This window comes from Streptomyces sp. 8K308 (assembly GCF_004348315.1).
Lineage (GTDB): Bacteria > Actinomycetota > Actinomycetes > Streptomycetales > Streptomycetaceae > Streptomyces.
On the sequence record NZ_SMKC01000022.1, the window covers coordinates 1 to 41,000 of the forward strand.

43 protein-coding genes and 1 pseudogene are annotated in these 41,000 nt (G+C 71.4%); 18 read left to right on the forward strand and 26 right to left on the reverse strand.

Annotation, left to right across the window (positions count from 1 at the left end; all coding sequences use genetic code 11):
- A partial coding sequence (locus tag E1265_RS05705; protein WP_132929117.1) for a helix-turn-helix domain-containing protein occupies positions 1 to 197 on the reverse strand: 197 nt, incomplete at its 3' end.
- A 220-nt stretch (positions 198 to 417) separates the two neighbouring features.
- The gene (locus tag E1265_RS05710; protein ID WP_207930964.1) at positions 418 to 984 is read right to left on the reverse strand and encodes a TetR family transcriptional regulator; all 567 of its coding nucleotides are present in this window, start codon (positions 982 to 984) and stop codon (positions 418 to 420) included.
- A gap of 133 nt (positions 985 to 1,117) precedes the next feature.
- On the opposite strand from E1265_RS05710, the gene E1265_RS05715 reads away from it, so the two are divergent.
- On the forward strand, positions 1,118 to 2,659 hold the full coding sequence (locus E1265_RS05715; RefSeq protein ID WP_132929118.1) for an MFS transporter: 1,542 nt from the start codon (positions 1,118 to 1,120) through the stop codon (positions 2,657 to 2,659).
- Between the two features lie 39 nt (positions 2,660 to 2,698).
- Here E1265_RS05715 and E1265_RS05720 read toward each other — a convergent pair whose 3' ends face one another.
- A complete protein-coding gene (locus E1265_RS05720) occupies positions 2,699 to 2,929 on the reverse strand; it encodes a hypothetical protein (protein WP_132929119.1) in 231 nt (76 codons plus the stop codon).
- A 3-nt stretch (positions 2,930 to 2,932) separates the two neighbouring features.
- Entirely contained in the window at positions 2,933 to 3,094 is a 162-nt protein-coding gene (locus tag E1265_RS36840; protein WP_165953652.1) for a hypothetical protein, read from the reverse strand.
- On the opposite strand from E1265_RS36840, the gene E1265_RS05725 reads away from it, so the two are divergent.
- Both E1265_RS05725 and E1265_RS05730 read left to right on the forward strand, forming a co-directional pair.
- Positions 3,084 to 3,596 (forward strand): hypothetical protein, encoded by a 513-nt coding sequence (locus E1265_RS05725; RefSeq protein WP_132929120.1) that lies wholly within the window; start codon positions 3,084 to 3,086, stop codon positions 3,594 to 3,596. The genes E1265_RS36840 and E1265_RS05725 overlap by 11 nt on opposite strands.
- 33 nt (positions 3,597 to 3,629) lie before the next feature.
- On the forward strand, positions 3,630 to 4,502 hold the full coding sequence (locus E1265_RS05730; RefSeq protein ID WP_132929121.1) for an alpha/beta fold hydrolase: 873 nt from the start codon (positions 3,630 to 3,632) through the stop codon (positions 4,500 to 4,502).
- A gap of 278 nt (positions 4,503 to 4,780) precedes the next feature.
- Here the strand turns inward: E1265_RS05730 and E1265_RS05735 are convergent, their stop codons facing one another.
- A complete protein-coding gene (locus E1265_RS05735; RefSeq protein WP_132929122.1) occupies positions 4,781 to 5,365 on the reverse strand; it encodes a DinB family protein in 585 nt (194 codons plus the stop codon).
- 93 nt (positions 5,366 to 5,458) lie between these two features.
- On the opposite strand from E1265_RS05735, the gene E1265_RS38625 reads away from it, so the two are divergent.
- On the forward strand, positions 5,459 to 5,665 hold the full coding sequence (locus tag E1265_RS38625) for a hypothetical protein (RefSeq protein ID WP_243740555.1): 207 nt from the start codon (positions 5,459 to 5,461) through the stop codon (positions 5,663 to 5,665).
- 543 nt (positions 5,666 to 6,208) lie between these two features.
- Here E1265_RS38625 and E1265_RS05745 read toward each other — a convergent pair.
- Both E1265_RS05745 and E1265_RS05750 read right to left on the reverse strand, forming a co-directional pair.
- A complete protein-coding gene (locus E1265_RS05745) occupies positions 6,209 to 6,415 on the reverse strand; it encodes a DUF397 domain-containing protein (protein WP_243740556.1) in 207 nt (68 codons plus the stop codon).
- A complete protein-coding gene (locus E1265_RS05750; RefSeq protein ID WP_165953653.1) occupies positions 6,405 to 7,232 on the reverse strand; it encodes a helix-turn-helix transcriptional regulator in 828 nt (275 codons plus the stop codon). Before E1265_RS05750 ends, E1265_RS05745 begins: the two co-directional genes overlap by 11 nt.
- Before the next feature lie 91 nt (positions 7,233 to 7,323).
- Between E1265_RS05750 and E1265_RS05755 the strand changes: the two genes are divergently transcribed.
- The 5 genes from E1265_RS05755 (at position 7,324) to E1265_RS05775 (ending at position 13,595) form a co-directional block, all read left to right on the forward strand.
- Positions 7,324 to 7,557, forward strand: a complete 234-nt coding sequence (locus E1265_RS05755) for a hypothetical protein (RefSeq protein WP_132929124.1) — start codon at positions 7,324 to 7,326, stop codon at positions 7,555 to 7,557.
- 186 nt (positions 7,558 to 7,743) lie between these two features.
- Positions 7,744 to 7,974, forward strand: coding sequence for a hypothetical protein (locus E1265_RS05760; protein WP_132929125.1), 231 nt, complete (start codon positions 7,744 to 7,746; stop codon positions 7,972 to 7,974).
- A gap of 163 nt (positions 7,975 to 8,137) precedes the next feature.
- Complete coding sequence (locus tag E1265_RS05765) at positions 8,138 to 9,736, forward strand: alpha/beta hydrolase (protein WP_132929126.1); 1,599 nt, start codon at positions 8,138 to 8,140, stop codon at positions 9,734 to 9,736.
- Between the two features lie 125 nt (positions 9,737 to 9,861).
- On the forward strand, positions 9,862 to 11,064 hold the full coding sequence (locus E1265_RS05770) for a PLP-dependent aminotransferase family protein (protein ID WP_132929127.1): 1,203 nt from the start codon (positions 9,862 to 9,864) through the stop codon (positions 11,062 to 11,064).
- A 149-nt stretch (positions 11,065 to 11,213) separates the two neighbouring features.
- Positions 11,214 to 13,595 carry a helicase-associated domain-containing protein gene (locus E1265_RS05775; RefSeq protein ID WP_347877159.1) on the forward strand — a complete coding sequence of 794 codons (2,382 nt, stop codon included), beginning with the start codon at positions 11,214 to 11,216 and terminating at the stop codon, positions 13,593 to 13,595.
- 80 nt (positions 13,596 to 13,675) lie between these two features.
- On the opposite strand, the gene rpmB is transcribed toward E1265_RS05775, so the two are convergent.
- Together rpmB and E1265_RS05785 are read right to left on the reverse strand one after the other, a co-directional pair.
- The gene (rpmB, locus tag E1265_RS05780; RefSeq protein WP_132929129.1) at positions 13,676 to 13,903 is read right to left on the reverse strand and encodes a 50S ribosomal protein L28; all 228 of its coding nucleotides are present in this window, start codon (positions 13,901 to 13,903) and stop codon (positions 13,676 to 13,678) included.
- A 119-nt stretch (positions 13,904 to 14,022) separates the two neighbouring features.
- Positions 14,023 to 14,682, reverse strand: a complete 660-nt coding sequence (locus tag E1265_RS05785; protein ID WP_132929130.1) for a DUF4232 domain-containing protein — start codon at positions 14,680 to 14,682, stop codon at positions 14,023 to 14,025.
- A 203-nt stretch (positions 14,683 to 14,885) separates the two neighbouring features.
- Here E1265_RS05785 and E1265_RS05790 point away from each other — a divergent pair, with 203 nt between their 5' ends.
- Positions 14,886 to 15,998, forward strand: coding sequence for a helix-turn-helix transcriptional regulator (locus E1265_RS05790; RefSeq protein WP_132929131.1), 1,113 nt, complete (start codon positions 14,886 to 14,888; stop codon positions 15,996 to 15,998).
- Between the two features lie 82 nt (positions 15,999 to 16,080).
- On the opposite strand, the gene E1265_RS05795 is transcribed toward E1265_RS05790, so the two are convergent.
- The 5 genes from E1265_RS05795 to E1265_RS05815 all read right to left on the reverse strand — a co-directional run bounded on the left by E1265_RS05795 (position 16,081) and on the right by E1265_RS05815 (position 24,945).
- Positions 16,081 to 20,250 carry a trypsin-like peptidase domain-containing protein gene (locus tag E1265_RS05795; protein WP_132929132.1) on the reverse strand — a complete coding sequence of 1,390 codons (4,170 nt, stop codon included), beginning with the start codon at positions 20,248 to 20,250 and terminating at the stop codon, positions 16,081 to 16,083.
- Positions 20,251 to 20,255: 5 nt separating this feature from the next.
- Positions 20,256 to 20,585, reverse strand: coding sequence for a CU044_2847 family protein (locus E1265_RS05800; protein ID WP_243740558.1), 330 nt, complete (start codon positions 20,583 to 20,585; stop codon positions 20,256 to 20,258).
- Between the two features lie 177 nt (positions 20,586 to 20,762).
- On the reverse strand, positions 20,763 to 23,594 hold the full coding sequence (locus E1265_RS05805) for a family 43 glycosylhydrolase (protein WP_132929134.1): 2,832 nt from the start codon (positions 23,592 to 23,594) through the stop codon (positions 20,763 to 20,765).
- A gap of 96 nt (positions 23,595 to 23,690) precedes the next feature.
- Entirely contained in the window at positions 23,691 to 24,680 is a 990-nt protein-coding gene (locus tag E1265_RS05810; RefSeq protein WP_132929135.1) for a sugar-binding transcriptional regulator, read from the reverse strand.
- Positions 24,681 to 24,690: 10 nt separating this feature from the next.
- The gene (locus tag E1265_RS05815; RefSeq protein ID WP_132929136.1) at positions 24,691 to 24,945 is read right to left on the reverse strand and encodes a hypothetical protein; all 255 of its coding nucleotides are present in this window, start codon (positions 24,943 to 24,945) and stop codon (positions 24,691 to 24,693) included.
- Positions 24,946 to 25,117: 172 nt separating this feature from the next.
- Here E1265_RS05815 and E1265_RS05820 point away from each other — a divergent pair, with 172 nt between their 5' ends.
- Positions 25,118 to 25,834 (forward strand): restriction endonuclease, encoded by a 717-nt coding sequence (locus E1265_RS05820; RefSeq protein WP_165953654.1) that lies wholly within the window; start codon positions 25,118 to 25,120, stop codon positions 25,832 to 25,834.
- Between the two features lie 646 nt (positions 25,835 to 26,480).
- Positions 26,481 to 26,696, forward strand: coding sequence for a hypothetical protein (locus E1265_RS38630; RefSeq protein ID WP_165953651.1), 216 nt, complete (start codon positions 26,481 to 26,483; stop codon positions 26,694 to 26,696).
- 88 nt (positions 26,697 to 26,784) lie between these two features.
- Here E1265_RS38630 and E1265_RS38635 read toward each other — a convergent pair.
- The 12 genes and pseudogenes from E1265_RS38635 to E1265_RS05875 form a co-directional block, all read right to left on the reverse strand.
- Positions 26,785 to 26,856 (reverse strand): annotated as a pseudogene (locus E1265_RS38635) (hypothetical protein); the annotation flags it as partial.
- Entirely contained in the window at positions 26,853 to 26,960 is a 108-nt protein-coding gene (locus tag E1265_RS38640; protein ID WP_243740559.1) for a hypothetical protein, read from the reverse strand. The pseudogene E1265_RS38635 and the gene E1265_RS38640, both read right to left, overlap by 4 nt.
- 217 nt (positions 26,961 to 27,177) lie before the next feature.
- The gene (locus E1265_RS05830) at positions 27,178 to 27,801 is read right to left on the reverse strand and encodes an XRE family transcriptional regulator (RefSeq protein WP_132929138.1); all 624 of its coding nucleotides are present in this window, start codon (positions 27,799 to 27,801) and stop codon (positions 27,178 to 27,180) included.
- 9 nt (positions 27,802 to 27,810) lie between these two features.
- Complete coding sequence (locus tag E1265_RS05835; protein WP_132929139.1) at positions 27,811 to 28,902, reverse strand: FAD-dependent oxidoreductase; 1,092 nt, start codon at positions 28,900 to 28,902, stop codon at positions 27,811 to 27,813.
- The gene (locus E1265_RS05840; protein ID WP_132929140.1) at positions 28,899 to 30,218 is read right to left on the reverse strand and encodes an FMN-binding glutamate synthase family protein; all 1,320 of its coding nucleotides are present in this window, start codon (positions 30,216 to 30,218) and stop codon (positions 28,899 to 28,901) included. Before E1265_RS05840 ends, E1265_RS05835 begins: the two co-directional genes overlap by 4 nt.
- A 15-nt stretch (positions 30,219 to 30,233) precedes the next feature.
- Positions 30,234 to 30,908 carry a glutamate synthase gene (locus E1265_RS05845; RefSeq protein WP_132929141.1) on the reverse strand — a complete coding sequence of 225 codons (675 nt, stop codon included), beginning with the start codon at positions 30,906 to 30,908 and terminating at the stop codon, positions 30,234 to 30,236.
- Positions 30,896 to 31,771: a glutamine amidotransferase gene (locus E1265_RS05850; protein ID WP_132929142.1), complete on the reverse strand. Its 876-nt coding sequence runs from the start codon at positions 31,769 to 31,771 to the stop codon at positions 30,896 to 30,898. Before E1265_RS05850 ends, E1265_RS05845 begins: the two co-directional genes overlap by 13 nt.
- Positions 31,772 to 31,804: 33 nt before the next feature.
- A complete protein-coding gene (gene glnT / locus E1265_RS05855; protein ID WP_132929143.1) occupies positions 31,805 to 33,133 on the reverse strand; it encodes a type III glutamate--ammonia ligase in 1,329 nt (442 codons plus the stop codon).
- 170 nt (positions 33,134 to 33,303) lie between these two features.
- Positions 33,304 to 33,957 (reverse strand): GntR family transcriptional regulator, encoded by a 654-nt coding sequence (locus E1265_RS05860; RefSeq protein WP_132929154.1) that lies wholly within the window; start codon positions 33,955 to 33,957, stop codon positions 33,304 to 33,306.
- Between the two features lie 70 nt (positions 33,958 to 34,027).
- Positions 34,028 to 34,549 carry a flavin reductase family protein gene (locus tag E1265_RS05865; protein ID WP_207930965.1) on the reverse strand — a complete coding sequence of 174 codons (522 nt, stop codon included), beginning with the start codon at positions 34,547 to 34,549 and terminating at the stop codon, positions 34,028 to 34,030.
- A gap of 64 nt (positions 34,550 to 34,613) precedes the next feature.
- On the reverse strand, positions 34,614 to 35,045 hold the full coding sequence (locus E1265_RS05870) for an ester cyclase (RefSeq protein WP_132929144.1): 432 nt from the start codon (positions 35,043 to 35,045) through the stop codon (positions 34,614 to 34,616).
- Positions 35,032 to 36,609: a BCCT family transporter gene (locus tag E1265_RS05875; RefSeq protein WP_132929145.1), complete on the reverse strand. Its 1,578-nt coding sequence runs from the start codon at positions 36,607 to 36,609 to the stop codon at positions 35,032 to 35,034. Before E1265_RS05875 ends, E1265_RS05870 begins: the two co-directional genes overlap by 14 nt.
- A 262-nt stretch (positions 36,610 to 36,871) precedes the next feature.
- Between E1265_RS05875 and E1265_RS05880 the strand changes: the two genes are divergently transcribed.
- The 6 genes from E1265_RS05880 to E1265_RS05905 form a co-directional block, all read left to right on the forward strand.
- Entirely contained in the window at positions 36,872 to 37,486 is a 615-nt protein-coding gene (locus E1265_RS05880; RefSeq protein WP_243740560.1) for an amino acid synthesis family protein, read from the forward strand.
- The gene (locus tag E1265_RS05885; protein ID WP_132929147.1) at positions 37,483 to 38,034 is read left to right on the forward strand and encodes an amino acid synthesis family protein; all 552 of its coding nucleotides are present in this window, start codon (positions 37,483 to 37,485) and stop codon (positions 38,032 to 38,034) included. The genes E1265_RS05880 and E1265_RS05885 overlap by 4 nt, the downstream gene beginning before the upstream one ends.
- 15 nt (positions 38,035 to 38,049) lie before the next feature.
- A complete protein-coding gene (locus E1265_RS05890) occupies positions 38,050 to 38,781 on the forward strand; it encodes an alpha/beta hydrolase (RefSeq protein WP_132929148.1) in 732 nt (243 codons plus the stop codon).
- Positions 38,774 to 40,261 (forward strand): aldehyde dehydrogenase, encoded by a 1,488-nt coding sequence (locus tag E1265_RS05895; protein ID WP_132929149.1) that lies wholly within the window; start codon positions 38,774 to 38,776, stop codon positions 40,259 to 40,261. Before E1265_RS05890 ends, E1265_RS05895 begins: the two co-directional genes overlap by 8 nt.
- Position 40,262: 1 nt before the next feature.
- Positions 40,263 to 40,478 (forward strand): tautomerase family protein, encoded by a 216-nt coding sequence (locus tag E1265_RS05900; RefSeq protein ID WP_132929150.1) that lies wholly within the window; start codon positions 40,263 to 40,265, stop codon positions 40,476 to 40,478.
- The coding region (locus E1265_RS05905) for an LLM class flavin-dependent oxidoreductase (protein ID WP_132929151.1) at positions 40,475 to 41,000 on the forward strand (526 nt) is incomplete at its 3' end. The genes E1265_RS05900 and E1265_RS05905, both read left to right, overlap by 4 nt.

Genomic DNA, 41,000 nt, shown 5'->3' on the forward strand with positions numbered 1-41,000 from the left:
GCCCCGTCCTCCTCCACGACGAACCCGTGCCGCGCCAGCTCCCGCAGGTGGTAACTGGTCGCCCCGGAGTTGAGCCCGAGACCCCGCGCGACCCGCGCCGAGGTGGCGGGCCCGTGCACGCCGAGCCACTCGAGGATCCGCAACCGCCTGGGGTGCGCGAGTGCCTTGAGCCCGTCGAGGGATGGGGTGAAGGCCATGTGCACAGACTCCTGTGCACAGGTGCGTGCGCACGATCCGACGACCCCCCGGACCGGGGGTGGGGTTAACCCCCGCCCCGCGGCGACCGGCGGCGACGCACGGAGTGCCGCTTCGGGGGTGCGGGGCATGGGCCCACCACGCCTCAGGCACGCCTCAGCGGGCAGCCAGACCGCTGGGGCGTCCCGCTCCACACGACACCTGTCGGTCGCCGCGCACGAGTCATCCTGTGCCGGGCGAGGGGTTCCACTTCTGTTCGTGGGTGTGCAGTGCCGCGTGCAGTGCGGGGGCCATGCGGCGTACCACCTCGTCGGGTGGCATCGAGGCGAACGGCTCGACCGCGAGCAGGTAGCGGCTGTAGATGATCCCGGTCAGCTGTGCGCTGAGGACGGCGGCCCTTGCCTCGGCTTCCGCTGGGTCGGCGTCGTCCAGCCGCTCGGCGATCCGGCTGACCATCTCCTGCTCGACCATCTCCCTGAGGAGGCGGGTGAGGTCCGGGCTACCGGTGGCGCCGCCGACGACGGCGCGCAGTGAGGCGCCGACGGTCGGGTCGTCCCAGGTCGACAGCAGGGCGCGCAGCAGCCGTTCAGGCAGTGTCGCGACAGGGCCGGGCAGCTGATCGGCGAGCACCTGTGCGGGGTTGGCGGCCAGGGCCAGGATCTCACCGAACAGGCCGCGCTTGGAGCCGAAGAAGTAGCTGATCAGAGCGGCGTCGACGTCCGCCTCGGCGGCGATGGACCGCATGGTCACCGCGTCGTAGCCGGCGCTGAGGAACTGCGTTCTGGCCACCTGGAGGATGCGCTCGCGGGTGGCGGAAGGGCCGGTCCTGCGCCCTCTCCTGGTCGATTTATTCATCACAGTTGAAATCTACCGAACGGCCGTGCCACACTCAATTCAACGCCGATGAATTGAGGTCGATCGCATGTCATCCCCCCAGGAAGTGGCAGTCACCCGCACGAGGCAGCGCGCCGTCCTCGGTGTGATCTGCCTGTCTCTCGCGACCGTGGTCGCGGCCGTCGCCTCGTTGAACGTGGCGGTGCCGTCGATCGCCCGCGACACCCACGCCTCCCTGACGCAGCTCTCATGGATCATCGACGCCTACGCCCTGGTGTTCGCGGCGCTGCTCCTGCTGGGCGGTGCGATCGGCGACCGGTTCGGGCGGCGCCGGGCGCTGCTCGCGGGCCTCACCGTCTTCGGCGGGGCCTCCGCCGCGGCGATGGCGACCGACAGCGCCGGGATGCTGATCGCGATGCGCGGCCTGCTCGGCGTGGGCGCGGCCCTGGTCATGCCGGCAACGCTCTCGACGATCACGAGCACGTTCCCGCGCGAGGAGCGCTCCCGTGCGGTCGGCACCTGGGCCGGGGTCGCGGGGGCGAGCGCGATCCTCGGCCTGCTCGCCTCCGGCCTGCTGCTTGAGGCCTGGTCCTGGCGTTCCGTGTTCGCGCTGAACATCGCCCTGGCCGCCGCCGCCATCATCGGCACGCTGCTCGTCATCCCGGAATCGGCCGATCCGCGGGCACCGAAACTCGACCTCGTCGGCGCACTCTTCACGGTGGCCGGTCTTGGCATCCTGGTCTATTCGATCATCGAGGCGCCTGTCGTCGGCTGGGCGCACTGGCACACGATCGGCGGCCTGGGCGCCGGTATCGCGATCCTGGTCGGCTTCGTCTACTGGGAGCTGTCCCGGCCGAATCCGCTGCTCGACCCGCGCCTGTTCCGCAACCGGGTGTTCGCCGCCGGGACGCTCTCGCTCACGCTGCAGTTCTTCGCGTTCTTCGGGTTCGTCTTCCTGGTGCTGCAGTACCTGCAGCTGGTGCTCGGCAACAGCCCGCTCGTCGCGGCACTCAGCCTCATCCCGATGGCGCTTGGCATGATGCCGTCGGCGCGCGTCATCGCGCCCCGGCTGGCGGCCCGCGCCGGCACCCGCGCCACCTGCGTGGCGGGCCTGCTCCTGATCTCGACCGGACTGGCCGTCCTGGCCCAGCTCGACAGCTCCAGCTCCTACTGGCTGCTGCTGTGCGGACTGCTGCCGCTGGGCGCCGGCATGGGACTCGCCATGACCCCGGCCACCACCGCCATCACCGACGCGCTGCCACCGTCGCAGCAGGGCATCGGGTCCGCGGTGAACGACCTCACCCGGGAACTCGGCGGGGCGCTCGGCATCGCGGTGCTCGGCAGCATCATGCAGTCCGCCTACCGCGACCAGCTCGACCTCTCCGGACTGCCAGGACCGGTCGCGGCACAGGCGCGCGACTCCGTGGCGGTCGCCCTGCGCCTCGGCTCACCCGCCGCCGACCGGGCACGGGAGGCGTTCGCCGACGGCATGAGCACGGCACTGATCTGCGCGGCCGTCGTGGTCGTCTGCGCTGCCGCCGCCGTCGCCGCACTGCTCAGGCACGGCCGCCCCGCAGCCGTCGCCCTCACGCGGCAGGAGGCAACGGCCACGCCAATCGAGTCCGCGTGACCCGGAAGACACCAGGCCCCGGGCCCCATGACCCTTCGGTCATGGGGCCTGAAGCCGAGGTAGCGGGGGAACGGTGCCGATCCGGACGGTCATCCGCAGCAGACCGTCCGCACCAAGGTCGTCCAGCAGCACCCGGGCGAACTCCAGGTCGTCGGCGTTGAGTTCCACCCGCTGGCGAAGCTCCGCCGCCAACGTCCCGCTCGGCCGGCGCCCGTATGGGTCGCGACCGGTCAGGCCGTCCGGCAGATCGTCGGGTCCGGCTCCCAACACCCGTCAGCCACCCGCGACCTCGCGGTGCGCCGCGCGCACGGGCAGCACGCTGTCCTCTTCGCCGGCCTGGACGAACGCTCGCCGCATGTACTCGAAGAACTCGGTCAGCCGGGAGGGAGCCACCGCCGCCACCGCCTGCCGCGGCTCCGGCAGGGTGGCGCTCACCCAGGCATCGTGGGACAGCGTCTACCGGGGGCGCGGACCGCTAGGCTTTTCGAACAAGGCGGCGCTCCGGGGGGCTGGAATGACGCATTCGAGGGACGCGCGGGAGACGGCGGCGGAGATCATCGCGCTGCGGATGCGGGAATACGACTCCCTGCGCAACGAGATCCAGCAGCGCGTGGCGGCCCGCACGCAGATCGCCGGATTCGCCGGACTGATCGCGGCCCTGTTGTCGGCCGAGAACCTGAGCCCGGACCGGCCCAACATCTACCTCACGGCGCTGATCGTCGGCTTCTCGCTCATCTGGTGGCGCCGAAGCAATCTCGGCATCCTACGTCTTGGCCACCACCTGCGCGAAATCGAACGAGACGTCAACGAACTGGCCACCACCGCCTATGGCCGCCCCGTTCTCGGCTGGGAAACGCACCGACATCAGCAACGACGTGCGGAGACACGAATGTGGCGGGCGCTGGGCCGGGCCGGAGGATGGATTCAACGGGACTAATGCGCAGGTCATTCCACCCTAGGATGCCGAGACATGAGTCGGCTCAGTGACATCGTGCTGCCCACCGAGGCCAAGGCCCGTCAACTGGTCACGGATCGGGGCACGTTCGCCGCGCTCGACGCCGCGCCGGGGCCCGGCACCCTCCCGTTGGGCTCGGCGCTGCTGCTGCCGGGGTTCACCGGCAGCAAGGAGGACTTCATCCCCCTGCTGGCCCCCCTGGCACGGGCCGGCTTCCGCGTCCTCGCCGTGGACGGGCGAGGCCAGCACGAGACGGACGGCCCGCGCGCCGTCTCCGCCTACGCCCAGGCCGAGTTGGCCGGGGACGTGCGGGCGCAGGCAGCCGCCATCGCCGCCGAAGTACCCGGCCCGGCGCACCTGCTCGGCCACTCCTTCGGTGGCCTGGTCGCCCGAGCGGCGGTGCTGTCCTCGGCCCAGCCGCCCCCCTGGGCGTCCCTGACCCTGATGAACGTCGGCCCGGCCGTCGTCGACGCGCCGCAGCAGGGCCGCACCAGGATGTTGGTCGACGCCCTCTCCACGACCGACATGGCGAGCATCTGGGAGGCGATGCGGGCCCTCGACCCCCGCACCACCCCCGACGAGGATCCCGAGGTCGCCGCCTTCATGCGGCGCCGCTGGCTCAACCACGTGCCCGAGCAACTGATCGCCACCGGCGAGCAGTTGCTCAACGAACCGGACCGGGTGGCGGAGCTGGCCCGGGTCGGACTCCCCACCCTGGTGATCTCCGGCGCCGAGGACCCCACCTGGCCGGTGCCCTGGCAGGACGACATGGCCCGCCGCCTTGGCGCCCGCCGCGTGGTGATCGCCAACGCGGGCCACTCCCCCAACATCAGCCACCCGGTCGAGACGGCTCGGGCGCTGGTCGACTTCTGGGCCTCGGCCGGGTGAACTCGGCCGTTCAGCCCCGTTCGCCACGGCCCGGTCGGACAGGCCCGCCTGGGTGGGTTGGGACCAGGTCACGCACGGTTCGATTTCCTGGAGGACCAGCTCGGCTCGCTCGGCCCCGCGCCCGCTGCGCGACCCGGACGCGCCCGAGCTGGACGAGGACGACGAAGGCGTGGACTGAACACCCACATTGGGTGACGCGGGCATACCAGGTGGCCGGGGTGCTCGGAAATCGCAAGCGTCGGCAGGGGAGCCGATGCCGGGCTGCCTGCTATGCCCAACTAAGCCTTGACTGGTGCGGCCGACCTGGCGGTCTGCTCGATCTTCGCGCAGTAGGCTGCACGGGCTTCCTCGTCGATCTGCTGCTCGTGTTCGGCGCGCAACCCGGTCCGGCCGTCGAGGCCCTCGCGCAGGATATCGGCGTGCCCGGCATGCCGGATGGACTCGCCGAGGACATGGACCATGACGGCGAACAGGTTCGTGTCGGCATAAGGCTCCGGCCACCACGGCACGCGGCCGGGGGCGTCGAGGGGAAGCTCGTTGATCGTCGCGTCCGAGTGTTCCCACGTGCGCCGGTAGAACCCAATGATCTGATCGCGGGTCTCGTCCGCGGTCGCCCACAGATCGCTGCCGTCGGAGTCCTGCCACCGGGGCAGCGGTTCCGGGGAAGGACGGTCGAAGACCTCGCCGAAGTACCTGGCCTCGACGGTGGCCACGTGTTTGACCAGGCCGAGGAGGTTGGTCCCGGTCGCTGTCAAAGGTCGGCGGGCGTCGTATTCGGACAAGCCGTCGAGTTTCCAGAGCAGCACCTTGCGGTCCCGCCGCAGTCTCCCGTGCAGGTTGTCTTTCGCGAATTCATCGATCACGCGGCATGAGCCTGCCACGGGCTGCTCGTGGTCTCAAGATCCGCACATGGTCCGCAACGATGGGTGGAGCCGAGGCCGCCTGGCCAGCGGCCGTTGTTCACGCTCACGGACGGCACCGCCTCGGGGCGAAGGTCCACCAGCGGTGTCTCGACCGACGAGCAGTCGACCGCCCGGCCGAACCTCGTCCTGGACGAGGCCGGCATCGAGGACCCGGTCGCCCTGCGCATCCACGACGGCGCGTTCTCCTCGATGGACCTCACCGCCCGCCACCCGCGCACCGGAGAACTGCTATCCACGTGAAGTTCATGGGCAGCCCCTCGCCGCCACCGGCGAGCTCCAGCGCGAGCTGACCCACGACGGACTGCGACGCCGCCGAGGCCAAGGGCAGCAAGACCGGACGCCGCCCCGCCGTCCCGGCCGTGCACCACCGGCTCCTCGCCCGCTGCCAACCGCTCGACGGCACCTCCGATGCCCCGGCGATCCCGGGGCGCAGCGCAAGGCCCGCCACGAGTACGAGAACCGCGTCACCACGCTTGTACCGCCCGGGCCATGATCAATCTCACCGATTACCGCTGTACCGATGTTCCCCGAGGCCGACTTCCGCGGCGAAGATGTTGGCGCGCGTGGAGGTCTCGAGCCAGGAGAAGGGACGCTCTGCGGGGAGCATCGTCGACATGCTTCGCACGCCAGGACGAGCGTTCGGCACCGGACAACGAACTGGCCGCGTGGATGGGCACGTTCTGCGAACCTACGAGGCGTTCACGGCCGCCCGATCCGCCTGCCCGAGTATCTGGAACAGCGACACCCCGGGCTCACCCGGCCGTACCAGGCCGCTGCGGGCTCTCAGGCCCGAACGTCCGTCACGAACGCCTGCCAGGCGGCGGCCGGGACGACGAGGGCCGGGCCGGTCGGGTTCTTGCTGTCACGGACGGGGACGACGCGGGTGAAGCCGTCGGCGACCTCGACGCACGTCCCGCCTTCGTTGTTGCTGTAGCTCGACTTACGCCAGCCAGCGATGGTGGAGGCGTCTTGAATGGGCCTAGTAAGCACGCTCGTACTCCTTCAAATATCGCCGGATGACGCCAATTGATCGCTCTTCCGAAAGAGCCATCGAGCGGACCACGCCGAATTGTCGCGCCAGTTTGAGCAGCCTCGCCGAGGAGAGCATCGGCCCGCCCGTCATGACGCCCTCAACGTGACCGATCGTGGACCCGTCAGAAAACGTCGCGAGCATAGCACTGCCCCCTACCAGAGGAGTCCCCCCACAGTTGAAGGGAATCACCTGCACAATGGTGTAGACGCTCTCCATCACCTGCAGCAGGTAGTCGAGTTGCGCACTCATGACCCGAGAACCACCGATTGGCCGGGCTAGAACCGCTTCATCCAGTAGGGCCCAGTAATGCGGAGGTACTTCACGCTTGAACATGCGCTTTCGATGCATGCGGTCGGACACCCACTTATCGATCTGCGCTTCCGTGTCCCACGAGTACCCGACGAAAGTCAACTGGCGAGCGTACTCCTCGGTTTGCAGGAGGCCAGGAACCACAGAACTGGTCATCTCCTGGATCTGGACGGCCGTCTGCTCCTTGCGCAGCATGAGCCCGTAGTCCGGAAGCGCCGCGTTCTCGTCCGCCTTCAGCAGATCGACGAACAAGTCGCCGGTGCCGAAGAACCTGTCCAACGCCTCCGCTAGTTCGTTGGACGGCAACTGATGACAGTTCTCGACACGGCTGAGGTACGAGTACTTGTAGCCGATCTTCGCCTCGAACTCGCGGAGCGAGAGGCCCGCCTTCTTGCGGAGTCGCTTGAGATGCCTGGCCAGCACCATACGGTGGGTGAGGCGGTCGTCGTCGGGGTTCAGCTCCATTCGAACCTCCATTCAACTCCCCTGTTAACACAGGAGAATTGGGAACAGCCCAGAGGGTGTCCGGGCATGCGTATACGCCGATGGTAGTGGCGTGATTACCCCACAGAGTCAGAATCCACTCAGGGATCTCGTCCGGACGGCCCGCGACGAACTCGACGCCACGCCTCGGACCAACGGGGTCGTGCTGCCCTCGCTCGGGCTCGCCCCCGTGACCACGGCCGCCGGCTGCGCCTACCCGCTGATCAACCTCGGTCGCTGCGACCTGGAAACGGCGGCGCTGCTGGCGGAAGTCCTCAACCGGGCCGCTGAGCGGTTGAGGAGGTGACGGCGTGCAGCCCAACTCCCCGCCGCGCGGTGGCGAGGAACACCTGTCTGTGAGCTGCTGTCTCCGCCGGCACGACGAGTGCCGGGAGGGCGTCGTGCGCCCGCCGATCCCCGAGGTCGGCATCCGGTTCGAACCGTGCTCGTGCGAGTGTCACCACCGGTGCCCGACCGTGCGGGGTGAGGCACGGTGACTGAGTACTACCAACCGATCGAGTCGATCACCGTGAACGCGGCGACGCTGCAGCGCGGTGACATCATCACCATCGGCGGCCAGCCGTTCGTCGTGCGCGACCTGGTGAGCCTGCACGGCGGCGCGAAGCGGCTGGAGTTCCTGTCCGGCGACGCCCTCACCGTTCGCTGGAACACGATCCTCAAGGCGGCCCGCCCGTACCGGCGGCCCGCCCGGCCCAAGCGCTGACCGGCGAACCCGTGGCGCCGCGACGGCGACTCACCCGGCCTTCGCTCTCCCGGTGGTGGGATGCCCCCGTCCGGGTGACCTCCGCACCGCGCGGGCCGGTTCCTCCCTCGGCGCGCGGCGGCCGGTCCCGAGACTGGTCGGCAGTGACACCAGAGGAGGCCCCATGGATCGGCTGCCGATCGTCTACGTGCGCGGCTACGCCGGGCCGACCGCCGGGATCAACGAGCAGGTGGACGATCCCTTCTACGGCTTCAACCGGGGCGCCACCCACGTGCGCGTCGGCGGCGACGGCGACCCGGCGTTCTACCAGTTCGAGGGGCCGCTGCTGCGGCTGATGACCGACGAGGGGTACCAACTGCTCGTCCGGGGCGACCAGCACCGGTACCTGCGGGGCGTCGAGGACGCCAGCGTGCCGCCCGCCTCGCTCTGGGTGTACCGCTTCTACGACCAGGCCGCGACCACCTTCGCCGCGCCGCCGCACGAGAGCCTGCCGGAGCGGCTGCTCGGCAGGCTGCGCCGCCGGGTCTCCGCGGAAGGCTTCGACATCGAGTCCGCGGCGGCCGGCCTCTACGACCTCATCGAGCTGATCCGGCGGAAGACGGGGGCGCCCAGGGTGTTCCTGGTGGCGCACTCCATGGGCGGGCTCGTCGTCCGGTGCATGATGCAGAAGGTCTGCTTCCACCCCGACGCGGACGGCAGGCCCCGCTCGTCGGCGAAGGAGTTGGTGGCGCGGTTCTTCACCTACGGCACCCCGCACGGCGGCATCGACCTCCGTCTCGACGCGATGGACTGGGCGCAGCAGGTCTTCGGCCCGGCCGGCTCGGACATCTTCGCGCCGGAGAAGATGTACGGCTATCTGGAGCCCAAGGCGCACTTCGGCGACCGGCCGCCGCGCTCGGCCGACTTCGACCCGCAGCGCCTCCCCGAGCAGGCATTCGACACCGACGACGTCTTCTGCCTCGTCGGCACGAACCCCAAGGACTACGGCCTCTCCCGGGTGCCCGTCGGCCCCAAGAGCGACGGCCTGGTCCGCATCGAGCGCGCCTATGTCCGGGGCGCCCACCGGGCCTACGTCTACCGCTCCCACTCCGGCACGTACGGGGAGGTGAACTCCGAGGAGGGCTACCAGAACCTGCGACGCTTCCTCTTCGGCCGCTGGCAGGTCGCCCTCGCCCTCGCCGGCCTCCCCGGCTCCGTTCCCGACGAGCCCGTCTGGCAGGCGGACACCAGGCTCACCATCCGTGGCCTGCCCATCGTGATGACCGAGCAGAGCGCGGCCCACTGGTGCCCCGTCCAGCTCAGCGACGAGATCCGCCGCCGCGACGGGGACGCGGACGTCGCCGTCCCGGTGGCCGGCACCTTCCTCCTGCACCGGGACCGGCTCCGCCACGCCTTCTCCCTGCGCGTGTTCACCCTGAACGAGGACGATGGCCGCATCCACCTCACCGACCACCTGGAGCAGGTGCCGGCCTGGGCCGACACCCTCATCGTGGACATCAGGCCCGGCGGAGCCGGCGGCGAGGGCGCGGGCCTGGAGGCGTGGGTGGCCTGGAACAGCATGGTGGCGGGCTCACCCGAGTCCTTCGACCCGATCACGGACGGCCTCCCGGCCGAGGCGCGCACCCCCGCCGCCTGGCGGCGCGAGAACGGGAAGCACGTCGCCGACATCGCCCTGCCCCCCACCGCCCGGGCGCTGGCCGTGCTCGGCCCGAACGCCACGCTGCGCGTCGAGGTCCGCGACCGGCGGGCCAGCGCCGGCTGAGGGCCTGGTCGAGGCGCGGGGCCGAGGCCGGTTCGGCGGAGGTCCGGCGCTGCCCCCGGTGCGGAAAGACGCCCGCATTCCGAAAAGTAGGTGGCATCTACAACGATCCGCCGTACCCTTCCTCCATGAGCATCGACCTCCCCGCCGCCCGCACCCCCCTGCCGCCGCTCGCCGGGCGGGTCTCGGCGGTAGGCGCCTCGCCGGTGCGGGAGATCCTGGCGTTGACGGCACGGCCCGAGGTGATCTCGTTCGCCGGCGGGCTGCCGGCGCCCGAACTGTTCGACGCGGAGCGGATACGCGCGGCCTACGACCGGGTGCTGGCCGAGGCGCCGCGCCGGGTGCTGCAGTACGCGACGACCGAGGGCGACCCCGCGCTGCGCGCCGCCGTGGCCGGGCGGCTCGGCGGGCGCGGCCTGCCGACCGAGGCGGACGAACTGCTGGTCACGGCCGGCTCGCAGCAGGCGCTGACGCTGGTGGCCACCGCGCTGCTCGAACCGGGCGACGTGGTGCTCGTCGAGGACCCGACGTATCTGGCCGCGCTCCAGTGCTTCGGTTTCGCCGGGGCCCGGGTGGTGCCGGTGCCGTGCGACGCGGACGGCGTCGACCCTGCGGCGCTCGACCGGCTGATCGCCGCCGAGCGACCGAAGCTGCTGTACCTGATCCCCAACTTCCACAACCCGACCGGCCGTACCATGCCCGTCGAACGGCGGCGCACCGTCGCGGAGTCGGCGGAGCGGCACGGCCTGTGGCTCGTGGAGGACGACCCGTACGGGGAGCTGCGCTTCGAGGGCGAGCCGGCGCCGTGGCTCGCCTCGTTCCCCGGCGTCGAGGACCGCGCGGTGCTGCTCGGCAGCTTCTCCAAGATCATGGCCCCGGGGATGCGCCTCGGCTGGCTGCGCGCCCCCGCCGCGCTACGACGCGCCTGCGTGATCGCCAAGCAGGCCGCCGACCTGCACTCCTCCGCCGTCGACCAGGCGGCGGCCGCCCGCTACCTCGCCGACAGCGACCTGGCGGCGCACCTCACCCGGGTCCGCGCCGCCTACCGCGAGCGCCGCGACGCCCTGCTCGCGGGCCTGCCGGCCGCGCTGCCGCCCGGCAGCACCTGGAACCAGCCGGAGGGCGGCATGTTCGTCTGGGCGAGCCTCCCGACCGGGCACGACGCCACCGCGCTGCTGCGCACCGCCATCACCCACGACGTGGCCTACGTGCCGGGCGCCCCGTTCTACGCGGGCCGGCCCGACCCGACGACACTACGGCTCTCCTTCACCACCCACACCCCGGAGGAGATCGCGGAGGGTCTGCGGCGGCTGCGGCGGGCCCTCGACTGACGGTCCCCGGCTGAGTGGCCACGAGCACGCGTCCACCCCTCTACTGTGGGGAACGAAGTACCGCCGGTGCCGCTGAGCCCGCACCGGCGGCGACGGCGACGTGAGGAAGGGGTGAGCGGGCGCCCATGCCCGAGGCAGGACGGTCCTCGTTGACAACATGGCTGAGCACCCTCGACGAGGAGCGGTTGCACCGGGTGCTCCGCGACAGACCGGACGCAGCCGCGGCCCCGGAGCCGCGCGCCCTCGGGGAGTTGGCGGACCGCCTCCAGCGCCCCGGCTCCGTGGCCCTCGCGGTGGCCCGACTGCCGCTGCCCGCGCTGCAGGTGGCCGAGGCGGTCGCGGCGCTCGGCGAGCACGGGGATCGCGCCGCCCTCGCGGCGCTGTTGGGGCAGCGCGACGAGCGGGCCGTCCGGCGCCTCGACGAGGCGCTGACGACGCTGGCGGACCACGCGCTGGTCTGGCCGGCGGACTCCGACGAGCTGCGGATGGCGACCGCGCTGCGCGAGGCGTGGGAGACCCCGCTCGGCCTCGGCCAGCCGCTGGAGGCGCTGCTTTCGGCGGCCACGTCCGAGGACCTGCGCTCCATGCTGACCAAGCTCGGCGTCAAGGCGGCAGGCAACACCAAGGCGGCCCGGCGCGCGGCGCTGCGCGAGCACTACGGCTCCGCCGAGCGGATCCTCGCGGTGGTGGCCAAGGCACCGCCCAGGACCCGGCAGCTTCTGGAGCGGCGGGCCGCGGGCCCGCCGGCCGCCCACCGGGGGATCGTCTTCGGCTCCCCCGACCCGGCGCCCGGGGCCGACTCCCGCTGGGCCGAGGAGCGTGGCCTGCTGATGCGCGAGCGCCACGGGTACGGGCGGCTCCGGATGCCGGCCGAGGTGGCGCTCGCACTGCGCGGCCCGGAATGGCGGGCCCCGTTCGACGCCGAGCCTCCGACCGTCGACGTGGTCCCGGTCGGCGACGAGGAGGTGGCGCGGGAGGCCGCGGCGGCCGCCGGGGCGTTCGCGGCCCGCGCCGCCTCGGTGCTCAAGGAGTGTGCCGACCGGCCGCTCGCCGTCCTGAAGTCGGGCGGCGTGGGCGTCCGGGAGCTCGGCCGGCTCGCCAAGGCCACGCGCTGTGACGAGCCGCTGGTGCGGCTGGTCCTGGAGTGCGCGCACGCGTCCGGGCTGCTGTCCCGGGCCGGGAACCAGGTCGTGGCGACCAAGGCGTACGACGCCTGGGCGGAGCACGAGCCGGCCGAGCGGCTGGTCACGCTCCTGCGCGCCTGGTGGGGGCTCCCCATGACCCCGACCGGCGCCCGAGACGAGGAGGGAAAGCCCGTGCCGGCCATGGCCCCCTTCGTCTCCTGCGCGGGCTGCGTGCAGGCACGCCGGGGTCTGGGCGCCGCGCTGCGCGGGCTGCCGGAAGGCCACGGGGCGGCGCGGCCGCCCCAGGTCGGCACCCTGATCCCCTGGCACCGACCGATGGCCGACGAACTCCCGCAGGATTCCACACCGTTCGCCTCCCTCATCGGCGAGGCGACGACGTTGGGCGTCCTCGCCGCCGGCGCGCTCTCCCCCCTCGGGGCCGCGCTCCTCGACGACGATCCGGCGGAGCTCGCGGAGCGGGCCGGCCGACTGCTGCCACCCGCCGTGTCCCGCGTTCGATTCGGTTCCGATCTCACGGCCGTGGCCATGGGCACGCCGTCGACGCGGCTGATGACGCTGCTTGACTCGGTCGCCGACCGCGAGTCCGACGGCACGGCCTCGCTGTGGCGGTTCAGCCCCGCGAGCGTCCGCCGCGCCATGGACGCCGGGCACGGGGCGGCGGAGATCGAGGGCGACCTGGCGGCCGTCACCGACCAGCCGCTACCGCAGCCGCTGAGCTACCTGATCGCCGACACCGCCCGTCGGCACGGACAGCTGCGCGTGGTGTCCGCGCTCTGCGTCGTCGTCGGCGAGGAACCCGGGCTGATCGCGGAGCTCGCCGCCCACCGCCGGCTCGCGAAGCTCGGCCTGCGCCGAGTGGCTCCCACGGTGGTGGTGGCGGATGCCACGCCGAAGGACACGCTGGCCGCGTTGCGCACCGAGGGGTACGCGCCGGTCGCCGAGTCCGTCGCCGGCACCCTGCGCGTCGAGCGGCCTCCGACCGAGCGGGCGCCGGCCCCGCTACCCCGCCCCCGGACGGCCCCAGTCGGCGAGCCCGAGCTGCGCGCGTTGGCCGCCGGCCTGGTGAGGGGCCCGGTGGACGCGCGGGAGCCCGACCAGGACCGGGAAATTCCCTACGACTCGGACACCGAGGAACTCCTGGCCTCGAACGCCGGGCAGCTTCCCCTGGCCGACCGGCGCCAACTCGCCCACGCCATCCACGAGGGCGGGGCCGTCACCATCGCGTACGTTTCGGGCGCTGGGGCGCACACGGTGCGCACGCTCAGCGAACTCGACTTCGACCCGCCGTTCCTGTACGCCTGGTGCCATCTCCGTGAGGACGACCGCGTCTTCGCCCTCGGCCGCATCCAGAGCGTCATGCCGGCGGCCGCGACCGCGACCGGATAAGACGAAACGCCGTGTCGACCCGCCGCCCGTTGGTTGAGGCGGCGGATCGACACGGCGCGAGGTCCGTGTCCCGGGAGCGGTCAGGCGGCCTGCGGGCGGCGGGTGACCTTGCCGCTCTTCAGGCACGAGGTGCAGACCTTGACGCGCTGCGGGGTGCCGTCGACGATCGCCCGCACGGACTGAATGTTCGGGGTGAACTTACGCGGCGACCGCGCCTTGACCCGACGCGCGATGGCGTTCTTGCCGAGGCGGGAGACCCTGTTGCCGAAGGAGGGTTCCTTGGCGCACACATCGCAACGGTTAGACATTCGACTACTCTCCGTACGGGACCGGCCTTGATACTGCAACGACTACTAGCCCTCAGAGGGCATACATCCCTTTAGTCTAAGGCACTCCCGGGACGCCCCCGACCACCCCCTCGGGCCGGCTACCACATGAGGGCGTCGTCCATGGAGGTCTGCCAGTAGGTGACGGCCGCCGCGTCGTCGAGGAAGACCTCGCCGCCCGGCAGCGACAGGTCCACCGTGTCGCCCGCCGAGCCGCCCTCGGCCTGCGCGAAGGAGAGGCTCAGGGAGGTCACGGTGAAGCCCTCCGCCGAGGCGCCGGACGAGGTGATCAGCCCGGCGTAAGCGGACTGGCCGGGCTCCAGCACGACCACGGCCTGCGGAATGCTGTCCTCGACCCACGGCAGCGGGGCCTGTGCCCCCTCGTAGCCGAGGAAGGGGGCGTTGTAGGCGAGGCACGCCTCGTCACCGGTGTTGGTGGCGGTGAGCAGCAGGTGGTTGATGGGCCGCTCGACGGGGGAGACGGTCACCTCGGTGTTCAGGTCGGTGCAGGGCGTGCTCCCGTCCTCGCCGGCGCCGCCCTCGACGGTGCCCTGGCCCGGCTCCACGCCGGTCTCCTCGGTCTCTTCGCCGCCGGTCGACTCGTCGGTGCCGCCGGTGGTGCCCTCCTGCTCGGAGGACCCCTGGTCCGCGCCGCCGCCCACGAGTTCGTCGTCCTGGCAGGCGGTGAGCGAGAGGGCGGCCACGGCGGCGACGGTGGCGACGAGGGCCCGGGTGCGGCGGCGGAGCGTGAAGGCGTTCATGACGTGTGCTGCTTTCTCGTGTGGTCTGTCGTGCTGCCGGCGGCGGGTCGCTGCCGGACCGACCACAGGTTGTGCCGGGTCCCGTCCCGCCCACCAGCGACGATGGCCGGGACGGGGGGATGGGACGTTCGAACCCCCGGTGAGCTGGAAGGATGTGGGGCGCGTCGAATGGCCCACCGGGACGGTGGAACGAGGGGGGAGACATGTCCGCGGACACGGAGATCGCCGATCTGGCCGCGTTGCTCGAGGAGTTGAAGAGGCGCTCCGGACTGAGCTACGGCACGCTCGCCAAGCGACTGCACATGAGCGCCTCGACGCTGCACCGCTACTGCAAGGGGGACGGGCTGCCGCCCGAGTTCGCGACGGTGGAGCGGTTCGCTCGGCTCTGCAAGGCGACGCCCGAGGAGTTGGTCGAGCTGCACCGGCGCTGGATCGCGGCCGACACGGCGCGCGAGCGGGAGCGCGAACAACGGGTCCCCGCGCAGGAGTCCCCGTCACCAGCCGGCACGCCGCCCGTGTCCGCCGTGCCGCCCGGGCCACCCGCGTCGCCCGCCGGGCGACGCCGGCGCCCCGCCCTCGTCGTCGTCGCCGTCGCCCTGGCCACGGCCCTCACCGTGACCGCCGGCGTGCTGCTCGCCTCCCGTGACGACGGGTCGGACACCACGGACCCGACGGACACGGCGGAGCAACCGCCGCCGGAAGGTGGGGAGGAGGCGCCGGTGACGGTGGCCGCCCGCCCGCACGCGGTCGAGCAGGGGGCCTGCGGCAACTGGTACCTCGTCGACGCGGAGCCCGAGTCGGTGCCCCCGCCGCCCGACGAGGCGGCCGCGCCCGGCTGGGCGCGCGCGATGGGCGCCGTCTCGGCCGAGCGGCAGTACGTCGAGCTCACCATCCAGAGCTCGGCCGACGAGACGGTGGTGTTGCGGGACCTGCGGGTCCGCGTGACCAGGGCCGGCGACCCGCTGCCCTGGAACCTCTACACCGGGTACGGCGGCTGTGGCGGCGGCCCCGTGGAGACCACCGCCTTCGACGTCGACCTGGACGCGGCCGCCCCGGAACCCACCGCGGCCGGCGGCCAGCCGGACCTGCCGCTGTGGGTGGACGAGACCGACCCGCTGGTCGTGTACGTCACCGCGAGCACCGAGGCGCACGACGTCGAGTGGTACCTGGAGCTCGACTGGTCGAGCGGCGACCGCGAGGGCGTGCTCGTGATCGATGACGAGGGGGAGCCGTTCCGCACCAGCGCCACCACGGGCCAGCCCGAGTGGTCGTTCCCCATCGGCGGCACCGAGTGGTACTCGTACGACGCCGAGTGAGCCGCGTGCCGACAGCCGCACCGGCACCCGGCGGGGCGCTGCTGGGCAACGTGCGGTCCGCCGCGCCCGAGCCCACTCGCGGCTACGTCGGGTCGCACGGCGGCCGGGACAGGAGGTCGGTGGTGGTGTCGCCGAGCTCCGCCTCCGAGAGGACGCGCCAGCCGATCGCCTCGCATAGGGCGGCACGCCACTGTTCCGGGCGGTCGAGCTCCACCGCCGTCAGCAGGGTTGACCCCGGGGTGGGGTAGTCCTCCGGTCCGTACAACACCGTGTGACCGTCGCCCGAGACGCCCTGGTAGATGCCGTCGACGCCGAGGTCGTAGCGCTCGACGGGCACGGCGGATCCGATCTTGTACAGGCGCACCTGGCTGCCACTGGCCACCAGGAACCTGCCGTCCTGGAGGAAGGAGATGGCGAACGTGGGCGACGTCGAGCATCCGCCAGGGCACAGGTTTCCCACCGGCCCGAGTTCCCGGCGGGGTGGATCCGTGCTCCACAGCTCCCACACGCTCCCCTTCCGCAGGATCGCCAGCTGGTCGCCGTCCGGGGAGTACCTCGCCACGTTGACGCCCTCGCCCGTGTCCGCCCGCAGCTCGGTGACCTCACGGCCGGCGCCGAGGTCCACCACCCGGATCTCGGGCCCGCCGTTCGTCACGGCGACGTGGCCCTCCTCACGGTAGGGGACGACCTGTAGATAGCCGGCGTCGTCCGGCGCGTCGCTGAGCAGGCCGAGGTCGCCCAGGTCCACCCGGCCGACGCGCTCCCCGGTCAGCGCGTCCCACCGTTCGACCACGGCCGCCGACACCGTCACCAGGTGGTGATCGTCAGCGAAGAAGTGGTTGATGTCCTCAAGGGTGTTCGGATGCCGGTCCTCCGGCGGCGGCTCCACGCTGACCTCGGACAGCACCTCCAGGGTCTCCGCGTCCCGGACGGCGAACCGGTCCTCCGCCACCCGGTCCGCGAGAAGGGTGCCGTCGGCGCTGAAGCGCGGCGGCAGAGCACCGGCCTCCGGGACGTAGGTGGCTCCGGGGCGCTCCACCGTGAGCAGCTCCCGCAGCTCCCGGTTCGCCTCGACCACCCGGAGCCGACCGTCGTCCAGATAGCCGATGATCCGCTCCCCGTCCGGGGTCAGCCCGACCGAGTTGAAGACGTCCGCGTCCTGCGGTTCCGTCGGCTGTTCGAGCAGGACCATGGCGGTCGAGCTCGCTACGAGCAGCAGCGGTTGGTCACCGTCCCGCAGCACGGCCCGATACGTCCGGCTGTCGTCCGCCGCGATCACCGGATTCGGCAGCACCCGCGTCAGTTCTACGGGCCCACCGTCCGCCGACAGGTCGAAGACGGACGTGTCGTCGGCGTAGTAGCGGCCGGTGTAATCCAGCGCGTCCGGTGAGAAGCATCCGTAGGGCATCTCCTCGCGGTACCGCACCGTGCCGTCGGCGGTGTCCAGCAGCTCGATCTCCTCGCCGTCCCGGCAGTACGCCACGGTGGTGCCGTCACCGGACACCGCCGGGCCGTCCGAGGTGGTCTCGGTGAGCCGCCTGGTCTGGCCGGTGGCCAGGTCCACCGCCAGCACGTGGTTGGCCAGATCGTCGGTGACCGCGTGCGCCAGCACGGTGTCCTGGTCCCGCCCGAACCACACGGCGTTGACGAAGCTGTATCCGGACAACGTGACCGGGTCGGCCCGGGTACCCCGGTCGAGGTCCCACCAGACCAGCGTGTTGTCCGTGGCGGCCACGACCCGGTCGGCGTCCCGTGAGATGGCGGCAAGTCCCTCGGTCTCCGTCAGGTAGTTCTCCATGTAGATCTGGGGGGCGCGGATCACGTGGGGGTCCCCCAACGGTTCGCCGAGCTCGTACCAGACCAGTTCCGCGTCCTGGGAGACGTACCCGGCGCGCTCGCCGTCCGGGGAGACGAACGGATGCAGCGCGGTCATCTCGCGCGGCAGGAGCTGCTGGCGCAGTCGCCCGTCCTCCTCTCGCGTGAAGAGCGTGGCCCGGCCGGCGTTGGTGCTCGTCAGCACCACGCGCCCGTCCCCGCTCGCGGCCACGTGGTCGATGCCACCGAGCGGGCCTGACATCACCACCTCCGCTTCCCCGTAGGCGAGATAGGACTGGAGAAGCGCGTCGCGCGCCGCCTCGGTGGGGGCCCGCTGATAGGCGGCGATCGCGTACATGATGGCAAGCGCCGGGTCGGACTCCAGGGTGTCGAGCGAGGCGGCCGCCAGACCCCGGGACTCCGCATCCGCCGCCCGGTCGCGGCTCACGCCGGTCTGGTAGACGAAGAGCGAACCGAGCACGGCGACCAGCGCGGCGACCACGCCGAACGACACGAACAGCCGGCGCCTGCGCCGCGCCTGCCGCTGTGATCGCGCACGCCCCTGGGCCAGAAACTCCCGGTCCCGCGTATCGAGATCGTCACCGCGTTCGATCTCCCAGCGCGTCGCCGCGGCCAGCGCGGTGGCGCCCGGGAGCAGGTCGGCCGGCCGGCTCGCCGCCTCCCAGCGCTCCCGGTCCTGCCGCACCCCCTCCCGCCAGGTCAGGAACGCGCGGTCCTGCTCCGTCCACTCCCGTAGTCTGGGCCAGGCGGTGATCAGCGCCTCGTGCGCCAGCTCCACGGTCCCCCACCGCTCGCCGTCCGTCTCGGCCACCCCGATGACCAGCAGCCGCTCGGCGGCCAGCGCCCGCGCGATCGCCCACTCGGCGTCGCCGAGCTCGGATCGCGGCACGGTCCGGCGCACGGCGGCAGGGGTGCCGAGGGGGAGCCGGACCAGCCGGGTGAGCAGCCGGCGCGCGGCTCGCTCCCCGTCCTCCCCGGCGGGCACGCACCGCTTCCAGGCATCATCCGCGTGCTGGGCGAGCGCGCCCCGCACCCCGCCGAGGCGGGTGTACGCCTCCTGGGTCAGCTGCCCGCCGCGCTGCTCCTGCCACAGCCGGTCGAGGGTGAACCCGAGCAGCGGCAGCACTCCCGGTGCCTCCCCGGCATCATCCAGGACACGCTGCTCAAGGTCCGGTTGGTACGACACCGCGGGGATCCGCTCGACCGGACCGGTCACGGCCTCGCGCAGCTGGGCGGGTGTCATGGGTGCCAAAAGATAGGGGCGGCCACGCAACGCCCGGCGCAGCACCGGGTGTTCCTCGACGGCCTCCAGGAAGTCGGCGCGCAGGGTGGCCAGCACCCGCAGTCCGTCCGGCGGTTGTTCCGGCCAGAGCACGCCGATCTCCGCCGCCGGCGCGCCACGCGTCAGCAGCTCCTCCAGCTGGTCCACCACCACGACCAGACCGCGGACCGAGCGGGCCTCGCGCACCTGGGCGACCAGATCGGGCAGCCCGCCCTCGGCCAACTCCGCCCTCGTCTCCCGGATTTCCCGCCGCAGCGCGGCGCCGCGTAACTCGGGCCGCAGCAGCGCGGTCAGTTCGGCCACGAGGCCGTCGAGCAGTTCCCGCGGCTCGCGGTCACGCACCACCACGGTCGCGAATCCCGCAGCGCGCAGCCGGGGCACCACGCCGGCGCGAGCCACCGAGGACTTGCCGCAGCCGGAGGCGCCGAAGACGGTGACGCGCGGGTGCTCAAGCACCAGTTCGGCGATCTCTCCGCTCTCCGCCGCCCGGCCGAAGAAGAACTCGGCGTCGCTCTCCTGGAACGCGGCGAGCCCGGGAAACGGGGACGGCAGGCCGACGACCTCCCGCAGGAGCGGGACGGCCTCGACGAGTTGGTCGGTGGGGATGAGGAAGGCCACCGGGTTGCCGGCGTCGGCCGCGACCACCATGCCGATCACGGCGGAGAGCCGGTCGTCCCACACGGGCGCCCCGCTGAACCCGCGGCCGACGGCATAGCCGCCGTCGACCGCCCGCTCGAACTGCAGCCAGCCGTCGCCCTGCCGCTCCCGCAACACCCCGGCGTGCCAGATCCCGTGCCGGTGCCGGGCGGGAAACCCGAGAGTCCTGATCGGATGTCCCCACATGTCCTTCCTGGTCTCCACCAGGGGCACAGGCCGCGCACCGGGGAGGGGAGCGTCGAGGCGCAGCACGGCCACGTCCGGCCCAGGCCGCCAGTCGAGCACCGTGGCAGGCACGGGACCGGCGCCTTCGACGCGCCCCGAGTCAACCCACACCCGAACGCCCACCGCGCCCCCCTGGATGACGTGCGCGCAGGTCAGCGCAAGTCGGCCCGTCACCAGAAAGCCGGCGCCGGCGGCCTCCCCGTCCGCGCGCAGCACGCGCAGCACCCCACCGTCCAGCGGAGGGAGATCCACAGCACTCACTCCTGCCCGTCGGGCCGCCGCCAGGTGAGGCTGACCGCGAAGTTCGCCTCCCCGGACGCGCTGGCGATCACCACGTCGGCGTCGGCCGACAGCGACACCCCGAACTCCACGGTGATCTCGTCGGGCGGGTCGGCCAAGCCGCGAAAACGCGCCACGAACCGCTCAGCGACCGGCCGGACGCTGTCCAGCATCGCGTCAAGCGACCGCGTCGCCCGGGCGGCGACCCGCTGCCCGGGCCGCCCCACCCTGATCAGCCCCTCGTCCAGCTCGCGCACCTGTACCGCGATGCGCTCCGGGCCCTGCTCCCCCACCGGTAACTCGACCACATACACGTCGGATGCCTCTCTGCCGCTACCCCACCCGTCGCCGGCACGACACGTCACAGGGTGACAGCCGGTGTGGAGGGTCACAAGACGTCATCCTGGGGATACATGGTGAAACATCAGGCGGGCGACCGGCCGGTCCACGGGGAGTCCGGGTGAGCCGCCGCCCCGCCACCGCGGTCAGCGGATCCGCTGCGGGCGGACGCTCTCCAGCGTTGGTCGGACGGGCTGGAGCAGGTTGTCGCCGGAGAAGGTGAGCCGGTCGATGGTGGTCTCGCGGTGGGTGCCGTCGCCGCCGGGGATCGCGAAGCGGTGGTAGGCGATGTACCAGTCGTCGGTGCCGGGGACGTTGAGCACCGAGTTGTGCCCGGTGCCGAGGACGCCGAGCGAGTCGTCGCGGCGCAGGATCACCCCGCGGTTGGTGAACGGTCCCAGCGGGCTGTCGGAAGTGGCGTAGCCGACGCGGTAGTTCGGGCTGCGTGTGTCGTCGATCGAGTAGGTGAGGTGGTAGCGGCCGTCGCGCTCCACCATGAACAGGCCCTCGCGGAAGTCGGTCAGGCCCTCGATCCGGCGGACCAGGTCCTGGTCGAAGGAGACCATGTCGTCGTTGAGCGGGACCACCCAGGCCGAGCCGTTGCCCCAGTAGAGATACGGCTGGCCATCGGTGTCGGTGAAGACGGCCGGGTCGATGGGCTGGCCGCCGCCGTCGGGGTTGGCGGCGATCAGCGGGGCGCCCGAGTCGACGAACGGGCCGGTCGGGGAGTCGGCGACGGCCACGCCGATCTTGGCGTCGGCGCAGTAGTAGAGGTAGTAGCGGCCGTCGCGTTCGGCGATGGTCGGCGCCCAGGCACGCGAGTCGGCCCAGGAGACGTCGGGCCCGAGGTCCAGGATGACGCCCTCGTCGTGCCAGTCGACCAGGTTCCGGGACGACCAGGCGCTGAACGTGGTGGAACCCCAGCCGGGGAAGCCGTCGGTGGTGGCGTAGAGGTAGTAACGGTCGCCGAACGCCACGATGTTGGGGTCGGCGGTGTACCCGGGAAGCACCGGGCTGCGCATCTCGACGGCGCGCACCGTCCAGGTCCGCGTGGCGCCCTCGGCCGACGTGACGGTGTAGGTCACCGGCTGGCGCAGGTCGACGGGCCGGCCGCCGGGCGGAGAGATCCGCGCGCCGGGGGCGAGGGTGAAGTCGGGGCGCAGCCGGCGCCGGTCGGTGCCGGGGACGACGGGCAGGGTGATGGTGGAGCCGGCGGTGTCGATGACGGCCGGGACCCGGAGCTGGCGGAGGTCGACGGCGCGCACGGCGGTCGCGTTGCCGGGCAGGGCGGCGATCTCGTCGGCGGACAGGGCGCGGTTGTAGAGGCGGACGTCGCGCATCCGGCCGTCGAAGCGGTGGTCGGCGGTGTACTGGGAGCGGCCGAGGTAGTTGGCGGTGGTGCGGCCGCCGGCGAGGTCGGAGGGGCGCAGCGTCATGGCGTCGTTGCGGGCCACCTCGACGCCGTCGAGGTAGAGCACGGCGCTGGCCCCGTCGATGGTGTAGGCGACGTTCACCCAACGGTCGCGCGGCAGGCCGCCGGCGGAGGCGGCCTGCTGCTCGCGGGTCCAGTCGCCGTCGGAGAGCGCGGCGCGGAAGCCGTCGCCCTCGGTGCCGCCGGTGGCGAAGAGGTAGCCGTCGCCACGCCCGTCGGCGGCGGTGTTGCCGAAGCCGAAGAGGAAGTAGGGGGTGCGTTGGGCGGGGTCGACGCGGACGTCGGCGGAGACGGTGACGGCGTCGACGCCGGCCAGCATGTTGTCGGGCAGCCGGACGTGCCCGTCCGTGCCGCCGAAGTCGAGCGAGCCGTCCGCCGCCCAGCTGACGTCGCCGGCGAGGGTGCCGTCGTAGCCGTGGCCCGAGGCGTCGGCCGCCGTGCCGTCCAGCGGCCAGTGCGCGACGAGACCGTTCTGGTCGGCCCGCACCGGGGGCACGCCCCAGCGCTCGGCGAGCCGGTCGTACTCGGCCTGGGTGACGGGCAGCACGGTGCCGTGCCGAGGCGAGGACGGCAGCCGGTAGTCGGCGGACTCGGTCCACCGCCCGGACGCCAGGTCGGTGGTCTCGAACGGCACGTAGCCGCGCCCGCCGAACTCGTCGATGAACAGGTACCACTTCTCCTCGGTGTTGGACCGGAACACGGTCGGCCCCTCGCCGCGCGCCAGCGTGCCGCTGCCCAGGCAGTCGGCGACGAGGTCCCAGGACGGGGCGAGGAGGTCGGTCGAGCTCTCCTGGGTGACGAACTTGGCGCAGGGGAGCGAGGAGGACGGGTCGCGCTCGTCCTTGGTGAAGCGGTGGAAGACGCCGTCGTCCTCGATCACCGTCGAGTCGATCACCGAGTAGCCGGGGTCGTGCCACACCTCGGGCTCGCTGAACGTCACGAAGTCGCGGGTCGTCGCGTACATCATGCGGTTGTGGGTGTCGGCGGTGTGGTCCGGGTCGTCCTCGGCGTACAGCTTGGACGCCCAGAACACGACGTACGCGTTCCGCTCCGGGTCCCAGTAGGCCTCCGGCGCCCAGACGTTGCCCGCGGTCGGCGGCGCGACCTCGACGGACCGCTGCGCCGACCAGTTCACGAGGTCGCGGGACTCCCACACCATGATCGACCGGCTGCCGTGCCGCTGCACGTGGTCCCAGTCCCCGTTGCCGTGAATCCTCAGGTCCGTGGCGATCAGGTAGAACCGGTCGCCCTCCGGCGCCCGGATGACGAAGGGATCGCGCACGCCCAGGTCCCCGAGCGTCGAGGTGAGCACCGGGTTTCCGCCGTTCAGCTCCTGCCAGTGCAGCGGGTCGTTGCCGCGGCTGAGGGCGAAGTACACCTGCTCGCCGTCGGCCGTGCCCTCACCCGTGAAGTAGGTGAAAAGGTAGCCGGCGTACGGCTCCTCGGCCGCCTGGGCCGGAGCGGGGAGGGCGAGCAGGGCCGCGAGTGACGCCAACGCGCCGGCGAGCGCGGCGCCGAGCCGGGAGCGTCGTCGGGTGGGGGACATACCGCTCAGTATTCGAAATGAATGAGCACGGTCAAGACCGCCGACGCAAGAAGTCACACAGAAGCAAACACCGCGACCGGGGACCGGCCGTCCCGCTCAGGGCTCGTCGAGCAGCCGGCGGGCCGTGGTGATGTCGGTGACGAGCGCGGTGATCCACCGGCCACGCACCGCGGCGCGCACCGCCGTGTACTTGCGCTCCCAGCCGGCCACCGCGATGCGGCGCGGGACGGTGCGCAGCTGGTCGACCGAGATGCCGATGGTCAGCTCGCCGAGGCCGGCGTCGACGTGCACGCCGTTCTCGTCGAAGAACCGCTGGCAGATGTCGCCCACCGCGCCGAGGCCGCGCAGCCGCGCGATGTCCTCCTCCGTCACCGCGTTGCCGCCGAGCCGCAGCAGCGGTGAGGGCTCCAGGCTGCCAATGCCGACCAGGACGGCGGTCAGCTGCTGCCAGGCCTGGCTGACCTCGCGCACCGCCGGGTCGTTCAGCAACGAGAGGCGGGCCTCGACCGAGCCGACCATGCCGGGGGCGCGGACGAACAGCGGGGTGGCGCCCGTGCGTTCGGCGAGCCCGGCGGTGAGGCGGGTCGCCTGGACCTGACCCTGCGGGTCCCCGACGCCGCCCATCAGCTGGACCACCTTGTCGGCGCCCGGCGCCCTGGCCGGCTGCATCGCCTCGACGGCGGCCAGCAGCGTCTCGCTCCACGTCGAGACGCCGATCAGGTCGCCGGGGTGGAACGCCGTCTCCAGGTAGCTGGCGGCGGCGGTGCCGAGGGCCCGCATCAGGGTGTGCGAGTGGCCCGGCAGGTCGTCCCCGTCGACGACCACGACGTCCGTCAGCTGGTAGCGCTCGGCGAGCGCGTCCTCCAGGTCGCTGTGGATGCCGGGCGGGGCGACCACGACGGTCCTGACCACACCCAGCTCGGTCGCGGAGCGCAGCAGGCGGGAGACCCTGGCCTGGGAGAGGCCGAGGGCACCGGCGATCTCCGCCTGCCGCATGCCGCGCTCGTGGTACATGCGGGCCACGCGCACGATGAGGCGGAGTCGGTTCACGGATTCCCGGTCGGTGAGGTCTGGACGCTGGGGCACACTCGGAACCCTACTGACCGCCGGGCGGGTGGGCCGCCGCGGCCGGCGCCAGGCTCAGCCGCGCCCGGGCGACGGCCCGGTGCCAGGCGTCGAGGCGGCGGGCGCGCTCGGGCTCGGAACACCGCGGCCGGTAGACGTCCTCGGGGCCGCGCGCGTCCGCGAGGCGCTCCGGCGTGGTGAGCCCCAGGGCGCGCCCGGCCAGGTGCGCGGCCGACTGCTGAGCTTCAGCCGCCTGGACAGGACCGGACTGGGAGGTGTTTCCCACTGGTCACAGGTGCATCTTCCATGATCGGGATAGACCGTTCGTTTTACAGACCCGGAGACAAACGCGTGTCCTTGAGTCGGAGCTGGGAGTGCGGCGGTGAGGGCCTCTTTCGCACTGAGTGGCTTGTCGTCCACGCTTGGTGTCGGTAACGGGATAGAGGGGGATGAGGCTGATGGCGCGGCGGCGTGGATGGCGGCGCAGGCGGAACCGGCGGTTATCGGTCGCCGGCGTCGTGCTGCTGGCGGTGGTGGTGATCTCCTGGTCGCGGATCTGGCCGTTCGTGCTCGCGGCGGTGGGGCTGGCCGGCGTCGGGGCTCTGGTGTGGTGGGGCTGGCGCACCCACCGGGAGATACGCCGCAAGGACGCGGCCTTCCGGGCGGAACAGCGGGTGCTGGATGCCAACCGCTCGCTGGAGAAGGTGGACAAGCTGCACTGGCGGGACTTCGAGCGGATGGTGGCCGCGATGCTCCGCGAGGGCGGCTGCACCGAGGTCGAGTGGGTCGGTAGAGGGGGAGACCGGGGCAGGGACGTGACAGGCGTGCTGCCAGATGGCCGGTCGATGGTGGTCCAGTGCAAGCTGTTCGCCACGCACCGGTCGGTTGTGAGCGGCGACATGCAGCGCCTGTTAGGGGCTCGGACCAACTTCGCGGCCGACGTCGCGATCTTCGTGACGAACACCAGGTTCACCGCCGATGCCGAGCGGTACGCGCAGGACAACGACATCATCGCCATCGGCCGCAACCTCTTCGCCTCGTGGCTCAAGGGATCCCGTCTGGAGCACGTACTCCAGACAGGCGTCGGCGGCCAAGGCGACCGGAAGCACCTGAAGACCTGGAAGCGGACATACGCTAAGCCCAGGAGCCGCCGCAGGAAGAAGCCCGCGAGCTGACCGTCCAGAGCCCTGGCTGGTCATGTCCCCGGCATCCCGTGCGGCCCGTCACTCGACGATGTGAGAGGCCCGCTCAGAGCGAGAACCGCTGGGCCACCTCGGCGACCGGCGCGGGCACCGGGACGCCGATGCTCCCGGCGAAGGTGTGCAGGTCCTGGTGACCGGGCAGCTCGGTGAGCCCCTGGTGGTCCAGGGTGGCGGCCCGTTCGACGTCACCGTCGAGGTAGTGCGATCCTGGCCTGGAAGAGCCTCAGGTCGGCGCGAGCCAGTGCGGGGTGCGCGCGGCCAGCCATGAACCAGGAGTTACGCCTCCGCGACGACCGCGGGATCCCTCTCCTCGACCGGAAGGCCGAGGACACCGTGTGGACGCCGTTGACCACGCTGGCGTTGTGCAGGGTGAGAGCGGCGGGCTGACCGAACCCGCTCTCCCGGCATGGTCTCCGAGCGGCTGCAACTGCTCGCCGACCGTGCACAGCGTTCTCAGGCTGCCGACTCCCGCAAAGCGCCCTTCTGATGCGCTGTACCCCAAGGAGCATCCCCGGCGTGCGCGTACCCATCCATGGTCCCAAGGACCGTACTCGCCAGCACGGTTGAGGCTACCGAAGCGGAGCACAGAGTGGGCCACCCGTATCACCCCATGCGGCCCATGAAACCGTCCACTACATGGAGCGGGTACGGCCGCGAACTCTGCGACGGACTCGGGACGTTCTTCGGCTCACGGACCCAGCAGACCTTCGACTGGCCGCTCGCGAAGGACGGACGCCGGCACGTGCGCTCCCGGATCGGCAGTGCCGAGCTGCCGGCGCGGCACGAGGCCGCGGCCGACCTGGCGTGGCTAACGGCGACCCACGGCACGGCCTGAGCACCCGGAGCCCACGGGACGCATCATGGCGCTTGGTGTGGACGGCCGTGCCGCCGGCGAAGTCGATGGCGCCGAGCCTGTTGACGAGCCAGCCGCCGACGACGTCCTTGCCGTCGAAGGCGAACACCCAGCGGGCGACCGGGAGATACACCAGCGTCACCCAGATCCGGCGCCGCCGATCGAGTCGTCGAAGGAGGTCGAGTAGCCGTAGACGATCCAGATACAGCCGACGAGGGCCACGGCCCCGAAGGTCATCGTGATCATGTTCAGGACGCTCTCGGCGGCAACCATGCCGCCGTAGCAGAGCGCCAGGCCCGGACACCATCAGGCAGACGAGTGCCGTGCTCACGAGCGTCCAGGGCGGTGCTTGCGGTGTCCATGCGCCCGCTCCGCGAAGTGTCCAGCCGAGGGGAACGGCGTTTCACCCCAGCAGACATGGCGCGCGTTACAGGACGGCTCCATGGCCGACTGAAGCCGGGTTTCAGTGCTGCGGGCTGTCCCCGAAGGCCGTCACGGTGAGGAAGCGGATGGGGAGTTCGAGCAGTGTCTCCGGCCCGTGCGGGGCCTCGCCGTCGAACTGGAGGGCGTCGCCGGGGCGCAGGGTGTGGCTGGACTTGCCGTGGCCGTAGGTCATGACACCTTCCAGCATGTAGATGATCTCGGTGCCGGCGTGCTGGAAGAGCGGGAAGACCTCGCTCTGCTCGGTCAGGGTGACCAGCAGGGCGTCCATCCGTTTGTGGGCGCCCCTGAGCGAGCCGAGCTGGGCGTACTCGTGGCCGACCCTGGTGCCGCGCCGCACGATCCGGGCGCCGTGACCGGCGGGGACGAAGACCGCCTCGCGTTCGTCGTCCATGCCGCGGAACAGGGCGGTGACCGGGACGTCAAGACCGCGGGCGAGGCGGGAGAGCGTGGTCAGGCTGCACGCGGTCTGGGCGTTCTCGATCTTCGACAGCATGGCCTTGGAGATGCCGACCCGCTGCGCCATCTCGCCGACCGAGAGACCCGCCGCCTGCCGGTACTCGCGGGCGCGGACCGCGATGATGCGCTCCAGCGCCTTGTCGTCGGAGTCCTGGGAGTCGGCTGCGGGTTCGGGGTGCTCGGCCATCGCCGCATCCTAGCCCGCACGGTCCAGCCTGAAGCGGGGGTGGGGATCGGCGTGGCCGGTGGCGATCTCGGCGGCCATCTCCCCGATGAGCGGGGCGAACTTGGCTCCGTGGCCGGAGCACGGGGAGACGATGACCAGCGGGCCGTGGCGGTCGAGGACGAAGTCCTCGTCGAGGGTCGTGGTGTACAGGCAGGTCGCCTCGGCCACCGGGTCGGGTTCGAGGCCAGGGAGCCGGTCGCGGACGAAGCCGCTCACGCGGGTGCGCGACGACGGGTCGACGACCCCATCGCGGGTGCGGGCGGTGGTGGGCGTGCCGCGGTCGTGTTCGGCGACCTTGACCGCGGGGAGCGGGCCGCCGTCGGCGCCGGATGGGAGCCCGAAGACCTGCATCGACGCGTCCTTGGAGACGAGGATGGGCCACTGCGCCTGCCGCTCCCGCTGCCGGAAGTGGAAGATCTGTTGCTGGGTGACGCTGAGCGGTGGCAGGGGGACGGGCAGTCGTAGGTCGGGGAGCCAGGGGCCGGCGGCGATCACCACCGTGTCGGCGATCAGCTCGCGGCGGTCGTCCGTGTGCAGCCGCGCCTTGTCGTCGCCGAGGACGTCGATGCCCGTGACGCGTACGCCGGTCAGCGCATCCGCGCCGTGCTCGACGGCCCGGCGCACGCACGCCACGACGGTCTGGTCGGCGTCGATGACACCCGCGTCCGGGTGATGGAGCACCGGGCCCGTGAAGCGGATGTACGGCCAGCGCTCGGCGGCGGCCTCCGCGGCGAGCAGTTCATGCGGAACTCCGGCCGCGTCCAGCACGGCGGCCAGCCTCTCCGGGGCGCGCCCCTCCCCCAGGTCGAGGCCCCCGGTGACGCGCAGCAAGGGAGTCGAGCTGTCGTCCTCCAGCTCGCGCCACTGCTCCTGCGCCCGCCCGGTCAGCCCGACGTAGAAGGGATCGGCGTACGCCCGCCGGAAGATCCGGGAGCTGCCGTGCGAACTGCCGTGCTTGTGGCCGATGTCGTACGCCTCGATCAGGGTGACCTCATGGCCCCGCCGGGCGAGTTGCCAGGCGGTGGCCGCACCCATGAGTCCGGCGCCGACGACCGCGATCACGGTGCGCTCCCGGGGATCCAGTCGGTGCCCGCGAGCGGGACGCGGGCCATCGCCGCGGACTCGATGGTGAGGGCGACTAGGTCCTCAGGTTCGAGGTGCAGGAGGTGGGCCTTGCCGCAGGCGCGGGCCAGTGTCTGGGCCTCCATCGTCATCACGCGCAGGAAGTTGGCGATGCGCCGGCCGCCCTCGACGGGGTCGAGCCGGGCCGAGAGCTCGGGGTCCTGGGTGGAGATGCCGGCCGGGTCGCGGCCGTCCTGGTAGTCGTCGAAGTAGCCTGCGGCGGAGCCGAGTTCCCGGTACCCGGCGTCGTGCCTGGGGTGGTTGTCGCCGAGCGCGATCAGCGCCGCCGTGCCGATGGCGACCGCGTCCGCCCCGAGGGCGAGGGCCTTGGCCATGTCGGCGCCGGAGCGGATGCCGCCGGAGACGATCAGCTGGACCTCGCGGTGGACCCCCAACTCCTGGAGCGCCCGGACGGCTTGGGGCAGCGCGGCGAGGGTCGGGATGCCGACGTGCTCGATGAAGACGTCCTGGGTGGCCGCCGTGCCGCCCTGCATGCCGTCGACGACCACGACGTCGGCGCCCGCGTGGACGGCCAGTTTCACGTCGAAGTACGTGCGTGTCGCGCCGACCTTCACATAGACCGGCTTCTCCCAGTCGGTGATCTCGCGCAGTTCGAGGATCTTGATGGCGAGGTCGTCAGGTCCGGTCCAGTCGGGGTGGCGGCAGGCGCTGCGCTGGTCGATGCCGACGGGCAACGTCCGCATACCGGCGACCCGTTCGGTGATCTTCTGGCCGAGCAGCATCCCCCCGCCGCCGGGCTTGGCGCCCTGCCCGAGGACGACCTCGATGGCGTCGGCGGCCCGCAGGTCGTCGGGGTTCATGCCGTAGCGGGACGGCAGGTACTGGTAGACGAGGTGCTTGGAGTGGCCGCGCTCCTCGGGGGTCATGCCGCCGTCGCCCGTGGTCGTGGAGGTGCCGACCTCGCTGGCACCGCGGCCCAGCGCCTCCTTGGCCTGGGCGGACAGCGCGCCGAAGCTCATGCCGGCGATGGTGACCGGGGTGGCGAGCCGCAGTGGGTTCTTGGCGTGCCGGGTGCCGAGGACGATGTCGGTGTCGCAGCGCTCGCGGTAACCCTCCAGCGGATAGCGGGACATGGAGGCGCCGAGCAGCAGCAGGTCGTCGAAGTGCGGGAGCGGGCGCTTGGCGCCCCAGCCGCGGATGTCGTAGATGCCGGTCTCGGCGGCGCGCTGGATGGCGTGGATGGTGGCGCGGTCGAAGGTGGCGGACTCGCGCAGGCCCTGGGATGCGGGTTCCATGTGCGTCGAACTCCCTCAGTACGCGGTCGCGTTGTCGACCTTGAAGTGGTACAGCTGGCGGGCCGATCCGTAGCGGCGGAAGTCGGCGGGGTCCTCGTCACGCTCGGCCGCCTTGAGCAACTCGGCCAGCTCGGCGAGGTGTTCGTATCGCATCTCCTTCTCCACGCAGTCGGCGCCGAGGGACTTGACCGTGCCGCGGACGTAGATGCGGGCCTCGTACAGCGAGTCCCCGAGCGCGTCGCCCGCGTCGCCGCACACCACCAGGCGTCCGGCCTGCCCCATGAAGGCGCTCATGTGGCCCACTCTGCCGCCGACGACGATGTCCACGCCCTTCATGGAGATCCCACAGCGCGCGGAGGCGTCCCCGTCGATCACCAGCAGGCCGCCGTGGGCGGTGGCACCGGCGGACTGGGATGCGTTGCCGCGCACCCGGACCGTTCCGGACATCATGTTCTCGGCGACCCCGGTGCCCGCGTTGCCGTGCACCGTGACCGTGGCGTGCTGGTTCATGCCGGCGCAGTAGTAGCCGACGTGGCCCTCGATGTCGACGGTCAGGTTCTCCCGGATGCCGCAGGCCACGGCGTGCGCGCCGCGCGGGTTCAGGACGCGGTACGAGGTCGCGTCCGGCACGTGCAGGGTCTGGTTGAGCTCGCGGACCGGGCTCTCGGCCAGGTCGATCAGCGTCGCCATGCGTACACCTCTTCCGGCTCGGGTTCGAAGATGTGGGCGTGCTCGATGCCCGGCAGGACGTCCAGTGCCCGGTACTCGGAGGCCATCGCCACCCAGTCAGCCGTCTCCGCGACCAGGGCGGGCTTGCAGGCGATCGCGTCCCGGACGACCGCGAAGGAGTCGTTGGTGGACACGAGCAGTGTGTAGAAGCCGTCGAACCGCTCGCACAGCAGCCGCAGCGCCTTCTCGAGGTCGGCGCCCTGGGCGAGTTGGTGCGCGACGAAGCGGGCGCCGACCTCGGAGTCGTTCTCGCTGTAGAACTCCACTCCCTGGGCGCGCAGTTCACGGCGGATGGTGGCGTGGTTGGCGAAGGAGCCGTTGTGCACCAGGCACTGGCCGGGGCCGACGGAGAAGGGGTGCGCGCCCTCGGGGGTGACGGCGGACTCGGTGGCCATGCGGGTGTGGCCGACGCCCTGCCAGCCGGTGACACCGGCCAGCCCGAAGGACTCGGCCAACCGCACTGGATTTCCGGTTCCTTTGAGTACGGCCATGTCCGTGCCGGAGCCGATGACGGTGGCGTGGGGCAGCGCGGCCGAGACGGCCGTCAGCAGGTCGGCGACCGAAAGAGCCGCGTGCACGACCGTGGTGGCGTCGGCCGCGACGGCCACGCCGCCGGGCAGCGCGGCCTCCGCCTCGGCCGGCGTGACCCCGAGCAGCGAGACGACGGCACGTCCCGGCGGGGACAGCCGCGGGTCGCCGTAGACCGCGACCCCGGCCGAGTCCGGCCCGCGCTCGACGACCTGCCCCAGCATCGCGGTCAGCAGTTCGCCGAGCCGAGGTTCCCATGACGGCTCGCGCAGATGGAGCCCCACGATTCCGCACATCTCAAATCCCTTCGGAAGGCGGTCTGAAGACGGTCAGAAGGCGGTCAGGTAGCGGTCGAGCTCCCAGGGGCCCACCGTGGCGTGCCAGTCGAAGAACTCCTCGCGCTTGAGGTCGGCGAAGTACCGGCTCACCCCGGTCCCGGCCGCGTCCAGGGCACCGCTGATCACGTCGTCCGCCTGGAGGGCCTCGACGGCGTGCAGCAGGGTGGGTGGGAGTTCCGGTCCCTTGCCGGTCGCGCCGGGCTCGCCCGGGTCCAGGCCGCGTTCGATGCCGTCGAGCCCGGCGGCGAGGGCGGCGGCAGCGGCGAGATAGGGGTTGGCGGCACCGTCGCCACCGCGGAGTTCGATGCGGTTGCCGTCGGGGACGCGGACGAAGTGGGTCCGGTCATTGCCGCCGTAGCCCGCCATGCGCGGGGACCAGGTGGCGCCCGAGCGGGTCGAGACGGCCCCGGTGCGCTTGTACGAGTTGACCGTCGGCGCGATGACCGCCTGCAGCGCCCCCGCGTGCTCGACGACCCCCGCGACGAAGGAGTAGGCGAGAGCGGAGAGACCGAGCCCACGCCCGTCGGCGGCGTCGGGGAAGGCCGGCTCGTCGCCCCGCCACAGCGACAGGTGCAAGTGCATGCCGGTGCCGGTACGGTCGGTGAACGGCTTTGGCATGAACGTGGCCGTCATACCGCGCTGTTCGGCCAGCACGGAGACCAGGTACCGCATGGTGATGACCCGGTCGGCGGTGGTGAGGGCGTCCGCGTGCTTGAAGTTCTGCTCGAACTGGCCGTTGCCGTCCTCGTGGTCGTTGGCGTAGTTGCCCCAGCCGAGGCTGTTCATGGCGCTGGAGACGGCGGTGAGGTGGTCGTACATCCGGGTCAGGCCGCGCGCGTCGTAACAGGGCTGAGAGGCGGTGTCCCTGGCGTCGGCGACGCTGAGCACGCCGTGCTCGTCCCGGTTGACCAGGAAGTACTCCACCTCCGCGCCCACGGACATCGACAGCCCCCGGTCCGCGGCCCGCTCAAGCAGTCTGCGCAGGATGACGCGGGGCGCGTAGGGCCAGGGCTTCCCCTCCACGTACGGGTCACAGTGGACGAGGGCGAGTCCGGGCTTGATGAAGGGGACGGGCGTGTACGAGGCGGCGTCCGGCCGGGCGATGACGTCGGGGTCGCTGGGCTGCTGGCCGAGCGCGCCGGCCGCGTATCCGGCGAACCCGACGCCCTCGTCGCGGAGTTCCTCGACGGCCTGGGCCGGGACGAGCTTGGCGCACGGCTTGCCGGTCAGGTCGACGAAGACGGCCAGCACGAATTCGATGCCGTCGGCGCGGACCAGTTCGGCGAGATCGGGGGCGTCCGCTGCTGGGTCGGTCGTCATAAGAGCCTCCCTGGTGACGAGCGTTTACCGCGATGAATCGTCGTTGCATGAGAGTAGACACTCCTGGGGTTACCGGGGGATTTCAGCGGTGGAAGGTCCCCGTAAGGCGAGGGGCCGGGCACCGCCCCGAACAGGCGGAACCCGGCCCTGATCACGGCGGCCTTGAGGTGTTACGTCAGGGACCCGCCGTGCCGACGGGGCAGCCCCGCCATCACCGCACGCCGGCTCGCCCTGACGTGCTCACGCATCACCTGCTCGGCACTGTCGCCGTCCTTCTCCAGGATCAGCTCCAGGACGAGGTGGTGCTCACGGTCCGACTGCCGCGCGCGGCCCGGCTGGCTCAGCGACGTGTTCACCAGCCGGGAGTACGCCAGCTGGTTCATCAGCATGCGGTAGTGGGCCTCCAGCTTGCTGTTGTCGGCACCGACGATGAGCAGGTCGTGGAAGTCCTGGACCAGTTCCGCGTACCGCTCGCGGTCGTCCCGGGCCACCGCCTCGTCGGCCTCGCGCAGGTTGCGTTCGAGCAGGTCGATCTCCGTGACGCGGCCGCGCCGGGCGAGGAGGCGGGCGGCCGCGCCCTCCAGCAGCTCCTTCATCTCGAAGAGTTCCGTGATCTCGCGGCGGGAGGGGGTGGTGACGAACGTCCCGACGCGTGGCCGGATCTCGACCAGCCCTTCGGTCTGCAACTGCTTGAGGGCTTCGCGCACCGGCGTACGGCTGACGCCGAACTCCTCCGCGAGGGCGAGCTCGGAGAGCGGAGCACCGGGATCGATGTCTCCCTTGATGATCCGCCGGCGCATCTCGGCGATCACCCTGGCCTGCATCGAACCGTTCCCCGGTTCGCTCTTCGCGCGGTTCACCGAACCCTCCTCCGTCTCCCGAGCCGCCCGCCGGTCATCCCAGCGGCGCGAGGGCGCCGCCGTCGAAGAACTTACCCGCGCTGTAGACCATCGGAGGGCGCTCGGCGACCGCGGCGTGCACCACGCGGCAGATGAACACGGTGTGCGAGCTGGCCTGGAGCCGCTCGCGGATCTCGACCTCCATCTGCGCGCTGCTCCGGGCGATCAGCGGGCTGCCGAACGGGCCGCTCTCCCACTCCACCTGCTCGAACTTGTCGGTGGCCTTGCTCGCGAACGTACCGACGACGTCGAGCTGGTCCGTGGACAGGATGTTGATCGCGAGGTGGTTCGCCCGGAACAGACAGTCGTGGGTGGACGAGGTGCGCTGGACGCACACCATCACGGTGGCGGGGTCGAGCGAGATGCTCGAGAACGCGTTGACGGCAAGCCCTCTGGGGGTCCGACCGTCCATCGCGGTCACGACCGTGACACCGGTGACGAACTGCCGGTTGACCTGCTTCATCACGTCGATGTCGGGCTTCGCGGCGAGCGGGGTCATGGAGGTGCTCCTGGTCATCTTGATCGTCGATCCTGTCTGGTCAGCCCTGATTCGTCAGTGCTGTCCCGTCAGTCCTGTCCCATCAGTCCTGTCCCACCCGGATGACGCCCAGCGCCGAAAGCAGCGCCCGGGGGTCCCACGTCACGTGCTCCTCGACGATGCGGTCCCCCTCGAAGCGGGCGAACGTGGCACCGCCGACCTCGACGTGCCGCTTGGTGGGAGGGACGCCGAGGAACGAGTTCTCATGCGTTCCGCTGCTGTGCCAGCGGATCGCCGCCCTGTCGCCCTCGACCACGACGTCGTCGATGGTCGTGACCAGGTCCGGGAAGGCGGCCCGGGTCGAGACGATCGCGGCCTTGAGGGCGTTCAGGTCCTGGGGGTGCGAGTCGCCGCCGTGGCGGAGGTACGCCGGGTCCAGCAGCGTGTCGAGGGCGTCGACGTCACCCTGGCCCCAGGCCGCGGCCCACACCTTCTCGATGAGCCCACGACGGGCGTCGGCGTCAGAGCGTGACATCGACCTCTCCCTTCTTCCGATCCGCGCTCAGTTCCTTCCAGAAGGACACCGCCAGACCGGCGATGATCACGAGGAACGGCAGGGACGTCACGATGACGGTGTTCTGCAGGGCGTTCAGTCCGCCGGCGAGCATGAGGACGACGGCGGTGACACCGGTGAGGACGCCCCACAGGACGAGCACCGGACGGCGCGGGGTAGGCGATCCGTCCGACGTCATCATGGACAGCACGTACGTGTTGGCGTCCGCGCCGGACACGAAGAACATCATGACCAGGATGATCGCGATCAGCGAGGTGACGCCGGCCAACGGGAAGTGTTCGAGGGTCGCGAAGAACGCGCTGTTGATGTCGGCCGCGGTCTGCCTGGCGATGTCGCCCTTCTCGAACATGTCGATGTGGATCGCCGTACCGCCGAAGACCGCGAACCAGGTGAAGAACGCCACGCTGGGGACGACCAGGACACCCATGATGAAGCCGCGGATGGTGCGGCCCCGCGAGATCCGGGCCAGGAAGACGCCGACGAAGGCGCCCCAGGAGACCCACCAGGCCATCATGAAGTAGGTCCACCACTGCATCCATTCGAGCCCGCCGAACGCGGTGCCCTGCAGGCTCATCCGGAAGAAGTCGGTGGCCCACTGGCCCACGGACTCGATGTACAGGTTCACGATGAACACGGCCGGGCCGACGACCAGCATGAAGACGAACAGCGCGACCGCCATCAGCGTGCTGCCCTGGCTCAGGAACTTGATGCCCCTGCTGACACCGGTCACCGCCGAGAGCGTGAAGACCGAGGTGACGGCGGCGATGATGAGCACCTGGCTCACATCGTTGACCGGCATCCCCCACAGCCTGCCGAGACCGTTGTTGACCTGGAGGGCTCCCAGGCCCAGCGACGTCGTGGTGCCGAAGAGCGTCGCGAACACGGCCAGCACGTCGATCGTCTTGCCGATCGGACCGTTGACCCGGTCGCCGAGCAGCGGCACGAACAGTTGGCTCACCAGGGTGCGCCGGCCCTTGCGGTGCGTGGAGTACGCGATGGCCAGCCCGAAGACGGCGAAGATCGCCCAGGCTTGCAGGCCCCAGTCAAAGTAGGAGTACTGCAGGGCACGAACCGCTGCCGCCGGCGTGTTCGGCTCGACGAGACCGTGCGGCGGCGTCGCCAGGTGGGAGATCGGTTCGGCGACGCCGTACGAGACCAGTCCGATGCCCATGACCGCGCTGAGGATCATCGCGAACCAGGTCAGGGTCGAGAACTCCGGGCGGTCGCCGTCCTTGCCCAGGCGGAGGTCGCCAGCGGGGCTGAAGGCCAGGAACACCAGGAAGATCAGGATGCCGAGCGTGATCACCAGGTAGGACCAGCCGAACGTGGACGTCACCCAGTTCAGCGAGTCGCTGGTGACCTTGTTCAGGTTGTCCGTGAAGAGCACCGCCCAGGCCACGAAGATCGCGGAGATACCGAGCGAGGTCCAGAAGACGGAACCGAGTCTGCCGCCGCCGTCATGGGCGGGGCCGGTGTCGTCCGTCGTGGGCGTTGTCTCCGCGCCCGTTCCAAGGTCACTGGACATGGAACTCCTTGGGGTCCGGGGCCGATGGCCACCCGATCTGGCCCGTCTGGCATACAAGCAGCAGTAAGGCACGCCACACAGGGGGCGTCAAGAGGTCGGCGCGCGGAATCACGTTCCACCCTCGAACAGCCCGAATAGCCGCAGGTTAATGACCTGTTACCTGCCCTGATAGGGGGTCTGCGGAATGATCGGGAAGCCCTTCCATGCGACCCCTTGACCGGCCCGAAAACGACACCTATGGTCCTGTGCCATGCAAGAATGCATGGCACAGCTCGACGAGGGCATCGGTCTCCGCAAGCTAGTGGTCTACCGCGACGCCGTCCTGACCGAAGCGGGCGAGGCACCCGCACGGCCGGCGCGGCGAGCCAGCGTCGCCGCGGTCATTCGAAACCCGTGGACCGGCACGGGCCCCTCGGCCGATCTGTCCGGCGAGCAGGCCCGCGTGGGCCCGGTGCTCGCCAGGCTGCTGACCGACCGACTCATCGCCTCGCTGGGCGGCGCGGCCGAGATCGAGGCGTTCGGCAAGGCCGCCATCGTCGGCGCGGCGGGCGAGATCGAGCACGCCGGGGCCCTGATCCACACCCCGTACTTCGGCAATCTGGTGCGGGAGTTCCTCCAGGGCGAGTCGATCATCTGCTTCGCCGACACGCGGGCCGAGGCGGGCGAGACGCTGGTCGTCCCGCTCTGGCACAAGACCCGGGCCTCGACGCGCAGCCACTACCAGACCGTCAGCGCCCGCGTCTCCGACGCCCCGCGCTCCGACGAGATCGTCGTCGTCGCCGCCGCGTCGACCGGGCCGCGCCCCCACCCCCGTATCGGGGACCGCACGACCGACCCGGTGGTCACCACCGAAACCCTGGAGGTTGCTCCCTCATGAGCGTCCGCAAGATCGTGACCGTCGTCGAGGAGATCCGCACCGAAGGCGGGCGCGCGCTCGCCCGCCCCGCCCGGATCGTCGTCGTCGCGGCGGTGATCGAGAACCCCTGGGCAGGTCAGGGCTTCGTCGAGGACCTCCATCCCGGCATCGAGGCGAACGCCTCCGCCCTCGGCGCCCTGCTGGCTCCGACGGTGCTCGACGCGCTGGAGGCCCCCGCCGAGGCGTACGGCAAGGCGGCCATCGTCGGCCTGGACGGCGAGATCGAGCACGGCTCGGCGCTCATCCACACGCTCAAGTTCGGCGACCACTTCCGCAAGGCCGCGAACGCCACCACCCTGCTGCCCGCGGTCGAGAAGCGCGGGCCCGCCGGTGTGGTCTTCGACATCCCGCTGAAGCACATCACCGATGCCACGATCCGCTCGCACCACCAGACCGTCGAGGTCAGGCTGAGCGACGCCCCGCACCCGAACGAGATCGTCATCGCGCTCGCCGCCGCCGCCCAGGGACGTCCGCAGCAGCGCCTGGCGCCGCTCTCGACCGAGCAGTAAGGCAGGACCGCGCTCATGAGCAAGCCCACCGTGGTGCTGCTCCACGGCGTCGGGCTCGACCACACCATGTGGGAGCCCACCGCCGAGCTCCTCGCCGACCGCTTCACCGTGCTCACCCCCGACCTGCCGGGCCACGGCACCCGCCCGCCGGTGCGCGACGGGGTGACCCTCTCGGACCTGGCCGACGGGGTGGTCGCCGGGATCCCGGCGGGCTCGCACCTGGTCGGGTTCTCCCTGGGCGCACTGGTCGCCCAGCATGTGGCGCTGCGCCACCCGGAGTCGGTGGCCACGCTGACCTCGGTCAGTTCGGTGTGCGACCGTACCGCCGAGGAGCGGGCGTCCGTGCTCGGCCGGCTGCGCACCGCCGAGGCCGACTTCATGGCGAGTGCCGCCGCCTCCCTGAAGCGCTGGTACGACGGCACCGACGTCCACCCCGACCAGGTGGCCCGCACCGAGGCCACGCTGCTCTCCAACGACGTCGGATCCTTCCTCAACTGCTACCGCGTTTTCGCCACGGCGGACGCCCAACTGGCGCCGGACCTGGCCGCCATCGCCGTACGCGCACTGGCGGTGACGGGTGAGAACGATCCCGGGTCCACCCCCGAGATGACCCACCGGCTCGCCGCCGCGCTTCCCGACTGCCGAGCGGAGATCATCCCCCGGGCGCGCCACATGCTGCCCGTCGAGCGCCCCGAGGCGTTCGTCAACTGCCTCACCACCTTCATCGGAGAGTGCGCACATGTCTGACCTCACCACGTTGCAGCACTTCATCGGCGGGACTTGGGTCGAGCCCGCGTCGGGTGAGTACTTCGAGAGCACCAACCCGGCTACGCGCGAGGTCCTGTACCGGGCGGCGCGCGGGAACACCGCCGACATCGAGCGAGCGGTGGCCGCCGCGAGGAAGGCGTTCGAGGACCGGCGCTGGCGCGACCTCAGCCAGACGCGGCGCGGACACCTGCTGCGGCGCCTCGGTGACCTGATCGCCGCGAACGCCGAAGACCTGGCCCGCATGGAGACGCAGGACAACGGCAAGCTGCTGCGCGAGATGCGCGGCCAGCTGGCCACCCTGCCCGAGTACTACCACTACTACGCCGGACTGGCCGACAAGATCCACGGCGACTTCATCCCCACCTCCGACCGGCAGGTGCTCAACTACACGGCCCGGGAGCCCCTCGGCGTGGTCGGAGCGATCACCCCCTGGAACTCCCCGCTGACGCTGACCAGCAGCAAACTGGCGCCCGCCCTCTGCGCCGGCAACACGGTCGTGATCAAGCCTTCGGAGTACACCTCGGCGACGGTGCTCAAGCTCGCCGAGCTCGCGCTGGAGGCGGGCTTCCCGCCGGGTGCGGTGAACGTCGTCACGGGGTTCGGCCCCGAGGCCGGGCAGGCCCTGGTCGACCACCCCCACCTCGCAAAGATCTCCTTCACCGGCAGCACCGCCACCGGATCGCGCATCGCCACCGCGACCGCAGGCCGGTTCATCGGCTCCACACTCGAACTCGGCGGCAAGTCGCCCAACATCGTCTTCGAGGACGCGCATGTGGCCAACGCCGCGATGGGCGTCGTCGCCGGCATCTTCGCCGCCGCCGGACAGACCTGCATCGCCGGCAGCCGGGTGTTCGCACACCGGTCCGTCCACGACGAGCTCCTCGAACGGGTCTCCGAACGCGCCAGGACCATCGTCATCGGCGACCCCCTCGACGAGAAGACCGAGCTGGGCCCGCTGGCCTTCGAGGCCCAGCGCGACAAGGTCGCCGGGTACGTCGACCTGGGGCGCGACGAGGGCGCCCGCGTGCTGACCGGCGGCCGGGCCACCGACGGCGGCCTCGGCGGGTACTTCTACGAGCCGACCGTCCTCGTGGACGTCGACAACACCATGCGCGTCGTGCGGGAGGAGATCTTCGGCCCCGTCCTCGCCGTCATGCCGTTCGACACCGAGGAGGAGGTCGTACGTCTGGCCAACGACACCGAGTACGGGCTCGCGGCCGGCGTGTGGACGACGAACCTCGCACGGGCGCACCGGATGGCGGCGCGCCTGGACGCCGGGACCGTGTGGGTCAACACCTACCGGGCCATGTCCCCGATGTCACCGCGCCAGGGCTTCAAGACCAGCGGCGTCGGCGTGGAGCACGGCACCGAGACGATTCGGGAGTACACGCGGCTCAAGAGCGTCTGGATCAACACCAGCGAGGAGCCCGTGGCCGACCCGTTCACGATGCGGAGCTGACATGCCACAGATCGCCATCACCCTCGCCGAGGGACGAACCCCGGCGCAGATCCGGGAGTTGATCCACGAGGTCCACGAAGCGGTCCTGCGCACCGTGAACACCCGCCCCGAGTACATCCGAGTCGTCGTCCACGAGGTCCCGCGCACGCACTGGGCGACCGGTGACGTCACCCTCACGGAGATGGACGCCGCGTCAGCAACCAAGGAGCCCTCATGAGGTTTTCGTTGTTCGTGCACATGGAGCGCTGGGACGAGGAGGTCAGCCACCGGCAGCTCTTCGAGAACCTCTCCGAGCTGGCCCTGATGGCCGAGACCGGCGGCTTCGGCACCGTGTGGATCGGCGAGCACCACGCGATGGAGTACACGATCTCCCCCAGCCCGATGCCGCTGCTCGCCCACCTGGCCGCGAAGACCTCGACCATCCGCCTGGGCGCGGGAACCGTCATCGCCCCGTTCTGGCACCCGATCCGGGTCGCCGGTGAATGCGCGCTGCTCGACGTCATCAGTAACGGCCGGATGGAGGTCGGACTCGCCCGGGGCGCCTACCAGTTCGAGTTCGACCGCCTGGCGGGCGGGCTGCCAGCCGCCGACGGCGGAAAGCACCTGCGTGAACTCGTGCCCGCCGTGCGCGCGCTCTGGCAGGGCGATTACGCCCACGACGGCGAGATCTGGCAGTTCCCGACCTCGACCAGCGTCCCCAAACCCGTGCAGCGGCCCACCCCGCCCATGTGGATCGCCG

What these genes read in the sequence shown, in the direction of transcription:
- E1265_RS05715 (WP_132929118.1), top strand. Translation starts at nt 1,118, where the DNA reads ATGTCATCCCCCCAGGAAGTGGCAGTCACCCGCACGAGGCAGCGCGCC.
- E1265_RS05730 (WP_132929121.1), top strand. Translation starts at nt 3,630, where the DNA reads ATGAGTCGGCTCAGTGACATCGTGCTGCCCACCGAGGCCAAGGCCCGT.
- E1265_RS05750 (WP_165953653.1), bottom strand. Translation starts at nt 7,232, where the DNA reads ATGGAGCTGAACCCCGACGACGACCGCCTCACCCACCGTATGGTGCTG.
- E1265_RS05765 (WP_132929126.1), top strand. Translation starts at nt 8,138, where the DNA reads ATGGATCGGCTGCCGATCGTCTACGTGCGCGGCTACGCCGGGCCGACC.
- E1265_RS05770 (WP_132929127.1), top strand. Translation starts at nt 9,862, where the DNA reads ATGAGCATCGACCTCCCCGCCGCCCGCACCCCCCTGCCGCCGCTCGCC.
- rpmB (WP_132929129.1), bottom strand. Translation starts at nt 13,903, where the DNA reads ATGTCTAACCGTTGCGATGTGTGCGCCAAGGAACCCTCCTTCGGCAAC.
- E1265_RS05785 (WP_132929130.1), bottom strand. Translation starts at nt 14,682, where the DNA reads ATGAACGCCTTCACGCTCCGCCGCCGCACCCGGGCCCTCGTCGCCACC.
- E1265_RS05790 (WP_132929131.1), top strand. Translation starts at nt 14,886, where the DNA reads ATGTCCGCGGACACGGAGATCGCCGATCTGGCCGCGTTGCTCGAGGAG.
- E1265_RS05805 (WP_132929134.1), bottom strand. Translation starts at nt 23,594, where the DNA reads ATGTCCCCCACCCGACGACGCTCCCGGCTCGGCGCCGCGCTCGCCGGC.
- E1265_RS05820 (WP_165953654.1), top strand. Translation starts at nt 25,118, where the DNA reads ATGGCGCGGCGGCGTGGATGGCGGCGCAGGCGGAACCGGCGGTTATCG.
- E1265_RS38630 (WP_165953651.1), top strand. Translation starts at nt 26,481, where the DNA reads ATGAAACCGTCCACTACATGGAGCGGGTACGGCCGCGAACTCTGCGAC.
- E1265_RS38640 (WP_243740559.1), bottom strand. Translation starts at nt 26,960, where the DNA reads ATGATCACGATGACCTTCGGGGCCGTGGCCCTCGTCGGCTGTATCTGG.
- E1265_RS05830 (WP_132929138.1), bottom strand. Translation starts at nt 27,801, where the DNA reads ATGGCCGAGCACCCCGAACCCGCAGCCGACTCCCAGGACTCCGACGAC.
- E1265_RS05840 (WP_132929140.1), bottom strand. Translation starts at nt 30,218, where the DNA reads ATGGAACCCGCATCCCAGGGCCTGCGCGAGTCCGCCACCTTCGACCGC.
- E1265_RS05845 (WP_132929141.1), bottom strand. Translation starts at nt 30,908, where the DNA reads ATGGCGACGCTGATCGACCTGGCCGAGAGCCCGGTCCGCGAGCTCAAC.
- E1265_RS05850 (WP_132929142.1), bottom strand. Translation starts at nt 31,771, where the DNA reads ATGTGCGGAATCGTGGGGCTCCATCTGCGCGAGCCGTCATGGGAACCT.
- glnT (WP_132929143.1), bottom strand. Translation starts at nt 33,133, where the DNA reads ATGACGACCGACCCAGCAGCGGACGCCCCCGATCTCGCCGAACTGGTC.
- E1265_RS05860 (WP_132929154.1), bottom strand. Translation starts at nt 33,957, where the DNA reads ATGCAGGCCAGGGTGATCGCCGAGATGCGCCGGCGGATCATCAAGGGA.
- E1265_RS05865 (WP_207930965.1), bottom strand. Translation starts at nt 34,549, where the DNA reads ATGACCAGGAGCACCTCCATGACCCCGCTCGCCGCGAAGCCCGACATC.
- E1265_RS05870 (WP_132929144.1), bottom strand. Translation starts at nt 35,045, where the DNA reads ATGTCACGCTCTGACGCCGACGCCCGTCGTGGGCTCATCGAGAAGGTG.
- E1265_RS05875 (WP_132929145.1), bottom strand. Translation starts at nt 36,609, where the DNA reads ATGTCCAGTGACCTTGGAACGGGCGCGGAGACAACGCCCACGACGGAC.
- E1265_RS05880 (WP_243740560.1), top strand. Translation starts at nt 36,872, where the DNA reads ATGGCACAGCTCGACGAGGGCATCGGTCTCCGCAAGCTAGTGGTCTAC.
- E1265_RS05885 (WP_132929147.1), top strand. Translation starts at nt 37,483, where the DNA reads ATGAGCGTCCGCAAGATCGTGACCGTCGTCGAGGAGATCCGCACCGAA.
- E1265_RS05890 (WP_132929148.1), top strand. Translation starts at nt 38,050, where the DNA reads ATGAGCAAGCCCACCGTGGTGCTGCTCCACGGCGTCGGGCTCGACCAC.
- E1265_RS05895 (WP_132929149.1), top strand. Translation starts at nt 38,774, where the DNA reads ATGTCTGACCTCACCACGTTGCAGCACTTCATCGGCGGGACTTGGGTC.
- E1265_RS05900 (WP_132929150.1), top strand. Translation starts at nt 40,263, where the DNA reads ATGCCACAGATCGCCATCACCCTCGCCGAGGGACGAACCCCGGCGCAG.